This window comes from Microcystis sp. LE18-22.4A (assembly GCF_027531105.1).
Classification (GTDB): domain Bacteria; phylum Cyanobacteriota; class Cyanobacteriia; order Cyanobacteriales; family Microcystaceae; genus Microcystis; species Microcystis aeruginosa.
Map to the genome: position 1 here is coordinate 1 of NZ_JAPZRB010000050.1, position 46,528 is coordinate 46,528.

Annotated in this window: 44 protein-coding genes and 3 pseudogenes; 26 read left to right on the forward strand and 21 right to left on the reverse strand. The window is 41.1% G+C overall.

The features are described from left to right. The coding region (locus O9295_RS02305; RefSeq protein WP_288031367.1) for an RNA-guided endonuclease InsQ/TnpB family protein at nt 1-878 on the reverse strand (878 nt) is incomplete at its 3' end. 129 nt (nt 879-1,007) lie between these two features. Between O9295_RS02305 and O9295_RS02310 the strand changes: the two genes are divergently transcribed. After that, nucleotides 1,008-2,213 (forward strand): acetate kinase, encoded by a 1,206-nt coding sequence (locus tag O9295_RS02310; protein WP_288031369.1) that lies wholly within the window; start codon nt 1,008-1,010, stop codon nt 2,211-2,213. 3 nt (nt 2,214-2,216) lie between these two features. Here the strand turns inward: O9295_RS02310 and O9295_RS02315 are convergent, their stop codons facing one another. From O9295_RS02315 to O9295_RS02330, 4 genes are all read right to left on the reverse strand, one after another. After that, nucleotides 2,217-2,768: an anti-sigma factor family protein gene (locus O9295_RS02315; RefSeq protein ID WP_147072862.1), complete on the reverse strand. Its 552-nt coding sequence runs from the start codon at nt 2,766-2,768 to the stop codon at nt 2,217-2,219. Between the two features lie 113 nt (nt 2,769-2,881). Further along, nucleotides 2,882-3,538, reverse strand: coding sequence for a sigma-70 family RNA polymerase sigma factor (locus tag O9295_RS02320; RefSeq protein WP_002759776.1), 657 nt, complete (start codon nt 3,536-3,538; stop codon nt 2,882-2,884). 273 nt (nt 3,539-3,811) lie between these two features. Beyond that, the gene (locus tag O9295_RS02325) at nt 3,812-4,402 is read right to left on the reverse strand and encodes a PAP/fibrillin family protein (protein WP_147069961.1); all 591 of its coding nucleotides are present in this window, start codon (nt 4,400-4,402) and stop codon (nt 3,812-3,814) included. 179 nt (nt 4,403-4,581) lie between these two features. Beyond that, nucleotides 4,582-5,145, reverse strand: coding sequence for a bilin-binding protein (locus O9295_RS02330; protein WP_288031371.1), 564 nt, complete (start codon nt 5,143-5,145; stop codon nt 4,582-4,584). A gap of 149 nt (nt 5,146-5,294) precedes the next feature. On the opposite strand from O9295_RS02330, the gene rseP reads away from it, so the two are divergent. The 3 genes from rseP (at nt 5,295) to O9295_RS02345 (ending at nt 7,877) form a co-directional block, all read left to right on the forward strand. After that, on the forward strand, nt 5,295-6,386 hold the full coding sequence (gene rseP, locus O9295_RS02335; protein ID WP_147069965.1) for an RIP metalloprotease RseP: 1,092 nt from the start codon (nt 5,295-5,297) through the stop codon (nt 6,384-6,386). Next, nucleotides 6,386-7,042 carry an endonuclease III gene (gene nth / locus O9295_RS02340; RefSeq protein ID WP_288031372.1) on the forward strand — a complete coding sequence of 219 codons (657 nt, stop codon included), beginning with the start codon at nt 6,386-6,388 and terminating at the stop codon, nt 7,040-7,042. Before rseP ends, nth begins: the two co-directional genes overlap by 1 nt. Before the next feature lie 226 nt (nt 7,043-7,268). After that, complete coding sequence (locus tag O9295_RS02345; RefSeq protein WP_147069969.1) at nt 7,269-7,877, forward strand: rhomboid family intramembrane serine protease; 609 nt, start codon at nt 7,269-7,271, stop codon at nt 7,875-7,877. Here O9295_RS02345 and O9295_RS02350 read toward each other — a convergent pair. Then, a complete protein-coding gene (locus O9295_RS02350; RefSeq protein ID WP_002759792.1) occupies nt 7,874-8,200 on the reverse strand; it encodes an antibiotic biosynthesis monooxygenase family protein in 327 nt (108 codons plus the stop codon). The two genes, O9295_RS02345 and O9295_RS02350, sit on opposite strands and share 4 nt — an antisense overlap. A gap of 160 nt (nt 8,201-8,360) precedes the next feature. Between O9295_RS02350 and O9295_RS02355 the strand changes: the two genes are divergently transcribed. Then, nucleotides 8,361-8,903, forward strand: coding sequence for an NADPH-dependent FMN reductase (locus tag O9295_RS02355; RefSeq protein WP_288031375.1), 543 nt, complete (start codon nt 8,361-8,363; stop codon nt 8,901-8,903). Here O9295_RS02355 and folB read toward each other — a convergent pair. Together folB and O9295_RS02365 are read right to left on the reverse strand one after the other, a co-directional pair. Continuing rightward, nucleotides 8,890-9,246, reverse strand: a complete 357-nt coding sequence (gene folB / locus O9295_RS02360; RefSeq protein WP_288031377.1) for a dihydroneopterin aldolase — start codon at nt 9,244-9,246, stop codon at nt 8,890-8,892. The genes O9295_RS02355 and folB overlap by 14 nt on opposite strands. 131 nt (nt 9,247-9,377) lie before the next feature. After that, complete coding sequence (locus tag O9295_RS02365; RefSeq protein ID WP_288031380.1) at nt 9,378-10,361, reverse strand: glycosyltransferase family 2 protein; 984 nt, start codon at nt 10,359-10,361, stop codon at nt 9,378-9,380. Between the two features lie 404 nt (nt 10,362-10,765). Between O9295_RS02365 and O9295_RS02370 the strand changes: the two genes are divergently transcribed. From O9295_RS02370 to O9295_RS02405, 8 genes and pseudogenes are all read left to right on the forward strand, one after another. After that, nucleotides 10,766-11,686 (forward strand): glycosyltransferase family 2 protein, encoded by a 921-nt coding sequence (locus tag O9295_RS02370; RefSeq protein WP_288031382.1) that lies wholly within the window; start codon nt 10,766-10,768, stop codon nt 11,684-11,686. Between the two features lie 14 nt (nt 11,687-11,700). Then, nucleotides 11,701-12,660, forward strand: coding sequence for a GDP-mannose 4,6-dehydratase (locus tag O9295_RS02375; RefSeq protein WP_061432601.1), 960 nt, complete (start codon nt 11,701-11,703; stop codon nt 12,658-12,660). A 2-nt stretch (nt 12,661-12,662) separates the two neighbouring features. After that, complete coding sequence (locus O9295_RS02380) at nt 12,663-13,880, forward strand: glycosyltransferase family 4 protein (RefSeq protein ID WP_288031386.1); 1,218 nt, start codon at nt 12,663-12,665, stop codon at nt 13,878-13,880. Between the two features lie 30 nt (nt 13,881-13,910). After that, a pseudogene (locus O9295_RS02385) lies at nt 13,911-14,894 on the forward strand (glycosyltransferase family 2 protein). A 27-nt stretch (nt 14,895-14,921) separates the two neighbouring features. Further along, complete coding sequence (locus O9295_RS02390) at nt 14,922-15,476, forward strand: phycobiliprotein lyase (protein WP_288031389.1); 555 nt, start codon at nt 14,922-14,924, stop codon at nt 15,474-15,476. Nucleotides 15,477-15,561: 85 nt separating this feature from the next. Next, nucleotides 15,562-15,954: a MerR family transcriptional regulator gene (locus O9295_RS02395; RefSeq protein WP_288031391.1), complete on the forward strand. Its 393-nt coding sequence runs from the start codon at nt 15,562-15,564 to the stop codon at nt 15,952-15,954. Nucleotides 15,955-15,959: 5 nt separating this feature from the next. Beyond that, nucleotides 15,960-17,180 (forward strand): hypothetical protein, encoded by a 1,221-nt coding sequence (locus tag O9295_RS02400; protein WP_288031393.1) that lies wholly within the window; start codon nt 15,960-15,962, stop codon nt 17,178-17,180. Then, nucleotides 17,177-17,959 carry a hypothetical protein gene (locus O9295_RS02405; RefSeq protein ID WP_288031395.1) on the forward strand — a complete coding sequence of 261 codons (783 nt, stop codon included), beginning with the start codon at nt 17,177-17,179 and terminating at the stop codon, nt 17,957-17,959. Before O9295_RS02400 ends, O9295_RS02405 begins: the two co-directional genes overlap by 4 nt. A gap of 427 nt (nt 17,960-18,386) precedes the next feature. On the opposite strand, the gene O9295_RS02410 is transcribed toward O9295_RS02405, so the two are convergent. Together O9295_RS02410 and O9295_RS02415 are read right to left on the reverse strand one after the other, a co-directional pair. Next, nucleotides 18,387-20,390 (reverse strand): primary-amine oxidase, encoded by a 2,004-nt coding sequence (locus O9295_RS02410; RefSeq protein WP_288031397.1) that lies wholly within the window; start codon nt 20,388-20,390, stop codon nt 18,387-18,389. Nucleotides 20,391-20,723: 333 nt separating this feature from the next. Then, on the reverse strand, nt 20,724-21,374 hold the full coding sequence (locus tag O9295_RS02415; RefSeq protein ID WP_288031400.1) for a nitroreductase family protein: 651 nt from the start codon (nt 21,372-21,374) through the stop codon (nt 20,724-20,726). Nucleotides 21,375-21,833: 459 nt separating this feature from the next. Between O9295_RS02415 and O9295_RS02420 the strand changes: the two genes are divergently transcribed. Continuing rightward, nucleotides 21,834-23,258, forward strand: a complete 1,425-nt coding sequence (locus O9295_RS02420; protein ID WP_288031402.1) for a PP2C family protein-serine/threonine phosphatase — start codon at nt 21,834-21,836, stop codon at nt 23,256-23,258. A gap of 28 nt (nt 23,259-23,286) precedes the next feature. On the opposite strand, the gene O9295_RS02425 is transcribed toward O9295_RS02420, so the two are convergent. After that, on the reverse strand, nt 23,287-24,528 hold the full coding sequence (locus O9295_RS02425; protein ID WP_288031404.1) for an AmpG family muropeptide MFS transporter: 1,242 nt from the start codon (nt 24,526-24,528) through the stop codon (nt 23,287-23,289). A 306-nt stretch (nt 24,529-24,834) separates the two neighbouring features. Between O9295_RS02425 and O9295_RS02430 the strand changes: the two genes are divergently transcribed. Further along, the gene (locus tag O9295_RS02430; RefSeq protein ID WP_287739495.1) at nt 24,835-25,455 is read left to right on the forward strand and encodes a GNAT family N-acetyltransferase; all 621 of its coding nucleotides are present in this window, start codon (nt 24,835-24,837) and stop codon (nt 25,453-25,455) included. A gap of 381 nt (nt 25,456-25,836) precedes the next feature. Then, nucleotides 25,837-27,249 carry an LCP family protein gene (locus tag O9295_RS02435; protein ID WP_288031406.1) on the forward strand — a complete coding sequence of 471 codons (1,413 nt, stop codon included), beginning with the start codon at nt 25,837-25,839 and terminating at the stop codon, nt 27,247-27,249. Between the two features lie 23 nt (nt 27,250-27,272). Here the strand turns inward: O9295_RS02435 and O9295_RS02440 are convergent, their stop codons facing one another. Further along, a complete protein-coding gene (locus tag O9295_RS02440; RefSeq protein WP_288031408.1) occupies nt 27,273-27,956 on the reverse strand; it encodes a Uma2 family endonuclease in 684 nt (227 codons plus the stop codon). Between the two features lie 155 nt (nt 27,957-28,111). Between O9295_RS02440 and O9295_RS02445 the strand changes: the two genes are divergently transcribed. Then, on the forward strand, nt 28,112-28,753 hold the full coding sequence (locus O9295_RS02445; RefSeq protein ID WP_149987381.1) for a Uma2 family endonuclease: 642 nt from the start codon (nt 28,112-28,114) through the stop codon (nt 28,751-28,753). 198 nt (nt 28,754-28,951) lie between these two features. Continuing rightward, a complete protein-coding gene (locus O9295_RS02450; RefSeq protein WP_288031411.1) occupies nt 28,952-29,455 on the forward strand; it encodes a hydrogenase maturation protease in 504 nt (167 codons plus the stop codon). On the opposite strand, the gene O9295_RS02455 is transcribed toward O9295_RS02450, so the two are convergent. The 3 genes from O9295_RS02455 to O9295_RS02465 form a co-directional block, all read right to left on the reverse strand. Then, nucleotides 29,382-31,064: a mechanosensitive ion channel family protein gene (locus O9295_RS02455; protein ID WP_288031413.1), complete on the reverse strand. Its 1,683-nt coding sequence runs from the start codon at nt 31,062-31,064 to the stop codon at nt 29,382-29,384. The genes O9295_RS02450 and O9295_RS02455 overlap by 74 nt on opposite strands. Nucleotides 31,065-31,067: 3 nt before the next feature. After that, nucleotides 31,068-32,165: a saccharopine dehydrogenase family protein gene (locus O9295_RS02460; protein ID WP_288031416.1), complete on the reverse strand. Its 1,098-nt coding sequence runs from the start codon at nt 32,163-32,165 to the stop codon at nt 31,068-31,070. A gap of 92 nt (nt 32,166-32,257) precedes the next feature. Next, nucleotides 32,258-33,700 carry a sensor histidine kinase gene (locus tag O9295_RS02465; RefSeq protein WP_190719368.1) on the reverse strand — a complete coding sequence of 481 codons (1,443 nt, stop codon included), beginning with the start codon at nt 33,698-33,700 and terminating at the stop codon, nt 32,258-32,260. A 713-nt stretch (nt 33,701-34,413) separates the two neighbouring features. On the opposite strand from O9295_RS02465, the gene O9295_RS02470 reads away from it, so the two are divergent. The 8 genes and pseudogenes from O9295_RS02470 (at nt 34,414) to O9295_RS02505 (ending at nt 43,065) form a co-directional block, all read left to right on the forward strand. Beyond that, on the forward strand, nt 34,414-35,394 hold the full coding sequence (locus O9295_RS02470; protein WP_288031419.1) for a DUF3616 domain-containing protein: 981 nt from the start codon (nt 34,414-34,416) through the stop codon (nt 35,392-35,394). A gap of 408 nt (nt 35,395-35,802) precedes the next feature. After that, nucleotides 35,803-38,925, forward strand: coding sequence for a DEAD/DEAH box helicase (locus O9295_RS02475; protein WP_288031422.1), 3,123 nt, complete (start codon nt 35,803-35,805; stop codon nt 38,923-38,925). A gap of 13 nt (nt 38,926-38,938) precedes the next feature. Next, complete coding sequence (locus O9295_RS02480; RefSeq protein ID WP_072924425.1) at nt 38,939-39,778, forward strand: SWIM zinc finger family protein; 840 nt, start codon at nt 38,939-38,941, stop codon at nt 39,776-39,778. 225 nt (nt 39,779-40,003) lie between these two features. Further along, on the forward strand, nt 40,004-41,266 hold the full coding sequence (locus O9295_RS02485) for an AAA family ATPase (RefSeq protein WP_288031427.1): 1,263 nt from the start codon (nt 40,004-40,006) through the stop codon (nt 41,264-41,266). Beyond that, nucleotides 41,266-41,691, forward strand: a complete 426-nt coding sequence (locus O9295_RS02490; protein ID WP_190718069.1) for a hypothetical protein — start codon at nt 41,266-41,268, stop codon at nt 41,689-41,691. The genes O9295_RS02485 and O9295_RS02490 overlap by 1 nt, the downstream gene beginning before the upstream one ends. A 24-nt stretch (nt 41,692-41,715) precedes the next feature. Beyond that, a pseudogene (locus O9295_RS02495) lies at nt 41,716-41,802 on the forward strand (SWIM zinc finger family protein); the annotation flags it as partial. Nucleotides 41,803-42,044: 242 nt separating this feature from the next. Next, nucleotides 42,045-42,878, forward strand: coding sequence for a transposase (locus O9295_RS02500; protein WP_249267854.1), 834 nt, complete (start codon nt 42,045-42,047; stop codon nt 42,876-42,878). Next, nucleotides 42,853-43,065: a hypothetical protein gene (locus O9295_RS02505; protein ID WP_052275239.1), complete on the forward strand. Its 213-nt coding sequence runs from the start codon at nt 42,853-42,855 to the stop codon at nt 43,063-43,065. The genes O9295_RS02500 and O9295_RS02505 overlap by 26 nt, the downstream gene beginning before the upstream one ends. A gap of 273 nt (nt 43,066-43,338) precedes the next feature. On the opposite strand, the gene O9295_RS02510 is transcribed toward O9295_RS02505, so the two are convergent. From O9295_RS02510 to O9295_RS02535, 6 genes and pseudogenes are all read right to left on the reverse strand, one after another. After that, nucleotides 43,339-43,560 (reverse strand): hypothetical protein, encoded by a 222-nt coding sequence (locus tag O9295_RS02510; protein WP_288031431.1) that lies wholly within the window; start codon nt 43,558-43,560, stop codon nt 43,339-43,341. Nucleotides 43,561-43,587: 27 nt separating this feature from the next. Next, on the reverse strand, nt 43,588-44,082 hold the full coding sequence (locus tag O9295_RS02515) for a PIN domain-containing protein (RefSeq protein ID WP_288031434.1): 495 nt from the start codon (nt 44,080-44,082) through the stop codon (nt 43,588-43,590). Then, nucleotides 44,066-44,356 carry a UPF0175 family protein gene (locus tag O9295_RS02520; protein WP_008203693.1) on the reverse strand — a complete coding sequence of 97 codons (291 nt, stop codon included), beginning with the start codon at nt 44,354-44,356 and terminating at the stop codon, nt 44,066-44,068. Before O9295_RS02520 ends, O9295_RS02515 begins: the two co-directional genes overlap by 17 nt. Before the next feature lie 82 nt (nt 44,357-44,438). Next, the gene (locus O9295_RS02525) at nt 44,439-44,708 is read right to left on the reverse strand and encodes a type II toxin-antitoxin system RelE family toxin (RefSeq protein WP_002787830.1); all 270 of its coding nucleotides are present in this window, start codon (nt 44,706-44,708) and stop codon (nt 44,439-44,441) included. After that, nucleotides 44,701-44,949, reverse strand: a complete 249-nt coding sequence (locus O9295_RS02530) for a type II toxin-antitoxin system Phd/YefM family antitoxin (protein ID WP_002739617.1) — start codon at nt 44,947-44,949, stop codon at nt 44,701-44,703. Before O9295_RS02530 ends, O9295_RS02525 begins: the two co-directional genes overlap by 8 nt. Nucleotides 44,950-45,016: 67 nt before the next feature. After that, nucleotides 45,017-46,528 (reverse strand): annotated as a pseudogene (locus O9295_RS02535) (NB-ARC domain-containing protein); the annotation flags it as partial.

Genomic DNA, 46,528 nt, shown 5'->3' on the forward strand with positions numbered 1-46,528 from the left:
ATTTCTCCCCAGCTTACATCAGATATTGCCTGAGATAATTTCGGGTTTTTGACCATATTCTTAACGGCTAAATTCTCAACCACAATCGTTTGGTTTTCACGAACTAATTGAGTGGTTAGCTTATGTAAATGGTCTTTTCTGCTATCGGTGATTTGAGCGTGAATTCTGGCTACTTTGATTCTCGCTTTTTCTCGATTCTTTGAGTCTTTCTGTTTTCTAGAAAGATTTTTTTGTGCTTTTCGCAACCTCTGATAATGTTTCTTAAAATGCTTAGGATTAGATACCTTGTCTCCATCGCTGGTAATCACAAGGCTACTAATTCCTAAGTCAATTCCGATGGCTTTATCTGTTACTGGTAAAGGCTTAATCGTTGGGTCATCAAATCTAATTGAAATATGCCAGCGTCCAGAAGGATGTAATCTGACTGTTACTGTGCTTGGTTCACAGCTTTCTGGTATTTGTCTTGACCATCGAATAGGTAAAGGTTCTGTGCATTTGGCTAAATAGATTTGTTTGTCTTTAAATTTAAAAGCAGATTTGGTAAATTCGGCACTTCCTCCCTGATGTTTTTTCTTAAAGTTAGGATACTTAGTACGACCAGCAAGGAAATTAGTAAAAGCTGTTTGTAGGTGTCTTAACCCTTGTTGTAAGGGTACACAGCTAACTTCGTTTAAAAACTCTAATTCTTCTTGTTTTTTCCAATCAGTTAGCATTGAAGAAGTTTCAGTATATCCTACTCTTTCTTGTCTTTCGTACCAAGCTTGTGTTCTGAGATGGAGAGCTTTATTGTAAACTAATCTTACACAGCCCAATGTGCGCCGCAATAGCGACTCTTGTTCGGGTGTGGGGTAAAATCGAAACGAATAGGCTTTTTCCATGTCCTTTCACACTAGCATATATTTCGTAAATGTGCTAATATTTAACAGTAAAGCCGTCGTTCTACGACGGGGTTTCAGACCCAAAATTTTCGATGATCAGCACAAGCCACCTCCTAATTGAGCTTTTTTATGAAAATTCTGGTCTTAAATGCGGGATCGAGCAGTCAAAAAAGTTGTTTGTACGATTTAGAGTTTCTCCCCGGCCATCCTCCGCAACCAATTTGGCAAGCGGGGATCGATTGGACGGTTAACCCTGATTACGGGGTTTTAACGGTAAAAGCCAAGGGAATTAAACAGGAAATTAATCTTTCTAGTCAAGACCGTCCGGCAGGAATTGCTCGGATGTTAGATACCTTAGTCACTGGCGAAACTAAGGTAGTAGCCAACCTCGCCGACATTAGTATAGTCGGTCATCGAGTTGTCCATGGTGGCACGGAATATTCCCAGGCAACCATGATCACTCCCCCAGTCAAAGAAACGATTAAAAAGCTGATCCCCCTTGCTCCTAGCCATAATCCCGCTCATTTAGAAGGAATTGAGGCAATCGAGCAAGTTTTGGGCGATGTTCCTCAAGTAGCAGTGTTTGACACTGCTTTTCATCGTTCTATCCCTCCTGAGTCTTCTCTTTATCCCATTCCCTACCAATGGAGTGAACTGGGAATCCGTCGCTATGGTTTCCATGGCACCAGTCATCAGTACTGCTCGCAACGGGCCGCCGAATTGTTGGGAAAACCCCTAGAATCGTTGAAAATGGTGGTCTGTCATCTGGGCAATGGTGCTTCCCTATCGGCAGTCAAGGGGGGTAAAAGTATCGATACTACTATGGGATTTACTCCCCTAGAGGGATTGATGATGGGAACCCGCAGCGGTTCGATCGATCCAGGGATTCTGATTTATCTAGAGCGAGAATATCAATATAATCCCGATAGTTTAAATAGTTTACTCAATAAAGAATCCGGTTTAAAGGGAATTTCGGGTATTTCTGGGGATATGCGGGCAATTACGACGGCGATGGCCGAAGGCAACGAGAGGGCAAAATTAGCATTTGAGATGTATATTCATCGTCTGAAAGGTTTAATCGGATCGATGATCGCTTCTCTAGAGGGGTTGGATGTGTTGGTATTTACGGCAGGAATCGGCGAAAATTCAGCTTTAGTACGGGAAAAAGCCAGTCAAGGCTGGCCTTTTTTGGGTTTAGAGTTAGATTTAGCTAAAAATGCCGCTCGTCCCCGGGATGAGGATATCGCCAGCGAGACATCTAAAGTGCGAGTGATGGTAATTGCTACGGCGGAAGATTGGGCGATCGCACGAGAATGCTGGCATTTATCTCCATAGACCTTACCTTTGGCCATTCTCTTTTGGCTGTTCCGTTGCGGGAATCTCCATAATCGGATGGTTAAGAGCAATCATCAAATGGTCTCCCTCTTGGCTAATACTGCTCGGACTGCTCGCCATTTGGGAGAGGGGATCATTGCGTCCCGAGACGAAGTAGGAGCCAACAGCGATCGCCATAGCGGTGAAAATTGCGCCACCATAAACATAATATTGCCGACGACGCTGACCATCGACTTTTCTGAACACCTGTTCTGCCAATCGGTCGCTGGCCATAGTAGCCGGTACGGGAATTTGCTTTAAATTAGTTTGTAATCCCAAGAGCTGCTGATAGAGTTTTTTAGCGGCAGCATCATGGTCTAACCAATGCTGAACTAGCTTCCGTTCCTCTACCGTTACTTCGTTATCAATATAGGCGCTAATTAAATCGAAACGATGAGCTTCTTCGTTATCCTCATCTAAGAATAAAATATCCTCGGTTGCGGAGTTGCAATCGCTGTCATCGTGACGTAACAAAGACTTGATCCATTGAACGTCTTCGGGTTGATAATTATTCATGGTTGACCTCGACCAGAAGCGATCGGTATACAATCACTTTTTACCAGCACGGAGCTAGTTAAATTTAACGACTCCTCATTTCGACCGTTAGTGCCGAATCACCACAATTTTATTTAGCCTTCCGTAAAATAGGGCTGTAAAACAGATTGTAATTTAGCGCGAGCGCGAGCAATGCGGGATTTAACAGTTCCTAAAGAAACTCCCGTCATCTCGGCAATTTCTTCGTAGGCCATGCCTTCAATTTCTCGCAGAATAATAGTTGTCCGAAAAGCTTCTGGTAAATCAGCGATCGCCGCCTGTAATTGATCGTAGAATTCGTGGGTGGTGAGATGTTCATCGGGACTGGGGTAATCGGACTCGATATCCCAATCGATTTCGCCATCTTCCACGCGCCGGGGAGCATCGAGGGAAATGGGGTGATTAACCCGCTTGCGTTTCCGCAATTCGTCGTAAAAAAGATTAGTGGCAATGCGACTTAACCAACCGCGGAACTTGAGGGGTTCATGGAGACGGTTAATATTGCGATAGACGCGAATCCAGACCTCTTGAGCCAAATCAGCGCGATCTTGCCAATCGGGAGCCAAATGATAGAGTAATTTATCAATATGAGCTTGATAGCGCCGCAGCAGTTCCGCAAAAGCTGCTCGATCGGGCTGGCACCCTTCCTGACAGCGTGCAATTAGATCGTAGTTGGAGAGTTTGTCAGGGGACACGGGGTTTTGAGACTTTTTGGCCTCAAGTGACCAAGATGCTGGAATCGATTGACTCATGGGATTTCCTCTAAGGATATAAACTCCTCACTCAGAGCTTGAGGACGGGAGAATTCAGTAAAGGTTCCCGAAAATAAATAATTTTTTTCCCATATTTTGATTCTAACCGATCGGGGCATTCATCTGGGGGAGCAAGTGGGGTGTCGGGTGTGGGGTAGTGGGGAGGTGGGGTAGTGGGGTAGTGGGGTAGTGGGGAGGTGGGGTAGTGGGGAGGTGGGGAGAATACATAAAAGCTGTCTCGGAGTCTCGGAGTCTCCTGAATAGCTCTGTAAGTTAGGTTTTTTCCTTAGCGAGAATAAAGACGCTGCCCTCGCTGCCGCGGCCGATGCGGAGATCTTCATCGAGATAGGTGATATCGAGCCAACCTGTTTGTTGGCGATTATTGAAAGAAAAATCGAGGGGAGGAAATTTTTTGCCACTCTCGATCGCTTCGATAAATTCTTGGGGAGAATGATAATTGAGAAGACGTTGCAGACCGAAAATCGAGCGCTCAAATTTGACCATTACCCGACGCTCGGATGTGGGTTCAAAGGTAGCGGAGACGATTACTGCCCCTTCTAGCCAAGGTACGCCGATAATTTCGGCGATATTGTAGAGTTTGGCCTTGTTCAGGTCGAGATATTGATAAATTTGCCCTAATTGCAAAAAAGGTAGGCGATCTATTCCCAGAATGTTGCGGCTGCTGGTGAATAGCAAACGCCAATTGCCCCCTAATAGTTGTTTAACTTCGAGGGGATGGGGATGGGGATTGTGATCCTCCAATTGTTCGATCGCCGCTAAAATCCGCACGCGGTCGCTTTCCGTGGCCAGGAGTCCACGATTTCTACCAGCGATCAATTCTAATAATTTCGCTTTGGCATCCATAGAATCTCCCTTATTTTATAAACTACCTCAACCCGCTGGGCGATCACTCAAGGTTTTGGCTGGCCCTCAGAGGCTCACCTGCGCCGATGATTTCAGGGTTTCAACGGGGTTTTAACCTCGGTGAGCGGCATTTTCAACCGTTGGCCTTATTATTTTAACACAGATTAAATGCCGCAGTTTTAAAACTTTTTCATAACCGTAATTAAGTGATCAAAATAGGGAGTAATTGCGGTTTTTTCTGGGTCTCTAAAATACGCTAAACTGTATGCTTTTAAAGCTTCTAAACCCGAAATCATCGCCCCTAATGGTACTTGCAATTCTTGGTAAAGAAGACGCATATTTTCCAATCCCTCGGCACTGGTATAGGGAATCTGTTGTCCGACGACACCGTAGGTAATACAGCGTAAAAAGTTCCAGAAATCACGCCAACAAGCTTCGGCGCGGTGGGGTGGATAAAGATCGCCCCCGGGTTGAAGAATGGTAGGAAATTGGCTGAAGACAGTCTGACGGGCGTTATCGACGATAAAATTAGCATTATCCCGCAGTTTTCGAGCTTGTTGACTAGAAACAAGTAAATCAGGCTCTAAATTGACGATAGTATCTAAATCGCTATCGCTGAGATAGCGAGTTTGCTCATCCGCTTGTTGCCAAATAGCGATCGCTGCTTGCTGATAGGGCCAATTAGCGAAACTAATGATTCTCGCTTTTGGGATTAATTGCTGGGCGCGCTCACTCAAAGGCATCGATCGCTCTCCGTTAGGTCAGATTAGGCAGTTAAGATCACTTCTATCATAAATGATCGAAAAATTAGCGATAACTCCAGATTTTTTGAAATCTATCCAAGAGGATCGCTTACAATAAACAAAAGCTAAGTCATTATAATTTGATCATCATGTCAGTTTTAATAGCGATCGGTGTACTTGCCCTATTAATTGTCGTTCACGAATTGGGTCATTTTGCCGCTGCTCGTTGGCAATCTATCCATGTTAATCGCTTTTCCATCGGTTTTGGTCCAGCTTTAGCTAAATATCAAGGTAAAGAAACGGAATACGCCCTCCGCGCCATTCCTTTAGGGGGTTACGTTGGTTTTCCTGATGACGATCCCGATAGTCAAATTGCCAATAACGATCCTGATTTATTACGCAATCGTCCGGTTTTCGATCGAGCTATCGTCATTAGTGCGGGAGTAATTGCTAATTTAATTTTTGCCTATTTTTTGCTTGTTACCCAAGTCGCTACGGTGGGGTTTCCCCAAATTAACTATCAAGAAGGGGTAATTATTCCTGAAGTTTTCACTGCTGAAAATTCGGTCGCTAAACAAGCGGGAATGCAAGCGGGGGATATTGTTCTCGCTATCAATGATCAGCCCCTTGGTGCTTCTCAAAATGCCATTATTGACTTCCGTGACATTATTCAATCTTCCCCCGATCAACCCCTAAAATTAACCATCAAACGCCCGACAGAAACGATCGATTTAATCGTTACTCCTGAATTGGGAAGTGATGGTCAGGGTAAAATTGGGGTTAGATTGGCTCCTAACGGTGAAGAAACTCGCCTGAAGGCCGATAATTTTGGGCAAGCTTTTAGCTTAGGTGCGGGTGAATTTCAACGATTAACCCTATTAACCGTTCAAGGTTTTGGGCAGTTAGTTAGTAACTTCAAAGACAGTGTTCAACAGGTAGCAGGACCGGTTAAAATTGTCGAATATGGAGCGGCAATCGCTCGTAATGATGCGGGTAATCTTTTTCAATTTGCCGCCCTAATTAGTATTAACTTAGCCGTGATTAATATTCTACCTTTACCTGCCCTTGATGGCGGTCAATTGGTATTTTTATTAATCGAAGCTTTGGTAGGTAAACCTCTCCCAACTAAACTACAAGATAACATCATGCAAACAGGTCTAGTTTTACTCTTAGGATTAGGAGTTTTCTTAATCGTGCGCGACACGGCTAACCTAGCAGTTTTTCAGGATTTATTCCAGTGATGGACTCTCGAAAAAAAACTGAACCTCAACTGCGTGCCCTAGAAATTTTAAGCAACCTAAAGCGATTATATCCAGAGGCAACCTGTAGCTTAAATTATCAAACTCCCGTGCAGTTATTGGTGGCAGTGATTCTCTCGGCACAATGCACTGATGAGCGGGTAAATAAGGTGACTCCTGCTTTATTCGCTCGTTTTCCCGATGCTAAATCCTTAGCTTTTGCCGAGCGAGAGGAGTTAGAAACTCTCATTCGTTCCACGGGATTCTATCGCAATAAAGCTAAAAATATTCAGGGTGCTTGTCAAAAAATCCTCAAGGATTTTCAGGGGGAAGTACCCAAGACAATGGGGGAATTATTAACTTTACCCGGGGTAGCTAGAAAAACGGCTAATGTGGTACTCGCTCACGCTTACGGGATTATTGAGGGGGTGACAGTAGATACCCACGTTAAGCGCTTAAGTAATCGTTTGGGTTTAACTACTAATAACGATCCGGTGAAAATTGAACGGGATTTAATGGCTTTACTACCTCAACCGGATTGGGAAACTTTTTCTATTAGTATTATTTACCACGGCCGGGCAGTTTGTAAAGCAAGAAATCCCGCTTGTTTTTCCTGTCAATTAGCCCCTCTTTGTCCCGCAGTAAACAGTAAACAGTAAACAGTAAACTGAAAACTCACACCTGATAACTGAATCACTGATAAGTAGTCGGACATAAATAAACAACACTATGTTAAGGAATGTAAAATAGGCGGTTTTCGCTGCTGCACACAGCCTTCTACCCTATTTACAAAACTTTATACAGCAGCGAAAACTTATGTCCGACTACTTAACTGATAACTGATAACTGATAACTGATAACTGATAACTGATGTGGGGGGCTATAATGGGAAAAAATAGCTCATCCATCAATCCTATGAGTCAAGGATCTCGGCAAGAAATAAAAACCCAAGCAATAATCCTCGCTACCTTTGTGGCGATTTTTTGGCTGTTAGAGATTTTAGATCAATTTGTTTTTCGGGGCAGTTTAGACATTTTCGGGATTATTCCGCATCAAGTCATCGGATTGCGGGGTATTCTTTTCGCACCTTTCCTACACGGTGACTTTCCCCATCTTATCGCTAATACGGTTCCTTTCCTGATTCTCGGTTGGTTGGTGATGTTACAGGAAACCAGTGACTTTTTTATTGTGACTGGGTTGACTATGCTGGTGGGGGGGTTAGGAGTCTGGTTATTTGCTGCTCCCGGATCCATTCATATCGGGGCAAGTATCTTGATTTTTGGCTATTTAGGTTTTTTATTACTGCGGGGCTATTTCCAAAGAAATATTCCTTCTATACTCTTGTCAATTTTAGTCTTTTTACTCTACGGTGGCACAATTTGGGGCGTTTTGCCTTCCCGTCCGGGGATTTCTTGGCAAGGACATTTATTTGGTTTCCTAGGCGGGGTTTTAGCCGCCAAATTAATCGCCACCGAAAAGAAACATTATCCCTAAATGGGGGAACCTTCTATCTCGCTACATACTTCATAAAAATCGGTGACAGGCGGTTTCGCAAACAGAGGAGCCATGGATTTCAGCAATAATTCGTGGGCTTCGCTTTTATTTGCCTCCATATCATCGATTTTATCCCAGATGATCACGGCAATTCCTTCGTCGGTTCCGGGTTTTTGCAGCAGAAAAGCCCCCTGGAATCCCGTGGAATAGGTGGAAACGGCCTTTTCGTAGAGTTTTTGGGCTTCGGAAAAACACCCCGGTTTGAATTCACCAATAGCCACATAGGCGTATTTATGTTTGAGAAAATCGAGAAATTCTGGCATGGCAATCAGGGGAAATGGAATAAATCTTTCTTTCTACTCCCATTAAAACTTAGATCGATCGCCCCCTCCGCCCCATCGACATATTTTTTTAACTAAGCTTCCCCAATTGTCTCTTTTTTTGTTAGCTTATATGTAGTCGTTATGAGTTTGTATAAGTTCTATGATCAAAATTGTTGGTATTAATGGCAGTTTACGCCCAGGATCCTATAGTGCGATGGCGTTAGAAGTTGCTATCAGTCGAGTACAGGCGTTAGGAGTAGAAACAGAGATAATTGACCTGAGAAAACTCTCTTTACCCTTCTGTAACGGGGGAGATGACTATTCTGACTATCCCGATGTGGCCAAAATGCAGCAAACGGTTAAATCGGCAGCGGGATTAATTTTGGCGACACCGGAGTATCATGGCAGTGTCAGTGGTGTGATGAAGAATGCCCTAGATTTAATGAGTTTTGAGGAGTTATCGGGAAAGGTTGCTGGATTAATCAGTGTTTTAGGCGGCCAATCCAATAGTAACGCCCTAAATGACTTAAGAATCATTCTCCGTTGGGTTCACGCTTGGGTAATTCCCGAACAAATTAGCTTAGGACAAGCGTGGAAAGTCTTCAACGAAGAAGGAGAAATCCTTGACGAGAAGCTTTCCCAACGTTTTGACGCTTTTGCGCGAAGTTTAGTCGATCATACCCGTAAACTCAACGAGATCTAGTAATATCGATGGTGATTTTACCGGTGAAATGGGGAATTGGGGCGGCAGGTTTCGATAATTGTACTCTTACCTGTCGCACTCGATCGAGTTGTAGGATATCCTCAGCGATAACCGTGGCCAATTTTTCCACTAGGGCAAATTTGCCGGTTTCAATCTGGTGTTTGACAATTTTGATCGCCTGTCGATAATCTAGGGTATCTTCAATCGCGTCACTTTTGCCAGCAATGCTGATATCAAGTTCTAGGGATAAATCTACCTCAAACCATTGACCTAAAACCTGTTCTTCGGCCAGATATCCTGTGTAACCGTAGGCACGAATTCCTCTAACGTGAATAGTATCCATAGATAGTTAAATTAAAAAACTGGTGGCTTTTGCCACAAAGATGAAGTGTAACCTAATTTGGTATCGACGACCGACTTGCCAAAATGAAAACTTCCTACCCGACCATTAGGATAACTGCTATAAATTATAGTTTAGACGGCTCTTACCTGTTCGGCGTAATCTTTGGAGCGTAGTTGACGAAAACCTTGAAAAGCCAGTTGTCTCAAATTTAGAGGTAAATAGGAAAGCAGTAAACCCAGTCTAGCTCGTCGGGATTTTCCTAACAATTGCGAGGCTTTTTCTATTAAAAATCGCCCGGGTTCGGTTTCTCCCTTTTCAATTAATTTTATTCCCAAAGATTCCTGTAAAAAAGCCGCTTTTTTTACTCTTTCTTCTTCTAATTTTACATCATTAAAGTGATAACTTTCTGTACAAAACAGTTTTGCTTGCAAAAAGTGAACCGCTTGTTTTAAGCTAGTTTGACCGCCATGGAAACGATATTCCATTAATAATTCTGGCAGAAAATAAGCTTGTTTTCCCGCTAAAGCTAAACGCACTAATAAATCAAAATCTTCACAACCATCCGCTTGAGAGCGCATATAATCCACATCGGCTAAAGATTGATAACGAAAAAGAGTCGAACCCACCTGTAAACTTTGATAGTAAAAAGTTTGTCTCTCTAAATCAGTAATAATCCCTTGTTGTAATCTGTCTTTGCCCCATTTTGCTGAATTTTCCTGGGTTGCTGAGGCAACTTTTTGTCCAAATTTATCAATAATCCAGTGATCGGTACAGACAAAATCAACCTTTTTTTCTTGATCTAAAATAGGGACAGTTTTCGCTAAAAATTCAGGAGTTAGTCCATCATCATCATCGAATTTAATAAAATATTCTCCCCGAGCAGCCGTAAAACCCGATCGCATATTTAAACTTCTACCAAGATTTTGGGGATGACGCAGATAAATTATTCTCGAATCCCGAAATGCTGCCACCACTTCTGGGGTATGATCAGAAGAACCATCATCACAAACAATTAACTCAAAATCTTCATAAGTCTGCCGCAAGACACTATTAATCGAATAGCTGAGATAATCGGCGCGGTTATAGGTGGGAATACAAACAGTTACTTTCGGCATAATATTTTCAGTAATCAGTAATCAGTAATCAGTAATCAGCTTCTGAAGGCAAGAGGCAACAGGCAAAAGGCAAAAGACAGTATCTGGCAATTCTCCTACCTAAAAAGAAGGTTATAAACTAAGTACATCAAAGCTTTTAGCTTAACAAATTAGGTTTTAGATTGGTCGAGTGGAGAGTGTTATAGCAGTTATCTTCATGGTGAGATAGGAAGTTTTCCTTTTGGGGAGTCGGTCGTCAATACCAAATTAGGTTATACTTCATCTTTACGAGAAACGCTATAAGTAAAAAGCAATCTCGGAGTCTCGGAGTCTCCTGTCTCCTGTCTCCAGGTTAAAAAAGTATTTTTACATTTTTGCAAAGGAATGTTAAGTTTTAGGGTATTGAATGAGTAACCTTGATAGCCATGGCTCCTAAAATAGCAGGGATTATCTGTACCCACAACCGCGATCACTACCTAGAAGGAGCGATCGATAGTCTTTTAGGGCAAACCTGCCCAGATTGTGAGATTTTAGTGGTTGATAACGCATCTACCGATAAAACCCGTCAAGTGGCCCAGTCGCGTCTGGGAGATGGGCGGCTAAAATACGTTTACGAACCTATTTTAGGGCTATCTACCGCCAGAAATCGCGGGGCGAAGGAAACTAGAGCGCCGATTTTAGCCTATTTGGATGACGATGCGATCGCTAGTCCTCAATGGTTGCAAATTCTGTTAAATGCCTACGAAAATAACCAAAAACTGGCAGTAGCTGGGGGAAAAGTCACCTTAATTTGGCCGCAAGGCTACAGTCAACCCAATTGGTTATCCGATGAGTTAGCAGCGGGTTTAGGGGCTTTCGATTTGGGCGACAATGTGGTATATATCAGCCAAGCGGATTTAACTCCGCGAGGGGTTAATTACTCAATCCGGCGAGATTTCTTGGAGAAGATTGGCGGTTTTGACCCTAATTTGGGAAGAATTGGCAAAAAACTTCTATCTAACGAGGAATTATACACTACAGAACTAGCACTCGCCCAGGGATGGCAAGTAGGCTATTTTCCCGCAGCATTGGTGGAACACAATGTTGCCCCGGAAAGAATCAATCGTCAATGGTTTATGCGTCGTAGTTGGTGGCAAGGCATCAGCGAACACTACCGGGAAGAAGTGGCAGGAAGGACGGGATTGGCTCAATTTAGGCGAGGAGGTGAGCGTTTGGTGAGAGGATTGGTTAAATATGTCAAATTTATCAATGATCCCGCTAAAAGCTTTGATAATCTTCTCTATGCCTACGGACAAATCGGTTATTTAAGCGAGGCCGCCAAGGCGATGTTAAACCCGCAAAAGTAAATTATTGTAAATAAATGAGTAAAAAAGCGTTAATTTGTGGTATATCGGGGCAGGATGGAGCCTACCTCGCCGAATTACTGTTAAAAGCCGGCTATACAGTTTGTGGCACCTCCCGGGATGCCCAAATGTCCTCTTTTAGTAATCTGAAACGTTTGGGAATCAAGGAACAGGTAAAACTAGAATCAATGGCACTGAATGACTTTCGCAGTGTCCTACAGGTGTTGATTAAAATTCAGCCCGATGAGGTCTATAATTTGGCTGGACAAAGTTCTGTGGGTTTATCCTTCGAGCAGCCAGTGGAAACCTTAGAAAGTATTGCCACGGGAACCTTAAATCTCTTAGAAGCAATTCGATTTACCGGAGCAAAAATTAAATTATATAATGCAGGATCAAGTGAATGTTTCGGGGATATCGGCGATAATTCTGCCGACGAAAATACCCCTTTTCGTCCTCGCAGTCCCTACGCTGTGGCCAAATCGGCGGCTTTTTGGGAAGTGGCTAATTATCGAGAAGCCTACGGAATTTTTGCCTGTTCAGGCATACTTTTCAATCATGAATCTCCCCTGCGTCCCGAGCGCTTTGTTACCCAAAAAATTATTGCTGCCGTGGCTAGAATTGCCCAAGGAAGTCCCGAGACTTTACACTTAGGAAATATGGATATTCAAAGGGATTGGGGTTGGGCGCCGGAGTACGTTGAAGCGATGTATTTAATGCTGCAACCGGAGCAACCCGATGATTACGTCATTGCCACGGGAGAAAGTTCAAAACTGGAGGATTTTGTGGCCACAGCTTTTGCTACTGTGGGCTTAAATTGGCAAGATCATGTAATTTCCGATCGAAGTTTATTAAGACCAACAGATTTAGCCATTAGTCGCGGCAATCCCAACAAAGCTAAGGAAAAATTAGGTTGGCAAGCACAATACAAAATGACTGATATTGTCCGCATGATGGTAGAAAATCGTTTAGAGAAATAGCCATGAATATCTTAATGATTAGTTCCACCTTTCCCTATCCACCCAGCAAAGGAGGAACTCAGGGCAGAACTTTTAATTTACTCAAATATCTCAGCAAAAATCATGATATTACTCTCATCGTTCAGCGTACTGCTGATGTCAGCGATGAGGAGGTAGAAAAGTTAGGTAACTTTGTTAGTGAATTGGTAGTTTTTCCCCGTCCTCAAGATGCCAAAACTGGAATAATTGCTAAACTGCAAAGATTAGCTCAATTCCTGAAAACGGGAACCCCTCCCAATGTACTTTTTGGCTATTCTCAAGAGATGCAGAACTGGATAGATAGGGCAGTTAAGAGTCAAAAATTCTCAGTCATTACCAGCGAACATAGTGTTAATGAAATTTATATTCGTCCCCAATGGCAACAGCAAATTAGGACAGTAATTGATGTGCATAGTTCCCTCTATCAAACCTGCAAAAGTCAATTAGAAATTGGGGTTTCTAGTCAAGAATTACGGGATCGTCTCTACCTTCCTCTCCTGCGTCGCTACGAACAAAAAACTGTGCAGAAATTCTCAAAAACTGTCGTCACCACCGATGATGATCAAAAACAAATGCGAGAATTCGCTCCTAAGAAAGAGATTTATTTAATTCCTAATGCAGTCGATTTAGATTTATTTCCTTATCGTCCCGAGGAGCCTGCTGGACATAATTTAGTTTTTATCGGTGGGTTAGATTATTGGGTTAATATCGATGCGGCCTGTTTTTTAGCTAGGGAAATTTTACCTCGTCTTCAAATTACTTACCCCGATACTACTTTAACTCTAGTCGGTGCTAATCCATCCCTAGAAGTGCAAGAATTAACTAAGTTAAAAGGAGTGATTGTGACGGGACGAGTACCATCAATGACCACCTATCTTCATCAGGCAACTGTGGCAGTTATTCCCCTAAGAACGGGTTTTGGAATGAAGTTTAAAACCCTAGAATCTATGGCTGCGGGAGTGCCGGTGGTAGCCAGCGATCGAGGTTTAGAAGGGTTAACAGTGGAAGGAAATAATGTTCCTTTAGCAGCCTTAAGGGCTAATAGTATTGAGGAATATTGTACGGCGATTAGTAGTCTTTTTGAATCGGCAGAGTTACGAGAAAAATTATCTAGAAATGCTCGCAAATTAATCGAAGATAATTATACTTGGCAGCAAGCGGCAGCTAAGTACGAACAAGTTTTGATTGCTGACATTTGTTAGAAAATTTCTCTAATTTTTTTGTAAATTAATATGCTATCAAATCAAATACCGGTGAAAATATCTGTTGTTGTTCCTCTGTATAACGAAGAAGAAAATATCGATGCTCTCTTTGGGCGACTTTTAGCGGTTTTAGAGACAATAAATACCAGTTATGAGGTCGTTTGCGTCAATGATGGTAGTCGTGACAATACTCTCAAAAATCTCGTGGAATATCATCAACGTTACCCACAAATTAAAGTGGTTAATTTATCCCGTAATTTTGGTAAAGATATTGCCATGTCAGCAGGAATTGATTACAGTCAAGGGATGGCAGTAATTCCTATTGATGCTGATTTACAAGATCCCCCCGAATTAATTGCCGAAATGATCGAAAAATGGCAGCAGGGTTATGATGTGGTTTATGCGTCCCGTCGGGTTAGAATTGGCGAAAGTTGGTTGAAACGTTTTACAGCAGAAGGTTTCTATCAAGTCATTAATAAATTAAGTCGGGTTCCTATTCCCCCTAATACGGGAGATTTTCGCTTGATTGATCGCCGAGTGGTAGAATCAATTAAAAAGATGCCCGAACGTCAAAGATTTATGAAAGGAATATTTGCTTGGGTGGGATATAAACAGACATCAATTTTATTCGATCGAGAACCTCGGTATCAAGGACAAACTAAATGGAATTACTGGAAATTATGGAATTTTGCCATCGATGGTATTACCTCTTTTAGTTTTTTACCTCTGAAAGTCTAGACCTATGTAGGATTTATCATTGCACTTGTTAGTCTTGTTTATGCTAGTTTTTTAATGCTCAGGACTATTATTTTAGGAATCGATGTACCCGGGTACGCTTCTCTGATGGTTGCTATCTTATTTTTAGGAGGAATTCAATTACTGACTCTTGGTATTATTGGCGAATATATTGGCAGGGTTTATGAGGAAGTAAAGGGCCGACCACTTTATCTGGTTCGAGATTGTTATGGTTTTGAAAATCGGGAACAAGTTACTGATAAAATAACTCAAAATTAAAATACTGACAAGAGGAGAATTAAGTCTATGAATACCGAAGTTTTTCAGCAATTTTTTGCCTATTGTGTCGGTAGTTGGCAAACGGAAAGAACCTATCATTATCTAGCCGATAAAGAAGTGGAACGTTCCCGTACTGAATTCCTCATTCAACCCCTGACTAGGGAGATTAAACAGAAAGTTCTGACAGATAATAACTATCCTGATATTGCGGATTTAGAAAGTATCCCCGGGTTTAATTTAGGTTTCTATACCATCTCGGAAAAAGGGGAAGAAGTGCGACAAAATCTTAATCTTTTATTTGTGGTTAAAGCAGAAAATAACGGTTATTTAGAAGGGGATTATCTTCGTGATCGCGCCTACGAAGAAGCAAGACCAATTATCTCCGCTTTTCGCTTTGATTCCACTACAAGAGAGTTATTAATGACCACCAATTATACTCGCAGTGTTTCCGTGGATTCAATTACTTTAATCAATCCAGACCTGCGAATTCGCAAAATTATTAACTATCAACGTCCCCAGGAGGGGGAACCCTTGGAAAAAGTTCTCTTGGTCGGTTTTGGAGTTGAGTGTAAAGTCAGTTAAAAAAATATTTCTTTCCCCCCCCTTGATTCTCCAGTCAGGGGGAGATTTTATAATAGGGTAACGATAGGATTAAGGAGCAAAAATAATGCTCAGAATCGGTCAACTTTCCCTAGAAAGTGGTGTTTCGATTAAAACAATCCGTTATTACGAGGAATTAGGACTAATTCAGTCCCCTGAGAGGACAGAGGGACAATTTCGCCTATTTACTCCCAATACTGTCCATCGCTTGCTGTTTGTCAAAAGATTGCAATCTTTGGGTTTGAGTCTGCAACAGATCCGCGAATGTTTGGTAATTCATGACCAGGGTGAGTTACCCTGTGGAGATATTCAGGAAAAATTAATTAAACATATTGCTGAGATCGATCAACAGGTGGAACAATTGCTTTTATTGCGTCAACAATTAACCGAAACCCTGCAAGAATGGACGGATACACCTGTAAAAGACGATCAATTTATTTGCCCTAATCTCAAGGTTTAACTATCATGAAAAAGTTGATTGTATTGGTAACTGTAGCACTTATTTCTACTCCTGTCATTGCTCAACATTTACATCTTGATTCACCTCAAACTCAGACTTTACAAGCAATTCCTGACAATATACCAGCTTGGATGTATAACAAGCAACGTAATCATATTTATCCCCAAAGAGGGGTTTATAACAATGCAATTTATAATGTCAGAGATTTAGCTTTAGACTTAAATGCGATCGCTGTTGGTCATGCCTTTGCCTACGAAGATATCGTGACGGGAAAAGCGAAAGATTTAGAAACTAAGACATACCAAAAAATTAATTGGGTTTTAAAAAATCCGCCTAAATTTATGCCCGACGAGGGCAATATTTCCCCAACTTTTGGTAGAAAATACGGTGTTTTAGAACAGGTTTTCGATTGGGCGCATATTTTCCATGCTCAAACCGTTGATGTTTTAGCCAGCAGCAAATTAACCAACAAGGAAAAAGAGGCGGAAATTGAAAAATTATATCAATTTTACTTGACAAAAGTTCCCTATGCGATTACGGGATTACCGATGAATATGGGTTATCTGGATTCCCAGCCTTATTCTCAAGCCTTTCGCCAGAAATATCCGAAAGTTAATGGCTTATTTTGGGGCTACCATTGGTTACAAGGAACAATGTATGACTTGCTTTATGAAAAGACGCTAGAAGAACAAAAACAAGCTTATAAACAGGTAGGAAAACAATACCATAGTCAGGAATTGTATCGCACCGATCGAGCTTTTATGCCCATGTTTGCCGAACTTAGTCCCAAGTTTGCCCGACGTTTTCCCGCAATATCTAACACCTTCGATAACCTGCATATGTTGCACGATATGGTTAATGATATTCTGGCATCAGATTGGCTAACTCCCCAACAAAAAGACGAACAAATTACCCGCGCTATTTGGTTAGTAATGGCTGCTAATCATCAAGGAATGGCAGCGGGAAAAAATTATGGTGGTGAAGGACTACATGATCATCGTTTTGAGTCAGGAATTCCGGGTATGGGATTAATGCCAACAGATATTTCTCACGAAGGTCATAATCACGATAATCATGATAATTCTGAGAAAAAACCTGATGATTCTCAAGTAGATGAGGGAGGAGATCACCAACACCATAACCACGAAAATTACTCTCCAGAAAACCCTCCTAATACGGAGAAAAAACCTGACGACAGCAATGATCAAGAGGAACTGAAAAAATGAGAAGATTTTTATTAATTGCTGTGGGTTTAGTTGCCAGTTTTACTAATCCAGTTTTTGCCAACGATCATAACAATCTTGATTCCGGTCGTCCCCTTTCTTTTGATGATGCTGAAAGTCTTGGTTTTGGGGAACAATCGATAGAATTTGGAGGAAGTCTAGTCTTTCCTGAAAATAGTAATCTTGGGGGTGAGTTTGATATTGAATACCTCAACGGTATTATTCGCAATGGTCATATTATTATCGGCATCGATCCGCAGGTGGGAGGTCGAGTTAATAGTGATGATACGGATTTTGATGTGGGAAATTTATCTGTAGGTTTTTTCTATAATTTCAATCGTGAATACGATAATGTTCCCGCTTTTGCCATTCGTACCGATTTAGGATTACCGACGGGAAATAATGCTAGGGGATTAGATTTTCGTCTGCGGGGAATTGCCAGTAAAACTGTTGGTCAATTCCATCGCTTGCATCTTAATCTCGATTTAAACATAAAAACCGATCCCGATAACGGCGATCAATCTTTTTCCCCGGCAGCAATTCTCGGTTACTCGCGACCGATTGGTTATCCGAAACGCTTCGATCAAACTTTTTTAGCAGAATTGGGCGTAATTACCAGCGATAATAGTCATGGTGGGGTTTTAATTCGCACTGGTATGGGAATTCGTCAGCAAATTAATCGCCAAGGTGTGATCGATTTCGGTATTGAGGGAGATATTGCCACTAATAGCCATGACCAAAGTCAGTTAAAGCTAAAAATTGGTTATTCTTTCGGATTTTAGCCTAGCAAACTGAAGATTAATCTTTACAGCGAGTTTGTTCAAGTAGCTCCTCCCATACTATAGTTAGTCAACTCCTATTTACGTTATGGTAATATTCGCAGATGTGTATAGGAAGAGAGTGCAAACTAAAAAAAAATAAGTAAAGAAAGCGAGAAAATATCCGATATTAGTATTCAAAAAATAGGGAAAGATTTAAGATTTATGCTTGGTCAAATCATTGAAGCTAAAGTCAATATTAATATCTTGAAACAACGATTAGAGGTGTAAGCAATTAAGGAAAAAATACTATTATCAATCCTGAAAAAAATTGCTAATCTTGCAGATAGTTTAGAACTAGCAGTACAAATTGAAAAACAGGCAAAAAACCTCGGTGAAATAGCATTCGCTCAAAGAGGATGCTTTATTGGAGGCATCCTCCCCAGATTGTTTAAGAATTCTCTAGGTTATTTTTCGGGACATTCAAAACAGGATTTTGGTCAAAGAAACCCCAAGACATAATCTTAAAACCGGCTGGATGTACGGTCATAATCGGCCATTCTTCGGGACGAGGAATATGGGTAACACCGTAGGTGTACCAGACGACTAAATCCTCATTATCGAGAGATTCATTATCAGCAGTATATTGCGGTAAACCTCGACCTTTTTTGCCTTGATTGGGGTAATCTCCCGCTGCATAAAGTTCGTTCGCTTTGTAACGAGTTGCCCAAAAATGATGGGTAGCAAATTCACCCCGTTGACGAGAATCCGCTTGCAAATTCGGATAATAAATTGAATTTGCCGATGGCATTAACATATAACTTGTCGGCATTCCTAGGGAGTTTTTCTGATTCTTATTCATTACCATCCAAGCGCGACTTTCAGCTAAATTCACATCACGAATTGCCTCGGATTCTTGCCGAAGATTTCTTTCTGACATAGTGAAGGCATTACCAAAGGGATTCTTTTCTGGTGATAAAGTAGAAACCTTCATTTCAGTAACAGAATTTTTCACCCCATCCACATCGAAATCAAGACGAAAATTTAAGAAGTGCTGATGATTAATTGCTTTCACATTTGCCGCTACTAATGTCCCAAATTGATCGCCATGATTATGAGCATTAGTGAGATCAGGAGTCGCTTTAGCTAACATAATTCCCGTTAAATCGCTGCGCTGTTCTAAAGTACCATCTTCGTGAAAAATCCAGTTAATTCCGTAGTCATAATTACCAATAGCAGCCACGGTACTAACTACTAATTGACGGGCGCGACGACCTTCAAAGGTTTCCGTGTTAAAATCATAATGTCTCCAGAGAATTCCCGCATCTTTTTCGTAAATACCGATGAGATTTTCCCCGATATAGGGTTCCCCATTATCATCAGCAAACAAGGCATTTAACAAGACAGTATTTTCGGGAACATCATTACCTTTATCCAAGGGAGTCGATAGCCAACCAAAACGATATTCTCCCACATCAAAAGCACTCCGAACCGCCCATTCTCGCGAGGTATCGGAGTAGGGAACTAGCATTTCTGACAGTCCAGCACGATACAAAATCATTCTATCTTTACCGTTATCATTGTAGGTAACTAGATAAAGAACTAATCCCTCTCTTGGGTGCATGAGATAACGAAATTTCCAATTTTGCCAGCTAACTTCGTTACCCTTAATTTGAAAAGTTGTCCCTTGCGGTTGTTTAATTCTTAAGGGTTTTAGGGCTTTTTGAAGGGGTGAAAGGGTTTTTTCATCATAATCAAAATTGGCTTTTGAGAAAGGTATAATCCCGGTATCTCGCACTTCAAATACTTGGCGATTATTTAAATCTACCGTCACCGACAAACCTTCAATTGGTGCGCCATAATAATTACTACGATCCTTGCCTTTATAGTAAGTAATTCCGCGAATTAATCGCTTTCCCGATGCTTGTTCTTTCTCGCTCATCATCCCAGTTGCCCAACCGTCAATGATGACGTTTTCAAAGTCAGCAATCCCGCGTTTTTTCATAGCTTCTTGCCAACGAAGATCGGCTTTGGCTAATTGATCGAGAATTTCGTATTCTTCATCTAACAAAGGTGGTTGTCCCGTCGATACTTCTTGCCATGAGATAATTTTACTCGCTTTGATATCGACAATAGCCTCGTAGGTTTTATTCAGTCTTGGTTCCAGAATTACTAAAAAAGCCTGACGAGCAATAGCATCTCCTTTTTTAAAGTTTAAAACAGTTTGCTTATCGGGTTCTTGTAAAGAAATATTAGGAAATCTGGCGAACTCTGTCAGGGATTTGTCTTTTTTTACCACAGTTACCGCCATTTTAATCTCATTTTCTGTGAGGGGATCGAGAGGATGGCTAATCGGTGGGGATTGGGCGAAAGTTTTACCAAAAATTAAGATCACTCCACAGCTGATTACAAATAAAATCGTCAGTGGCCGCCACCATGAGTATTTTTTCAGCATAGAAATCCCTCTATAAGGCTAAAAGATGGTCAATCCTAGACATGATAATCTGGGATGTCATAATTAACCTTATATCTTTTCAAAAAATTAAGATCGATGTCGGCTGTATTAGCGCGGCGTGATGCACATCAAATTGTTAATTTTGCCACAATACAAGGCGTTGCTGAATCAAGCTATGAATGTCAACCGTGCCATCCTATCTAAAAGTTAGTTTGCCAGAAGATTCCTATCTCAAATCAGCAACACCAACTCCTGCAAACCGACACCGACACCCACCCCCAAACCACCGGCCAAAACAGCGCTCAAAACGAGATTAAATCCAGTTAATAGAGTTTAGATTTGATAGGGATTACCCAAGCGATCCACAAAAACATTGTAATCTAAGGGTAAACGCCCCGGATTAAGCCGTGGTTCCGCCGCGTAACCGATGGGAACGACAACAGCGATCGCCAGATCGGGATGATCGGCAGCACCAATCACAGCTTTTACCTTGTCCTCGATCCAACCGTTGAGAAAACAACTAGATAAACCGAGACTTTCGGCAGCCAAAACCAGATGAGTAGCGGCGATCATGGCATCTTTAATCGCGTATTCCCGGGTTTTTTCGCCCAAATCCCTGTGAAATCCCGGGATTGCCTGTTGAAAATATTTTACCGTGCCTTCGTTCCAGGCACCTGTACTGAGAGCCTGTTCATAGATAGGAGTTAGATCTCCTCCTCCTGCGGCAGCATCGGCAGCGAAAACAAAAGTAACCGGCGCTTGGATAATTTGCTTTTGTCCCCAAGCGGCCTCGGCTAAAGCGGCCTTTTGTGCCTCATCTTGTACTAAAATAATTCGCCAATCTTGGATGTTGAAACTACTAGGTGCGGCAACGGTTAATTCTACTAGGGTTTTCAGCAGTTCTGGGGTGATCGGATCGGTGGTAAAAGTTTTAATAGAACGACGTTGATTAATCGCCGTGGGAACATCGAGAGGCAAGGTCATAAAGTCAGTTGATCGAGTTACATATTCCTAATTATTATAGGGTCAAGCTATCAGCCTCAGACTTCGGTGTGACAAAACAGAAATGGGGTGCATCTCACATTTGCAGAAATACCGACAATCAGCAATTATCAGTGACTTAAATGATGACAAATGTATCAGCAGCTGTCTGTAAGCATCCCACCGAAAAACTAATGCGCTCCAGCTTTTGGGGGGTAGAACCCACCAAAAGCTGGGATTGAGTGATAAAATCGCAAGTAATGCCCAATTTTAAAAGAGAGTTTCCCCTGAAAAATCCCAACTTAGTAGATTGACAAAAATGAGATGCACCCACAGAAATAGTAAAACATCAGGGTTAAATTGTGGCGGTCAGGAAAAGATCCACTATACTGTTAGACTTAAACAGGTCATAACCCAATGACCATCTAGCTATAATCATGTCACCGCCACAAAAATCATTTTATGCTTTCTGAGCCGGAACCGAGCGACACCCTCACCACTCCCACCGTCAATATGGGCGATCAAAGTACCGATATCAAGCCAATTTTAGCCTTAAAAGAGTTAGTCGCTAGTTTATATCGCGAACAAAACAAAGTTCAAAATCTCTTAAGTTCCCTCGGTTTTGCCCTGCGGAGTTTCAATAATTTAAACCAATTCCTCGATCTTACCCCCTTGATGGCCGCACGAGTGGCAGACGCGGAGGGAGGGGCGTTGATTTTGAGCAAAAATAACGGTCAAGTGGCGCTCGATCAACTCCATTGCCAAGATAATCAAATTAATGGGGAACTACGCCGACAATTAGAGGCAATTATCCGACAATTAAACCAAGAACCGGCACTTGAGAATAAAAATCATCGATCGCTTCTCGATAGTCTCGACCATAAAATCCGGCAAACTCTCGGACAGGGTACGCAGGTTTATAGTACGCCTGTTTTGGTAAAAAATAGTGAGCGGGGGCGTTTATACGTTTTCAGTCGCGATCCCGATTATGGTTGGACACCCACCCGTCGTAAACTGCTGCAGCTAGTGGCCGATCAAACGGCGGTGGCTATAGCTAATAATGAATTAACGATCGAATTACGTTCTAAGGAACGTCAGGATCGAGAGTTAGAAATCGCTGCCGAAATCCAAAATCGTCTTTTACCCCGGCAATGTCCGAAAATTCAGGGGGTAGAATTGGCAGCCCACTGCAAAACGGCTAATCGCGTTGGTGGCGATTATTATGATTTTATCCCCTGCAATTACGATCAATTTAAACCGGCAAGGGAGGCGGAAATGGAAGCTAGTACCGCTCCTTGGAGTATAGTGATCGGTGATGTCATGGGTAAAGGTGTCCCGGCAGGATTATTGATGACCATGACCCGGGGAATGTTGCGAGCGGAAGTGTTAAATCGTCACTCCCCGGCCCAGATTTTGCGTCATCTCAATCGGGTTATGTATGCCGATCTCGATAATTCTCATCGTTTCGTGACATTATTTTATTCCGAGTATGATCCCCTGACGCGCCGTCTTGGCTACAGTAATGCTGCCCATTACCCCACCCTCTGGTGGCGGGCCAAAACGGGAGAGTTAGAGTCTCTCGACACGGAAGGGACATTAGTTGGTTTAGAGGCCGATTCTATCTATGACGATGCCCAAGTGCAATTAGAAGCGGGAGATACGCTGATCTATTATACCGATGGCTTTACCGATGCAGTTAACTCGAAAGGGGAAAGATTTGATCAGAAAAATTGGCTATCGGCAGTTAAAGAAGCCTGTCAAAAGTACACCGATCCCGAACAGATTCTAGAATATTTATTTGGGAAAGTTGCCGCTTTTACCGGGTTGGGAAATGACAGTAGCGACGATATGACTTTAGTAGTTATGCGAGTGAAATCGGAGGAATAAATCATCACTTCCTAGCTCATAAATTAGCTTAATCCTGCTCTTGCCAAGGAGCGAATAAAGGCAATAACGCTAACCCGGGTAAAGCGGCAATTACCGTGATTAAAAAGAACCACTGCCAACCGATCGCCTCAGCTAAAACTCCGGCGGGAGCCACCAAAATATCGCGACTAAAGGCCATTAAACTCGATAAGAGGGCGAACTGAGTAGCGGTAAAACGAGCATTACAAAGACTCATTAAAAAAGCCACAAAAGCGGCAGTTACTAAGCCACCGCAGAAGTTTTCAATGTTAATAGCCAAGACCATAAAAGGATAATTTTGACCTAAATTTGCTAAAATAAAATAGGCTAAATTACTAACAGCTTGCAACAGACCAAATATCCAGAGCGATCGATTAATTCCCCAACGACTTAACAGGGAACCACCTAATAAAACTCCCACCATAGTTGCTATCATGCCCAGGCCGCCTTGGATCGCCCCGATATCGGTTTGACTGAAACCAGTTTTTAAGAGAAAAGGAGTCACCATATTATTAACTAAAGCATCCCCTAAACGATAGAGAACAATAAAGGCGAGAATGCCCATTCCTTGACCTAATCGATAGCGTTGAAAAAACTCTTGGAAAGGCAACCAAACTGCCTCTAAAAGAGTTTGAGGAGTATCATCTCTAGGGGGAGTAGCTGGGGCGAAAAAAGACCAAATAATCGTTAAAGCCATCAATCCAGCTAGGAAAAGATAGACGAGAGGCCAGGGAAAGTGATCGGCTAAAATTAAAGCGATCGAACCGGTTAAAATTAAAGCCAAACGATAACCTAAAACCCCGATCGCCACCCCAGCCCCCATCTCCCATTTTTCTAAAATATCTGTGCGATAGGCATCGTAGGCAATATCTTGGCTGGCACTAAAAAAAGCAATCAGTAAAGCATTAATTGCCAATAATTCTAAAGATCGTTGCGGTTGTTGAAAAGCCATGCAACCAATCGCTAAAGTTAAACAAATTTGAGCGATTAAAATCCAACCGCGACGACGACCAAGCACGGGGGGAAGATAGCGATCGAGTAAGGGAGACCAAAGAAATTTGAGAGAGTAGGGGAGAGCGACTAAACTAAATAAACCGATCGATTTCAGATCAACTCCTTCGGTGGTCATCCAAGCTTGCAGGGTGCGACCGGTGAGAAAAAAGGGCAATCCAGAAGCGAAACCTAAGAATAACAAAGCCGCCATTTTTTGACTGCGGAACACTTGCAAATAAGCGGAAATTTCTTTGATCATGGAGGGGATAGGAGGACAGATTAGATTAAAGAATATAGTTAATTGACCCAAAAAGAAAGAGATTAGTTCTGACCGGCATCATCCCATCTTAACCATTGCCTGGAGATCAAAAAAAATTCCCGAAAAATAGCGGTCTTTCCCCCAGCTGGGGCTATAGGCAGTAGAATGGATGAGATTTTGATTCAGTAGTCTTGAAAAATTGCGGTCTTCTCCTTAAGATAGATGCTTGATTCTCCCAACTAGCTCCTACCCCTATTTACCTTTCCCAGATAAGGACTGCCATCCCCACCTTCCCTGCCGACTCCTGTGATTAAAGTGGACTCCTGTTTTATCTCATACCTATTGTCTAATCCCTCCGACTCGGAAGCGACCGGTGACAATGCCGCCATTGCCGTCGAGGTGCGTTTGGCCCAAAGCCAAGATCTCAAAAGCTTGGCGGAAATTCTCACCGATAGTTTTTTCCCCACGGCCAATTATTGGTCTTTTCTGCGTCCTATCTTTAAATTAGGCATTTACGAGGACTTACGGGGACGATTGCGCGCCGATACCCCTTACTATCACTGTCTGGTAGTCAGTCACACCAGCGTCACCGCCACGGGTCCTCAGGAAATTATTGTTGCTACGGCGGAAATCGGCTTAAAATCCAGTTCTTTTTTAGCTGTTCCCATTCCTTATATCTCTAATTTAGCCGTTAGTCCCGATCGCCGGCGTGCCGGTCTGGCCCGGAGATTGCTGCTCAAGTGTGAACAGATCGCTAGAGAATGGGGTTTTGAGGAACTTTCCCTCCATGTTCTTGATAATAATCTAGCGGCCCAGTCACTGTACTTAAGTAGCGGTTATCGTCTGCAAAAAACCGACGGTTGGTTGATCAATTGGTTATTTAATCGACCACAAAAGTTATTTCTGCACAAAAAAATCAGCCAATGAGGAGATAGGAGACTCCCAGACTCCGAGACAGGTTTTAGGTTTTAGGTGTTGGGGGTTGGGGTTTTGGGGTTTTGGGGTTTTGGGGTTTTAGTTCAATTTCCCCACTTCCCCACTTCCCCACTTCCCACTTCCCACTTCCCACTCCCCCACTTCCCCACTTCCCCACTTCCCCACTTCCCACTCCCACGAAACAAACCCTAGATATTTCGACAAAATTGCCATGCAGAAGAACTATAAGGAAAAATTCTGCTATATTATCTGCTAACTCTCTAGAAAACCCGATTAGTTTAATAATCTTTTCCGGGTATCTGAGAAAAAAAATAGTTCATCCCTTTAAAATATGGTTTTAGGGAGATAATTAGTGACTGTGTGAGGCAATTTGTGGTTAATAAGACGAAATCAAGGCTTAAAAGCGGAAAATCAAGCAAATTAGCAGCTAAACCTGTGAAAAAGCGGCGATTGTCCGGTAAATGGTTCCTGACAGCCCTAGGCTTAACTGGCTGCGCCCTAGTTTCCGCTACGGCGGGGGCTATGTTGGCTGTGTCTCTCTCCTCCACACCTTTGCGACAAGCTGCTCTTAGTCCCCAAGAAGCCGCCGCTTTTAACAATCAGCAGGCGATATCCTATCAAAATCTGCAACTTCCCGCCCTCAACCGCCCCGTTAATATTCTGGTAGTTGGCGCGAAAGTGTTGACATCCGATGTCAAGGAGGCACAAACCCCAGATCTGGGTTATCATGCCCCGGTTAATTCCTTGGATGGTTTAACCGATACCATGCTGTTACTGCGTTTTGACCCCCAAAGACAGAAGTTAACCATGCTTTCCATCCCCCGGGATACCCGCACCGATATCGAGGGTTACGGGGAGAAAAAAATCAATGAAGCTAACGCCCTCGGTGGACCTGCTTTAACGGCGGAAACGGTTAGTCATCTTTTGGACGGAGTGGCTATTGATCGCTATATTCGCATTAATGTGCAGGGTGTGGAAAAATTAATTGATGCTTTGGGGGGGGTGACGGTATATGTTCCCAAAGACATGAAGTACAAAGATTTTAGTCAACACCTCTACATTGACCTGAAAAAAGGGGAACAACACCTCAACGGCGAGAAATTCCTCCAGTTTGCCCGTTTTCGTTACGATGCTAACGGCGATATCGGTCGTATCCAACGACAACAGCAATTAATGCGGTCTTTAGTAGAACAAACCCTAAAACCAGCAACTTTATTGAAAATTCCCGATATTATCGAGGTTATCCGCACTCATATCGATACTAATCTCAGTTTAGAGGAGTTACTCGCTCTAGCCGGCTTTGCCTCCAAAACTCAGCGCGCTGATGTGCAAATGCTACTGCTACCCGGAGACTTTAATGGTGATGGTCGGCAAGGGATCAGTTATTGGTTGCCCAATCAAAGTAAAATTCAAGAGCTAGTGGCTCAACATTTTAACCACGGCTCTTTTATGGCTGACCTTGAGGAAACCACGCAACCGACTCGCATAGCTGTGGAAGATAGCATCGATAATCCAGAAGCGGTGCAAGCTCTAGTCAGATATCTGCGCTCGTTTGGTTATGAAAATGTTTTTGTCTCTAAGTCTTCATCGCCAATTCTAGAAACTACCAAAATTATTGCTCAAAAAGGGGATAATTCCCTGGCTGCTGCCCTGCATAATAGCCTTGGTGTCGGGGAAGTTTTGGTGGAAAGTACGGGGAATCTCGCTTCTGATGTGACGATTAAAATCGGTCAAGATTGGCAAGAAAAATCAGCTAATCTTTCTGAGCCATCCCTAGGCAACTAAGAAAAAAATCAAGTTTATCCGGGTTATTTATTAGCCAAAGTTTGACAAAAAATTTGGTGTTCTTGACTAGCTATTCCTTGCTGTAACACTGCCAAAACTTCGGCTAAATTACCCGATAATAAAGCATTTTTATCCAGCCATAATCCAGGAAAGACTTGGGAGCAAAATATCTTATCTTGATTTGATTCTAGGGGCAAATATTCCCCATCAGTTAAGCGAAACCAATCCAATTCTTGGTCATCTACTCGCCAGATAATATACTCTTGCACTCCATGATGACGATAAACTTTGAGTTTTTCGTGTAAATCGTAGGAAGCAGTAGAAGCGGCAATTTCCACGATTAATTCCGGCGCACCTTCCAGATAACCATCTTCACTAATGCTTGATTGTCCACCGGTTTCTATTCTTAATAAAGCATCCGGTTGTGGTTCATTATCCCCATCCAGTCGCACAGTAGTATTATCTGCTAATTCTACCCCCGGTGTAACGTACCAATAGTATCCTAACCAAGTGATAATACGAGCGTGAGGATTGCCATGATTTTTGATGCGGACGGGGGATGCCATATAAACAACTCCTGCGATTAATTCAGCTTTTTTTAGCTGTGTCATTGCTTGATAACGGCGCTCGAATTCGGGAAGGGTTAATCTATCGCCATTTTCGAGAGGGGGAATAATATGGGGGGAAACTGTGTTAGTCGATAGCATAATTTTTGGCTCATCAAGAAACTACTATCAAGGCTTAAGTTTTCTTACCAGACTCAGTTAATTTATCGATTAGGTTAAGCTGTGCATCGAGAGTATCGAAGATATCCTATACTTATTTTACAGCGTTTCTGATCATTTACCTGGAACCTTGCGCCATGTTTGCCTTAGTTTCACTAGATAAAATCGAGCTACCGGCGGGGTCCTTAGTGAGATTACCTGCCACTTGGCTAGATTATCAAACTTTGTCTCGGCAAAGGGGCGACAATTCTCAGCCTAAAATCAAATATCACAATGGAGAAGTCTTGCTTATGTCTCCACTTCCTAAGCATGGACGTGATGCCCATTTAATTGCTAATATTATCATCACCTTATTGGATTATCTGGGGCGTGAGTACGAGGCTTTTACTCCCGTAACCATGGAATTACCAGAAACAAGTGGTATTGAACCAGATTATAGTTTTTATATTGACCATTGGCCGGCTATAGCAGGGAAAGCCAGAATTGACTGGGTAAATGATCCTCCTCCCGATTTAGTATTAGAAATTGATGTCACCAGTTACTCGAATGTGGATGATTATCTGCCTTATCAAGTGCCTGAAATTTGGTTGTATCGTCAGAAAAATCTCTATATTTATTGGCTAGAGAATCAAGAGTATATCCCTCGCCATCAAAGTCAATATTTTCCTAACTTTAACCTACAAAATTTAGTTTCTTTCTGTGGAGAAATTGCCGACAATCGCAATAGTAGTATGGCAATTCGTCAACTAAAACAACATCTCGAAGATTTTTATAAGTAGGGAGGCACAATTATTTGTAGGATGGGTTAGCGGTAGCGTAACATGAGCGAGCGTTGGGTTTCACGCTTCAACCCAACCTACGTTCATCTTATATTTAATTCCACCCACCTACTTAGTATTTAAACTAATTTTTCCCGCTGACAGCGTCTTTGATGGCAACGAAGTAAATCCTCCCACTCCTGTTTCCTCTATTTAACCATGAATAATTTTAAAATACTGCTCATCGGTTACGGTAATACTTTAAGAAATGATGACGGAGTGGGAGTGAGAATAGCCGAAATTATTGCCGAGGAGAATTTGCCTAATGTGCAAGTCATCGCTACCCATCAATTGACTCCGGAATTAGCAGCCGATATAGCTGATGCTTCTCTAGTTATTTTTGTTGATGCGGTATTATCTAATCAAACTGATATCCGCATAGAAAAATTAGCAGCAGTTACCGAATGGAATAATTTAGGTCATGCAGAAAGTCCCGCTTCTTTATTAGCATTAACTCAAGCAATTTATCAACAAAATCCCAGGGCCTTGGGAATATTTATTCCTGCTATTAATTGTGAATTTGGTGAAGAATTATCAACAATAACTCAAAAGGGCTTGACAAACGCAATCAAAGCTATTAGGAAAATTATTACTTCTGAGGATTTGACTGAATACCAAAAGCAGGACTTTGATAATCTTCCGGCAGATAATTTTCAGGAATAGTGCTGTGATTGCCATCCCGGAGAGCCTTGTAGTGAGGAGACATAATTTCGATACCGACTTCGTTACATTTATCCTGAATATTTTGATGTAATTCAGAATAAATATACACCATTTTGCTAGGATGATCGGTGTAGGCATTTAGCTGATAGCTGACATAAAAATCATCGAGACTGGTTTGCAAGACAAAAGGAGCAGGTTCTGAGACAATAAATTTAGTTGCTAGGGCTGCTTCTTTCAGGGTTGCGTGAACCTTACGCCAAGGTAAATCATAACCGAGAGTGACTGTGGTTTGCAAAATTAAAGGCTGTTTGAATTCCCTTTGAGAGACACTAAAGTTAATCACATTGGTGTTTAACAGCGATGAATTAGGAATCGTGATAATTCTATTAGCTGGTGTGCGAATACGGGTGACTAATAATCCTTTTTCAATCACATCTCCAATAACATCACCAATAGAAATTTTATCTCCTAGTTGAAAAGAGCGGGTATAGATGAGGATAATTCCTCCCACCACGTTAGCGATAGCAGAGGTGGAACCCAAGGAAAATAGCACCCCTAAAAATACCGACACCCCCTGAAAAGCAGGAGAATTAAATCCGGGTAGATAGGGAAAAGCGATGACTATAGCTAAGGCAATTATCAGCAGTGACAGTAAATTATAGGTTGGTTTTGCCCAATCGGGATAGAAACCATTAATTACTAAATTTTCTCTTTCCAATCCAGTGAAAAATGGTTTAATTGCTCTCAACTGATAGTGAGTTATAAAAACAATTATCAGTATAATAAAAATATTGGGTAAATATTTTGCTATCTCTTGGGAAATAACTTCCAAAGCACTAAAAAAGTATTGCAGAAAACCATCACCAAATTTTCTAGTCCAGGGAAAAAGACGAAGGACAAAAGTTAAATAAAAATAGAGAATAGTTAAAATAATCAGAGTGCGGATAAATTGCAAAACTCTTAGGGAAAAAATTCCTATTGTCTGGGAACTAATAATCTCAAAATTTTGGAATACGACCCCAGGAACTAGGGAGGTGATTAATCTCTGAATCTGGGGAAAAACCCGCGAAGATATAAAAATTATTACCCAGAAAATTAAGACCGTGGCCAAGGTAGCACTTACCGTCAAAGTTGCATCTTTGAAGAGGTTATCCGGTTGACGTTCTTGACGATAACGGATAATGGCCGCTTTAATCTTTGCTAAAGCTCGTTCGGCCAATACTTCTTGATTTACTGAGTGTAATTTGGCATCTTTAGAAGTAATAGTAGCAATAACCGTATCTCCCAAAATAATCGAAGGGTTTTTGTCTTCAGGATCGATTTTTATGCTTAAATCTTCAGGAGAAAGAACATCGTCATCGGCAATTTTTTCAATTCTGGCTGTAATCGATTTCGCTCTTTCTTGCGCTGAAAAAGAACCTATTCCTTGCCGAATAGTAAAAAGTTCTTGATTATCAAGCATGACGGGAAAAACTTCTCCCAAAGTTTCCAGGGGTGTTTCCTGTCCTTGTTTAGCAGGATTATTCTGGGCCGCTATCATGAGGATGGGGGATAAAGTCAGTAACAAAACTAAACAAAACAGCCCTAAGTAACGCCAGATTTTTTTCATCTTCTAAGCCACAATTGCACAGGAGCGATCGAGTTTAATACCTCTTTTTTTCATCGTAGCATGGAATAGTTCTGTGGATAACACCTGTTCCACCGGATAAATCCCGGCTTTTTGGAGTTTTGCCGCTAAGATTAATTCTGCCACGCTGCCAGTTCCCCAGCCGGCTGCTTGGGCAGTGTTCTCGTGAAGCATAGTTGCTTGATAAACTGCTTTTTGCTGCCCTTGCCATCCGGCCACTTTGGCTAACATTGCTACCCCAATTCCCGAAAATTTATCGGTTACTTCTGTCATGCGATAACTAACTTGGGAAAAAAACTCAATTCCCCGAGAACTTTCTACCCAAGCATCGGGAAAAATATGGGCAGTAATCCAAGTTAAATGATTATAAAAATCGGGAATAGAACCAAATTTTGTGATCACATTTTGCACTTGAAAAGATTCAGCAAAAGTATAGGTTTCTGGCATATCAAACCAATAAACACCAGTTTTACCCAAAGGAGCGGGAAAGTCAATTACTTCTCTAGCAGTATAGGGTTCAATCTCTTGCCATTGTCCCTCAATCCAAGCTAAAAAAGGCTTTTTTAAGCCGAGAAAAGTAGTCCGCATCACAGTTAATCCCGCACCTCCGGAACCGGCTACGGCATAATTTAAACGGATCGTTTCTACCCTATCTAACTGTTCGACTCCCTCTCGCACTATACTATTAGAAATACCCGGGAAAATTCCCGTATTAACCACGGCAGTTATTCCCGCTTTTATCGCTAATTCTCGATAGGGGATTAACTTTTGATAAAAAGAACGATGATCACTAACATCAATATAATTGACTTTTTCTTCGATGCAAATTTTTACTACCCTGCCATCGCGATAATGAAAGGGACCGGCACAATGAACGACTAAATCACTATTTTTAATTGCCTGTCTAAGCTTGTCTATTTGTTCTAAATCCAAAGCCAAAAACTGCATTCTTGGCAGTAATTTAATGGCTTTTTCCTTGCGTCCTGTGATAATAACTTTAGCTGCAGTATGATTAATAATATCTAGGGCTACACTTTGACCAATGCGACCAGTGCCACCTAAAATTAAAACAGTTTTTTCCATGGCAACTATCAATAATGTTTGTTGCCCTAGTATAGCATCCTCTTGGCAATTTTGCCTATTTTTCAAGATGAAAAATTCAGAATAATCCCAACTTATTTAATGCGTCCGAGGGGCAAGAAAATGGTTAAAATCTCACCTTCTTCGGGTTTTTCACGCACAATCAATTTACCTCCCAAGGCTTGAAAAAGGTTTTTAGTCACCTTCATATTCAGGCTTAAACTACCCGTTTCTGGTTGAAACATTAAGACTTTTCCTAAAGCTTTGAGAGTAAGATTAGGCGATTTTACCTGAGTTTGGAACTGCATTTTTAATTGATTTCCTGCCGTTGATATATGTACTTGCAACAGGCCACCACTAGCCATACTGCGAGTACATTTTTCCACGACTCCATTTAACATTTGATCCAATAAATTCGGGTCACTAATTACCGAAGGCAATTTTTTCGGTACATTAACTTCTAAAATGACATTGCGCCGTTTAGCTTGTTTTTGCCACCGGGGAATACTATCTTGAAAGACTTTTTCTAGAGCAATTGGAATTAATTGAATCGGTTTATCCCCCAGAGGATTAATACCCAATTCTGCGGCTCGGAAAATTAATTCCATGCGCTGAATTTGTTCACTACATTCTAAATCGATTGTTTCTAGATATTTCTGCACATCTTCCGTTACTTTTGCCCGTTTTAATAATAATCGGGTAATGGTGCGAATGGTGGTTAAAGGGGTGCGAATTTCGTGGGTTAAAGCTCGCAATAACTCCAAATCACAACCCGATTCTAAATTAGAATTATCTTCCTTTGGCGGAGTGATTTCGGCATTGATAGGCGATTTCGTTTTTTTCAGGTCTAAATTAGGCTGGTTGGGTAAATTTTGCAGTAATTGGCGACTAAATTGGCTAACTAGACGGTAATCCGGCGAGGGACTGCCATTAGCCTCGATAATTGCCTCTAAAGTCCCGATTTGCGGATAACGCAGATTAACTAATCGTTGCCGCAACTGCTGCCAGGCTTGCTGAGTGAGGACGGGATCAAAGGAAAATTGAAAAGAGGACAAACCCCACTGATCCTCGCCTAAAACCAGCAAAAGAGCGAAACTTTCGCTAAAAACCAGACAAAACCTTTCATTAGCAATCGGATCCGTTGGCAAGAGAGGCAATTCATGAATCTCCGTCGGGGAAACATCGGCGGCGGATTTTTCCTGAGAAGGCAATTGCAAACCCGGCCATTGTAAATGTTTTAAAGCTTTAACGGTAAAAACACCAAATTCAAAACCCGTTAAAGCCTTGCTTTCTCTGACTAAAGCCGTCGGACCGGAGAGAATTAAACCCCGACCGGCGGCAGCATTATTTTGGTTTTGTAATAAGATATTTTCTAAAGCGGCGATCGCTGCGAACCATTCACTTTCCGCTTTCAGTTGCGCTCGCTTGAGCCATTCCGATAAATTAGGATAAAAAGCATTGGGGGTGAAAGTTTCCCGGTCCTGATGGTCAGTCGGCGGGAAAATATCGCTTAATTTCGGTAAAGACCCCTTTAACATCGTCTTCATCACTGACTAGATACAAATTCCTTACCTAGAATATTACCCCCGTTAATGCTCATCCCATAACGGTAAAACCGAACTCTATTGGCAGTGATATCCGCGTTTTTATAGCAGTTATCTTAATGGTGAGGTACGAATTTTTGGTTTTGGGGAGTCGGTCGTCGATACCAAATTAGGTTACACTAAATCCGTTGAGCATAGGCTACATATCAGGACAGGCACTCATGCACTCTTGCAATAGGCAAAAGGAGGAATAAATAATCATTCTTTAATAACCGGATTTAGTATTACACTTCATCTTTAGTTGATCACCTATGCCGGTTGTGGGGTTCGTGGCTCAATTCAACCTCGATAAGTCTGATATTTAATTACACCTCCCCACTTATGTATTTTTTTGTTACATTTAAGTATTTTTTGCTTATCTATAGTTATTATTGAATGAGTTAAAGTGTTCCCCAATTATTTCCCTAACTAACCGATCTTTGATCCCAAAACCTTTTGCCTTGACGTTAGGTCAATGGGAGGAATCATCGGGTCTTGGAGGGACTAACATAAATTATGACACTCGACAAACTTTTGAAATTAGGAGAAATTAGTTATTTAAACCAGTCCTTTCTCAGATTATTTCTAGTAATGTCTTGTCTTTTTGTCTTTTATTACCTATAATTTTCTCAATCCTCACTTTTCCAGTTAATAAGGAGAATACAATCATGAAACCTCTCAACTTTTCTATTATCCAAAAAATCAAACATCAAGGAATTTGTGATGCTTCTGCAGCCACTGCTTTAGGAGAAAATAAATTTGTTGTTGGTAATGATGAGGCGGATCCAAAATTAGGTAATTTTCTCTGGATTTATTCCTCTCAAGAGTCGGGAAAAGCCCTGAAAACAATTGACATTAATAGTTGGGTGAAGAACAATCTTAAAAATAAAGAAATCGACTTGGAGGGGGTAACTGTACTAAATGACATAATCTATTGGATTACTTCCCATGGCCGCAATAAAAATGCTGAACGAAAACTCCCTCGTCATCAATTTTTTGCTAGTAAAATTACCGATGACGGCTCTAGTATAGTTCAAGTGGGTGAGTCTTATACTCAGTTAGTCTTGCGCGATATTATCGAAGACTCTCAATTGGCTGAAATATTTGATTTCAAAACAGCAGAAACCAAAGCTCCCAAAGCTAAAGGTGGATTAAATATTGAAGGTTTAACGGCAACTCCAGACGGAAATATCTTAATCGGTTTTCGTAATCCTGTCCCCAACGATAAAGCTCTTTTATTACCCCTAAAAAATCCCAAGAGTTTAGTTACTAATTCAACCACGGCTAAAGCTGAATTTGGTGATCCTATCCTGCTAGATTTGGGAGTATTAGGAATTCGTAGCATTGAATTTTGGCCGGCTTTAGAAGTATATTTAATTATTGCTGGAGAATTTCATGGAGGCGATCAATTTGTTTTCTATACTTGGTCAGGAAAAAAAGAAGATGCACCGGAAAAGATAGAATCACTGCAATTCCCTGACGGGTTTCGTCCAGAAGCTTTGTTGTTTTATCCCCATTTCCCAGATCGCTTTCAGATTTTAAGCGATGATGGTACAATCGAGCGAGTTGGTAATACTCCCTGTAAAGATATTATCGATAAAAATAGTCCCGAAAAATATTTCCGCAGTATTTGGGTAAAAGTTAATTAATACCAATTCTCACCCATCAAAACTACAGATCGAATTATCGAATTTAAGTTCCCATTTCCCCTTTTTCCCATTTTAAGGGAGACGAAGGCAGGGGGATCGAACTCTTGTAGCCGGATTTTGGAGAATTGCTATAATTAGACATCCCTCTTAGTGGAACCTCAACAAAACCCGCAACAAAAATAGCTTTAAACCCATATAGGGATAAGCTTTAAGCTCAAAAAAACCGTTGATCACGTCTTCTCAATGGTTTTTTGTCCTAGAAGCTCTATTAACCTTTTTATCTTATCCAGAGGACTTCTGGGTTCGCAAAGGGACAAAAAAGTGTGGAGAATCCTCCCATAATCGCTACAATTTTTCTAGAGGCTAAATGTTGCCCTCATTTAAGTTCTTTTGTACTCATTAAAAACCATGAAAATTCTTCACGGTACTTGGATTCCCCAATCAACGGATGAATTTATTCAGAAGGGTAGCTTTTATCTTTGGGGAGAAACTAGCACCCCGAAAAAGAGTCGCACCACTGCCGATAATTATCATCCTTTTCAGTTAAGCAAAGAAGAATTAACTAGCTTTCTCACTGGAGAGTTAGGAATAGTTCAATCGAATTATAATCCTCTTAGTCGGCAATTTGTCCCCCGCTACTTTCTTTTACCTAGTCACGAGAATCAACCTTTACCCTCCTTAGAATTACTGCGTTATCTAGAAAAAGAACCCCCAGAAAATAGCCAATGGCAATCTTGGCAAATTGATTGTTATCCCCTTAATCCTGTACTTAAACTGCTCAATGATCTGCACTTTATCTGTCTTTACAACTCCTCAGAGATTCAGTTAGGTGCAGATCTACTTTTTTGGTATCACTACAGTCAAGCTTTTAAAGAAATAATTCTCAAAGATAACTATATTCCTGCCTTTAAATATCGAGAATTAGCCACAAATAACCAGAAAACCGCTAACTTTGCCATCTACCCTCTTTGGGAAATTATATCAGCAACCTACGAAACCAATCTCGATCACTATCTCGAATATCTTCCCCGCATTTGTCTTGCCGGCGCTGAAAATCCCCATGCTTCGCCACAATTATACGATCCCAAAACCCTACTCCGGCACTTCTCCGAATGTCTCCTCAATGAAATTGTCACTAATACGGCAATTCCTGCCAGTTTTGATAAAAAAATTAGCGAGACAATTATAGGTGATTGCTTCTCTGTGACTAAGGCTGCTGGATTTCTGCAAACCGCTGCCGCTTTAGAAAAATATCAACAGTGGCAAACTTGGAGACAGCAATTACTAGGAGACCAAAATATATCTAGTTTTAGCCTTGGTTTTAAACTAACGGAGGCCCCAGAAAATAATATTGAACAGTGGCAAATTACTTTTATCCTCATCTCTAAACAAGACCCCTCCCTGCGATTAGAATTAGACGAATATTGGTATGCAGTACCCGAAAATAGAACAAGCATACGAGCGCATTTTGGTCAAGATTTAGACAAAAATATTTTACTAAGTTTGGGTTATGCTGCCCGTATTTATCCCCCTATTTGGCAGGGATTAGAAACGGATAAACCGACGGGATTTTCTCTCAACCTTACAGAAGCTTTTACTTTCTTAAAAGAAACTGCTTGGATTTTAGAAGATGCGGGATATAAAGTGATTATTCCAGCTTGGTGGACTCCCGAAGGTCGTCAACGCGCCAAAGTTCGGCTAAAAACTACGTCTAAATCAGGCAAATCTACCCCCGTTAGTAAAGGGATTTTTAGCCTCGAAAACATCATTGAATATCAATATGAATTAGCCATCGGTGAAGAAACTATTACCCAAGAGGAATGGCAACAATTAATTAATACCAAAACACCCCTAGTTAAATTTCGAGGTCAATGGGTAGAATTAGAACAAAATAAAATGCAGCAAATGCTGGATTTTTGGGAGAAATATCAGCAGGAAAATCCTGAGATGAATCTGATTGAATTAATGAAAAAAGCTGCCGAATCCCCAGAGGAGATTATTGTTGAAACCGATGAATTTTTGGGTTCTATGCTAGAGAAATTACAAAATCCTAGTCAACTAGAACCGATCGAAAATCCTCCCCAATTACAAGGAACGCTGCGGGAGTACCAAAAGCGGGGGGTTGCCTGGATTCAATACCTAGAACAATTGGGGTTAAATGGTTGTCTTGCTGACGATATGGGACTGGGAAAAACCCTACAGGTAATTGCTAGATTGATTGGGGAAAGAGAGGGAGATAATAATGTTTTACCAACTCTGCTAGTCGCACCCACTTCTGTGGTGGGAAATTGGGCAAAAGAAATTGAAAAATTTGCCCCCCATCTTCAGGTTTTAATTCACCATGGTAGTAAGCGCTATCAAGATGAGAACGAATTTCAGATAGTAGCTAGTCAAAAGGATATCGTCATTACTTCTTTTACCTTAGTTCGCAAGGACTTGAAATTATTTAACTCGCAATCTTGGCAACGTTTAGTAATTGATGAAGCACAAAATATCAAAAATCCTAAAGCAGCACAAACTAAAGCAATCTTGAGTTTATCTGCACAACATCGTCTCGCATTAACGGGAACTCCTGTGGAAAATAGACTGCTTGATTTATGGTCAATTTTTAACTTCCTTAACCCCGGTTATTTAGGTAAAGAAACTCAATTTCGTAAAGCTTTTGAAGTGCCAATCCAAAAACAAAATGATCGTCTCCAGTCCACGGTTCTCAAAAAATTAGTGGAACCTTTTATTCTGCGTCGGGTAAAAACCGATAAGCAGATAATTAAAGATTTGCCTGACAAAGTGGAAAACAAACAGTATTGTAATTTAACTAAAGAACAAGCTTCTCTCTATGAAGTTGTTATCAAAGAAGTGGAAAAACAATTAGAAGAAGCAGAGGGAATAAAACGCAAGGGATTAATTTTATCTACCCTGATGCGCTTGAAACAAATTTGTAATCATCCCCGTCAATTTCTACAGGATAACAGCGCTTTTACTCCTGAGCGATCACATAAATTAGAGCGTTTGGGAGAAATGCTAGAAGAAGTAATTTTAGAGGGAGATAGTCTGCTAATTTTCACTCAATTTACTGAAATCGGTGACTCCTTACAAAAGTATCTCAAACAAACTTTTCGCTATAATACTTATTATCTTCACGGAGGGACTTCTCAACCAAAACGAGAACAAATGATCGAAGAATTTCAACATCCCGAAACAGAACCTTCTGTATTTATTTTGTCCCTAAAAGCTGGGGGAGTGGGGATTACTTTAACCAAAGCAAATCATGTTTTTCATTTTGATCGTTGGTGGAATCCTGCGGTGGAAAATCAAGCCACCGATCGCGCTTTTAGAATTGGTCAACAAAAAAATGTTTTCGTGCATAAATTTGTTACTTTGGGAACCTTAGAGGAAAGAATTGATGAAATGATCGAGGAAAAGAAAAAGGTAGCTAATGCTATTGTTAGTAATGATGAATCCTGGTTAACGGAATTAGATAACGAAAGTTTTCGTCAGTTAATCGCATTGAATAAACAGACAATTATTTAATCGAGGTAAACCTATGAATAAATTTAGTAAAACTTGGTGGGGACAACGCTTTATAGAAGCATTAGAGGAATTTACCGACTCAGCGCGCTTGAGTCGAGGACGTTCCTACGCTAAAAATGATAAAGTCAAGAATTACGAAATTGACGGTAATTTAATTACTGCTCAGGTGCGAGGTTCCATTAATCCCTACTTTGGAGTTTACAAAGAACCTTTGTATAAGGTGAGTATCGAGATTAAACCAATTACTAAAGCAGAGTGGTCACAAGCTTTATATAATCTTGGTTCAAGAGCGAGTATGATCTCTAAACTGCTGCTCAAAGAAGTTCCCGATAATATTGATGAAGCATTTAGCGATCTGAATCTGCACTTATTACCCCACAGTCAAAAGGATTTTATCACCAATTGTTCCTGTCCCGATTGGGAAAATCCCTGTAAACATATTGCTGGAGTTTATTACCTCGTTGCTTCCCAATTAGATCAGGATCCTTTCCTCTTATTTGAATTACGGGGTATCTCTCGTCAAAAATTACTGCAAGAGTTAGCAAAAACTCCCCTCGGTAAGCTGCTTTCCTCCTCTATCCAAGAGGAAAAAATTCCTCTTAACCCTGTCACTTCCTATCACACTAAACCCGAAACTATACCAGCATCAGAAATAATTGATCTCAAAGAATTTTGGCACTCCCATCACCGTTTACCAGAAAATCCTCAGTTAGTTAAATCCGCAACTATTCCTGCAATTGTCATTAAAAAAGCTGGTGATTATCCTGCATTTTGGGATAAGGATAATTCCTTTATCGAGGTAATGGAAGAAATGTATCAACGGGTACGCAATAAAAATGCAGGGATACTTTAAAAAAATATAAGTTTTCCTTTTGGGGAGTCAGGAGTCAGTCCCGATGCAAAATTAGGTTACACTTTATCTTGATGAGAAACGCTGTAGCTAAATTGCTGACTTTTTGACTTAGGTATCTATCCATAGGAGGGTAGATTAGAATAAACAGGTCAACAACTGACAGTAATTGAAAATCTACCCCTAACCTGCTAGTATTGTTATGAGACTGGACATAAGAGAGATACAATGGAATCCTTAATTATTGAAAATTTTCTGATTATTAAGTATGCGGAAATAGAGATAAAAAAAATTAATGTTATCATCGGTGAACAGTCCACTGGTAAAAGTATTATTGCTAAATTAGTTTTTTTATTTCAGACATTTTTGTTTTATCAAGTTAAATTATTAGTCACTCATCTTCAAGATCAGCAAGGACTCAAAAGGCACCTACAGAAGCGATTTGAGGAATTATTTCCTAAATACGCATGGAAAGAGCAAGTATTTAAAATAGTTTATCGTTTGGATGACATGAACTTTTTGATTGAAAGATATAAGGACAAATCTGGCTATTTTAAACTACAATTTACCTATTCAGATAATTTTAAAAAGTTTTACAATACAACAATTAGACAAGTGAGTAAAATTGCCAAAAGCAATAACAAAGTCACTCAAGATATTTATTCAGATATGAATGATTGTGTGGCCAAAAATATTGCTGATTTTTTTCAAGGCAATGAAAAAATTTTTTCTACAAAGATTTTATTTGTACCAGCTAGTCGCACTCTGTTTGTTAAATACTTTACCAATAATATTTTTACCTTTTTAGCTAATAATTTTGATCTTGATCCTCTGATTATCAACTTTGGCTCTAATTATGAAACCGCTCAACGTCTATACAGAATAATTAATGAATTCCAAGATCAAGAAAATGATCAAAGAAGACTTTATGATCAAATTAAATTAATTACTGAAAAAATTCTATCGGGTAGCTATGGAAGAGAAAAAGATCAAGATTGGCTTTATCATGCCGATGGGAGAAAGATTAACTTAATTGATGCTTCAAGCGGACAACAAGAAGCCTTACCAATGTTATTAATTCTCTTAGTTTTCCCCTTTTTTGCCACTCACGAATCTAATCAATTTTTCATTGAGGAACCTGAAACCCATCTTTTTCCCTCCGCTCAAAGAGATATGGTAGAACTATTTACCTTACTTTATGCTAATAAAAATTGTCGTTTTTTTCTCACTACCCATAGTCCCTACATTCTCACAGCTTTGAATAATAAAATCATGGCAGCTAACGTTGAGCCTGTCAAAGCGGAAAAATCTTTAGGTTATAAAAATACTATTCAATTTCAAGATGTGTCAGCCTACACAATTAGCAATGGACAAACTCAAAGTATCTTAGATACAGAGGTGAACTTGATTGGTATCAATAACCTCGATGCTGTCTCCGATGAACTTAGTCAAGAGTTTGAAGAAATTTTAGAAAGAAAGGCTCAACAATAATGGATATTAGTCACTGTTCTGAATGCAATAATAATAAAATAGTCAAAGTTAAAGAAAATGGTAAAGAATTTATCGTCAACAATAATAGTCAGAAATTAGTTACTAAGATAAAAATAGATAATTGTTTAATCATCGAGGGGAAAAGATGCGACTGGCTGTTAGAAATTGATAGTCCCTGTAGCTTGGCTCTTTATATTGAACTCAAGGGTAAAAATATTGAACAAGCTTATGATCAATTATTGTCAACTCTAAATCATTATTACTTACAAGAAAGACATAAAAAATCTAAAAAAGAATGCTATATTGTCGCTTCTAGAGTACCAAAAGCTGGAACCAATGTTCAGGTTTATCAAGCGAGATTAAAGCAATCTCATCCTGAAGTTAGTTTAAAAGTCAGGTCGATGAAAGCTGAAATCACTATTTAGGTTTTTCCCTCAGAAAAAAGCTGAACTTATTGTTCCTGTCCCGATTGGGAAAATCCCTGTAAACATATTGCTGGAGTTTATTATCTGGTTGCCTCCCAATTAAATATGGAAGAAATGTATCAACGGGTACGCAATAAAAATGCTGGTATGTTATAATTAGGTAGGTGTTAAAAATTGTCAGACACCCCTCTTATTAAGAGGGTATTAAGGGGGGATCGGCACCCCCCTTATCAAGGGGGGCAGGGGGGATCAGACTGACTGACGGACACAAGTGGGTCAAAACCTGACAAGACAAGGGTTGCCAAAAAGAAAAATATCTGGGTAGATAGGGAAAAAGCAAGAATCCCTACAAGATGAAAACCGAGAACAGAATCTTCTCCCAAGTTTATTCCTATCTAGAACAAGGAAGCCGATTTGTGGATAAAAGACATTTAACCGTCCTCAGTTGGATGGTGACAGCCCTACTCAGTAGTCAAAGTCTCAATCAAGCCAGATGGGAACCCTTTGTACAAAGCAGAGCCGAACAAGCCAATAGTTATCAGAGACGGTGGAATCGCTTTTGCCAGAATGGAAGAGTAGCGGTGGAAAAGATATACATCCCCTTAATATTGAAAGCCATCGAGACTTGGAAGGAGAAGGGGGAAAGACTGTATCTAGCAATAGATACCACTCTGTTGTGGAATCAATACTGCTTTGTCTATCTAGCGGTGGTCTGCGGGGGGAGAGCCGTCCCCTTGATGTGGATGGGATTAGAACATGGTAGTGCCAGCCTAGCTTTTGAGAAATACGAACCCTTGTTGGACAGAGCCAAAGGCTATCTTCAGGGCTTTGAGAATGTCATGCTGTTAGCCGACCGAGGCTTTGCCAATCAGCAATTAATTCAATGGCTCAGGAAAAATACTTGGCATTGGTGTCTTCGCTTACCTTGCGATACCCTCATTTACGGTGTTCGCCGTCGGGGTTTTGGCTATGAGGTCAGAGAACTCTATCCCCCCAAACGGCAAGCCTGCTTTTATCGCAACGTTCAAGTCTGGCAGGAGGCTAGAATCACTGCTCATCTTGCTTTAGCCTCTGTTCCAGGGGTTAAGGATAATTGGGCAATTCTGAGCGATGAACCTCCTACCCTTGACACCTTCTGGCAGTATGGTCTTCGTTTTCCCATTGAACATCTCTTTCAAGGGCAGTAAATCGGGCGTTTTTGACTGGGAACATTCTCGTGTTCGCTCTGCTGCTTGTTTAGAACGTCTCTATCTCATTGTTGCCATTTCTATTCTCTTTGCTACTTTAACTGGCATGGCGGTTCAACAATCTGGCTCTCGCCGTCAGGTTGATGCTCATTTTCGGCGTGGTTTGAGTTATTTGAAAATTGGTTGACGTTGGCTGGCGGGAGTTGTTCATAAGGCGCGTCCCTTCTTGCGACTTGACCACTTATTTTCTGTTGACCCTTTTCCCTGTTTTGCTTCTCGCAAAGCTCGTCAGGATTATTATGGCAAAATTACCTTTTCTTTTATTCAGGAGTTTGAGGCTTTCACATAACAGTACTTGTCTTTGTATTGAAAAATGTGTCCGTCAGTCAGTGGCGAAGCTCTTCGATAATTCTATGGTTGTTTTTATAGAATTCAATGAGGATATTGGTGTCACATAAAATCATCGGGTTTCTTCTCGCCATGCTGCTTCACGGATAGATTCAGGGGTGATATTTCTGTTTTCCCACAATCCTGCCAGGGCAAAGAAGTCTTGCTCGTTATCAGATAATGTTGTTTGATCTTCGATGATTTCTACGGAGTCAACAAAATCTAAAGCAGTTAAAATTTTAGAGAGTGTTTCTGCTTTTTCTTGGTCACGAATGTGTACGATTAGTTGTTTCATGGTAGTTTATTTTGTATTGATTTGGTATTAATGATCATTGTCTAATTCTGTTTTTAGCCAATTAAGAATCGGAGAACTAATACGAATTCCATAATTAACTAACTGTTGTGATAAATCTAAAATTTCTTGTTTAGATAGATAACCTGCATAAAAACCAACCAAGAGAATTCCTAATGTTCCTTTGACGGGTAATTCCATAGCTTTGGCAACTCTTCTTGCTAATTTATCATCTATAATTACCCAGTCTGGTTTGATTGAAATTGCCAAGAGAATAACTTCTAATTCTCCTCGATCTAATCCTAGTAATAGCGGTTCAAGAGGAGATGATGATGCAACTTCTTGAACTTGAATCCAATTGGCATTTTTGAGTTCTTTTGCCCCCGGTTTATTATCTCCAGCGATGACAATTTCTTGATAAACTGCCCAAGGAATAATCACTTCATTAAATAGCTGATTAAGAAGATCTAATTGATTAATCAAAGATAAGGCGATGATCGGTGTAGAATTAACAATTATCTTCATTCTCTTGGATTTTTTGGGCTAATTTACGGCTGGTTTGTATTTCTGATTCCCATTCTTCTGCTGTGTAATCAATAATGGAAAAACCATACTCAGAGAGAAGTGTATAAAATGTATATTTATCGCATCCTAATACTTGTGCGCCGATTCCTGCTGAAATTTTTCCTTCTTGATAAAGATGCCCTAATGTATAAATTATGACTTTACGAGAGAATGCTTCTTTTTCTTCTCTGGCAGCAATGAGGAGTTCTTCGGGAAATGTTACATTAATGCTCATGAGTGTTTAAAAATAATTTGTTTTTCTTGATTTTAGCAGGAATAATATCGCTAATTAATTGATGGTTGATAATTAAGATTCTCTATATTGTTCTCTTTAGTTGTTTATAAATTTCATCATCGTTTCGTTTGTCAATCAGCAAGATTTCTATTGTTTGCTCCTCAACACGATAAACGATTCGATATTCACCAATATCGGCTCTATGATAAGAGTATCCTTTTAACTTTAGAGAATCTTGGGGATAGGGATTTGTTCTCAGTTCGGTTATTTTTGTGGCTACTTGTTTGGCGTGTTTATCTGGCAGTTTTTTTAAGCGTTTAGTTGCCTGTCGAGATAGGTTAATCTTAAGCATTTAAAATTTCTGACAGCAAAGCCTCACTTTCTGTTGTTCCGATAAAACCTTCTTGATGAGCTTTTTCTGCCTGTAAAGCCAAAAGTTGATTTTCCAACTCGGAAAATCTCTCAAATTCCTCGATTGACAGCACGACTGCAACATTACGTCCCTTTTTTGCTATCTTTACTGGTTCTCTTCGAGCCAAGTCCAACAGTTCGCCAAAGCGATTTTTTGCTTCTGAGGCTCCTAATGTTTTCATAACTAACCTTTATAGAAACTAGCCATTATGACCATTTTAGCTATTATAGCAATTATTGACAGGAGAATCACCGCCACCAGCGACTAACATCCCTAATCCCTTGATACACTTCTCTTAAGGCGACCTCCCCCCCAAAATGAAGGATTAAAGGCGCTAAGTTAGGAATAGTTTCGAGGAAATGAGGACGAGTGAGAGTCCCCAAAGCCTGAAGGGTATTTTCCCAGAAAGATAAGTCAACATTAGCAGGGGTTAATGTGGCGGTTAATGCTTTTAATACGTCTGCACGGTAGTATTCATTCCCAATCCCTCTGGCAACTTCTAAGGCTTCGGGTAACAAACTTTCCGGTAAATGGGGAGCTAACCCGGTCAATGCCCTTGCACGGGAGTATTCATCCCCAATCCCTCTGGCAACTTCTAAGGCTTCGGGTAACAAACTTTCCGGTAAATGGGGAGCTAACCCGGTCAATGCCCTTGCACGGTTGTATTTAGACCCAATCCCTCTGGCAACTTCTAAGGCTTCCGGTAACAAACTTTCCGGTAAATGGGGAGCTAACCCGGTCAATGCCCTTGCACGGTAGTTTTCATTCCCAATCCCTCTGGCAACTGCTAAGGCTTCCGGTAACAAACTTTCCGGTAAATGGGGAGCTAACCCGGTCAATGCCCAAGCACGGTAGTTTTCAGACCCAATCCCTCTGGCAATTTCTAAGGCTTCGGGTAACACTTCCGGTAAATGGGGAGCTAACCCGGTCAATGCCCAAGCACGGTAGTTTTCAGACCCAATCCCTCTGGCAATTTCTAAGGCTTCGGGTAACACTTCCGGTAAATGGGGAGCTAACCCGATCAATGCCCTTGCATTCCCAATCCCTCTGGCAATTTCTAAGGCTTCGGGTAACAAACTTTCTGGTAAATGGGGAGCTAACCCGATCAATGCCCTTGCATTCCCAATCCCTCTGGCAATTTCTAAGGCTTCGGGTAACAAACTTTCCGGTAAATGGGGAGCTAACCCGGTCAATGCCCTTGCACGGTAGTATTCATTCTCAATCCCTCTGGCAATTTCTAAGGCTTCGGGTAACAAACTTTCCGGTAAATGGGGAGCTAACCCGGTCAATGCCCTTGCACGGTAGTTTTTACCATCTGCACAGTAGTATTCATTCTCAATCCCTCTGGCAACTTCTAAGGCTTCGGGTAACAAACTTTCCGGTAAATGGGGAGCTAACCCGATCAATGCCCCTGCACGGGAGTTTTCATTCCCAATCCCTCTGGCAACTTCTAAGGCTTCGGGTAACAAACTTTCCGGTAAATGGGGAGCTAACCCGGTCAATGCCTCTGCACGGGAGTTTTCATTCTCAATCCCTCTGGCAATTTCTAAGGCTTCGGGTAACAAACTTTCCGGTAAATGGGGAGCTAACCCGATCAATGCCCTTGCACGGTTGTATTTAGACCCAATCCCTCTGGCAACTTCTAAGGCTTCCGGTAACAAACTTTCCGGTAAATGGGGAGCTAACCCGGTCAATGCCTCTGCACGGGAGTCTCCATCCCCAATCCTTCTAGCAATTTCTAAGGCTTCGGGTAACAAACT

Bases quoted from the DNA above. Each gene is read 5' to 3' on its own strand.
- O9295_RS02310 (WP_288031369.1), top strand. From the start codon at position 1,008: ATGAAAATTCTGGTCTTAAATGCGGGATCGAGCAGTCAAAAAAGTTGT.
- O9295_RS02315 (WP_147072862.1), bottom strand. From the start codon at position 2,768: ATGAATAATTATCAACCCGAAGACGTTCAATGGATCAAGTCTTTGTTA.
- O9295_RS02320 (WP_002759776.1), bottom strand. From the start codon at position 3,538: ATGAGTCAATCGATTCCAGCATCTTGGTCACTTGAGGCCAAAAAGTCT.
- O9295_RS02325 (WP_147069961.1), bottom strand. From the start codon at position 4,402: ATGGATGCCAAAGCGAAATTATTAGAATTGATCGCTGGTAGAAATCGT.
- O9295_RS02330 (WP_288031371.1), bottom strand. From the start codon at position 5,145: ATGCCTTTGAGTGAGCGCGCCCAGCAATTAATCCCAAAAGCGAGAATC.
- rseP (WP_147069965.1), top strand. From the start codon at position 5,295: ATGTCAGTTTTAATAGCGATCGGTGTACTTGCCCTATTAATTGTCGTT.
- nth (WP_288031372.1), top strand. From the start codon at position 6,386: ATGGACTCTCGAAAAAAAACTGAACCTCAACTGCGTGCCCTAGAAATT.
- O9295_RS02345 (WP_147069969.1), top strand. From the start codon at position 7,269: ATGGGAAAAAATAGCTCATCCATCAATCCTATGAGTCAAGGATCTCGG.
- O9295_RS02350 (WP_002759792.1), bottom strand. From the start codon at position 8,200: ATGCCAGAATTTCTCGATTTTCTCAAACATAAATACGCCTATGTGGCT.
- O9295_RS02355 (WP_288031375.1), top strand. From the start codon at position 8,361: ATGATCAAAATTGTTGGTATTAATGGCAGTTTACGCCCAGGATCCTAT.
- folB (WP_288031377.1), bottom strand. From the start codon at position 9,246: ATGGATACTATTCACGTTAGAGGAATTCGTGCCTACGGTTACACAGGA.
- O9295_RS02365 (WP_288031380.1), bottom strand. From the start codon at position 10,361: ATGCCGAAAGTAACTGTTTGTATTCCCACCTATAACCGCGCCGATTAT.
- O9295_RS02370 (WP_288031382.1), top strand. From the start codon at position 10,766: ATGGCTCCTAAAATAGCAGGGATTATCTGTACCCACAACCGCGATCAC.
- O9295_RS02375 (WP_061432601.1), top strand. From the start codon at position 11,701: ATGAGTAAAAAAGCGTTAATTTGTGGTATATCGGGGCAGGATGGAGCC.
- O9295_RS02380 (WP_288031386.1), top strand. From the start codon at position 12,663: ATGAATATCTTAATGATTAGTTCCACCTTTCCCTATCCACCCAGCAAA.
- O9295_RS02390 (WP_288031389.1), top strand. From the start codon at position 14,922: ATGAATACCGAAGTTTTTCAGCAATTTTTTGCCTATTGTGTCGGTAGT.
- O9295_RS02395 (WP_288031391.1), top strand. From the start codon at position 15,562: ATGCTCAGAATCGGTCAACTTTCCCTAGAAAGTGGTGTTTCGATTAAA.
- O9295_RS02400 (WP_288031393.1), top strand. From the start codon at position 15,960: ATGAAAAAGTTGATTGTATTGGTAACTGTAGCACTTATTTCTACTCCT.
- O9295_RS02405 (WP_288031395.1), top strand. From the start codon at position 17,177: ATGAGAAGATTTTTATTAATTGCTGTGGGTTTAGTTGCCAGTTTTACT.
- O9295_RS02410 (WP_288031397.1), bottom strand. From the start codon at position 20,390: ATGCTGAAAAAATACTCATGGTGGCGGCCACTGACGATTTTATTTGTA.
- O9295_RS02415 (WP_288031400.1), bottom strand. From the start codon at position 21,374: ATGACCTTGCCTCTCGATGTTCCCACGGCGATTAATCAACGTCGTTCT.
- O9295_RS02420 (WP_288031402.1), top strand. From the start codon at position 21,834: ATGCTTTCTGAGCCGGAACCGAGCGACACCCTCACCACTCCCACCGTC.
- O9295_RS02425 (WP_288031404.1), bottom strand. From the start codon at position 24,528: ATGATCAAAGAAATTTCCGCTTATTTGCAAGTGTTCCGCAGTCAAAAA.
- O9295_RS02440 (WP_288031408.1), bottom strand. From the start codon at position 27,956: ATGCTATCGACTAACACAGTTTCCCCCCATATTATTCCCCCTCTCGAA.
- O9295_RS02445 (WP_149987381.1), top strand. From the start codon at position 28,112: ATGTTTGCCTTAGTTTCACTAGATAAAATCGAGCTACCGGCGGGGTCC.
- O9295_RS02450 (WP_288031411.1), top strand. From the start codon at position 28,952: ATGAATAATTTTAAAATACTGCTCATCGGTTACGGTAATACTTTAAGA.
- O9295_RS02455 (WP_288031413.1), bottom strand. From the start codon at position 31,064: ATGAAAAAAATCTGGCGTTACTTAGGGCTGTTTTGTTTAGTTTTGTTA.
- O9295_RS02460 (WP_288031416.1), bottom strand. From the start codon at position 32,165: ATGGAAAAAACTGTTTTAATTTTAGGTGGCACTGGTCGCATTGGTCAA.
- O9295_RS02465 (WP_190719368.1), bottom strand. From the start codon at position 33,700: ATGTTAAAGGGGTCTTTACCGAAATTAAGCGATATTTTCCCGCCGACT.
- O9295_RS02470 (WP_288031419.1), top strand. From the start codon at position 34,414: ATGAAACCTCTCAACTTTTCTATTATCCAAAAAATCAAACATCAAGGA.
- O9295_RS02475 (WP_288031422.1), top strand. From the start codon at position 35,803: ATGAAAATTCTTCACGGTACTTGGATTCCCCAATCAACGGATGAATTT.
- O9295_RS02480 (WP_072924425.1), top strand. From the start codon at position 38,939: ATGAATAAATTTAGTAAAACTTGGTGGGGACAACGCTTTATAGAAGCA.
- O9295_RS02485 (WP_288031427.1), top strand. From the start codon at position 40,004: ATGGAATCCTTAATTATTGAAAATTTTCTGATTATTAAGTATGCGGAA.
- O9295_RS02490 (WP_190718069.1), top strand. From the start codon at position 41,266: ATGGATATTAGTCACTGTTCTGAATGCAATAATAATAAAATAGTCAAA.
- O9295_RS02500 (WP_249267854.1), top strand. From the start codon at position 42,045: ATGAAAACCGAGAACAGAATCTTCTCCCAAGTTTATTCCTATCTAGAA.
- O9295_RS02510 (WP_288031431.1), bottom strand. From the start codon at position 43,560: ATGAAACAACTAATCGTACACATTCGTGACCAAGAAAAAGCAGAAACA.
- O9295_RS02515 (WP_288031434.1), bottom strand. From the start codon at position 44,082: ATGAAGATAATTGTTAATTCTACACCGATCATCGCCTTATCTTTGATT.
- O9295_RS02520 (WP_008203693.1), bottom strand. From the start codon at position 44,356: ATGAGCATTAATGTAACATTTCCCGAAGAACTCCTCATTGCTGCCAGA.
- O9295_RS02525 (WP_002787830.1), bottom strand. From the start codon at position 44,708: ATGCTTAAGATTAACCTATCTCGACAGGCAACTAAACGCTTAAAAAAA.
- O9295_RS02530 (WP_002739617.1), bottom strand. From the start codon at position 44,949: ATGAAAACATTAGGAGCCTCAGAAGCAAAAAATCGCTTTGGCGAACTG.